General features: G+C 64.4%; 54 protein-coding genes (2 of these 54 cut by a window edge). 31 read left to right on the forward strand and 23 right to left on the reverse strand.

Going from position 1 to position 55702, the window contains the following annotated elements:
* Window positions 1-471, forward strand: the final stretch of a protein-coding gene (locus FJ974_RS22770; protein ID WP_140534103.1) for a glycosyltransferase family 2 protein. The gene continues 606 nt to the left of window position 1, outside the view; 471 of the gene's 1077 nt are visible here — the last part of the coding sequence; its start codon lies off the left edge, out of view; the stop codon is at window positions 469-471.
* A 253-nt stretch (window positions 472-724) separates the two neighbouring features.
* Here the strand turns inward: FJ974_RS22770 and FJ974_RS22775 are convergent, their stop codons facing one another.
* Together FJ974_RS22775 and FJ974_RS22780 are read right to left on the reverse strand one after the other, a co-directional pair.
* Window positions 725-1162, reverse strand: a complete 438-nt coding sequence (locus tag FJ974_RS22775; RefSeq protein WP_226891352.1) for a hypothetical protein — start codon at window positions 1160-1162, stop codon at window positions 725-727.
* Between the two features lie 252 nt (window positions 1163-1414).
* On the reverse strand, window positions 1415-3283 hold the full coding sequence (locus FJ974_RS22780; RefSeq protein ID WP_140534240.1) for a glycosyltransferase family 2 protein: 1869 nt from the start codon (window positions 3281-3283) through the stop codon (window positions 1415-1417).
* A 583-nt stretch (window positions 3284-3866) separates the two neighbouring features.
* Here FJ974_RS22780 and FJ974_RS22785 point away from each other — a divergent pair.
* Both FJ974_RS22785 and FJ974_RS22790 read left to right on the forward strand, forming a co-directional pair.
* Window positions 3867-4778 carry a glycoside hydrolase family 26 protein gene (locus FJ974_RS22785; protein WP_140534104.1) on the forward strand — a complete coding sequence of 304 codons (912 nt, stop codon included), beginning with the start codon at window positions 3867-3869 and terminating at the stop codon, window positions 4776-4778.
* A 136-nt stretch (window positions 4779-4914) separates the two neighbouring features.
* Window positions 4915-5418 (forward strand): DUF995 domain-containing protein, encoded by a 504-nt coding sequence (locus FJ974_RS22790; protein ID WP_140534106.1) that lies wholly within the window; start codon window positions 4915-4917, stop codon window positions 5416-5418.
* A gap of 158 nt (window positions 5419-5576) precedes the next feature.
* Here FJ974_RS22790 and FJ974_RS22795 read toward each other — a convergent pair whose 3' ends face one another.
* Window positions 5577-6407 (reverse strand): AraC family transcriptional regulator, encoded by an 831-nt coding sequence (locus tag FJ974_RS22795; protein WP_140534108.1) that lies wholly within the window; start codon window positions 6405-6407, stop codon window positions 5577-5579.
* A 99-nt stretch (window positions 6408-6506) separates the two neighbouring features.
* Between FJ974_RS22795 and FJ974_RS22800 the strand changes: the two genes are divergently transcribed.
* The gene (locus FJ974_RS22800; RefSeq protein ID WP_140534109.1) at window positions 6507-7682 is read left to right on the forward strand and encodes an amidohydrolase; all 1176 of its coding nucleotides are present in this window, start codon (window positions 6507-6509) and stop codon (window positions 7680-7682) included.
* Between the two features lie 64 nt (window positions 7683-7746).
* A complete protein-coding gene (locus tag FJ974_RS22805; protein ID WP_140534111.1) occupies window positions 7747-8907 on the forward strand; it encodes an ATP-grasp domain-containing protein in 1161 nt (386 codons plus the stop codon).
* 221 nt (window positions 8908-9128) lie between these two features.
* Here FJ974_RS22805 and FJ974_RS22810 read toward each other — a convergent pair whose 3' ends face one another.
* From FJ974_RS22810 to FJ974_RS22845, 8 genes are all read right to left on the reverse strand, one after another.
* A complete protein-coding gene (locus tag FJ974_RS22810; protein ID WP_264296788.1) occupies window positions 9129-9302 on the reverse strand; it encodes a DNA-binding protein in 174 nt (57 codons plus the stop codon).
* A gap of 155 nt (window positions 9303-9457) precedes the next feature.
* Window positions 9458-10450: a Rieske 2Fe-2S domain-containing protein gene (locus FJ974_RS22815; protein ID WP_140534113.1), complete on the reverse strand. Its 993-nt coding sequence runs from the start codon at window positions 10448-10450 to the stop codon at window positions 9458-9460.
* Complete coding sequence (locus FJ974_RS22820) at window positions 10447-11577, reverse strand: GNAT family N-acetyltransferase (RefSeq protein ID WP_226891353.1); 1131 nt, start codon at window positions 11575-11577, stop codon at window positions 10447-10449. Before FJ974_RS22820 ends, FJ974_RS22815 begins: the two co-directional genes overlap by 4 nt.
* A complete protein-coding gene (locus tag FJ974_RS22825; RefSeq protein WP_140534116.1) occupies window positions 11574-12830 on the reverse strand; it encodes a F390 synthetase-related protein in 1257 nt (418 codons plus the stop codon). The genes FJ974_RS22820 and FJ974_RS22825 overlap by 4 nt, the downstream gene beginning before the upstream one ends.
* A complete protein-coding gene (locus tag FJ974_RS22830; RefSeq protein WP_140534118.1) occupies window positions 12827-13660 on the reverse strand; it encodes an MBL fold metallo-hydrolase in 834 nt (277 codons plus the stop codon). The genes FJ974_RS22825 and FJ974_RS22830 overlap by 4 nt, the downstream gene beginning before the upstream one ends.
* The gene (locus tag FJ974_RS22835; RefSeq protein WP_140534120.1) at window positions 13657-14640 is read right to left on the reverse strand and encodes an NAD-dependent epimerase/dehydratase family protein; all 984 of its coding nucleotides are present in this window, start codon (window positions 14638-14640) and stop codon (window positions 13657-13659) included. Before FJ974_RS22835 ends, FJ974_RS22830 begins: the two co-directional genes overlap by 4 nt.
* 2 nt (window positions 14641-14642) lie before the next feature.
* A complete protein-coding gene (locus FJ974_RS22840; protein WP_140534121.1) occupies window positions 14643-15632 on the reverse strand; it encodes a 3-oxoacyl-ACP synthase III family protein in 990 nt (329 codons plus the stop codon).
* A 100-nt stretch (window positions 15633-15732) separates the two neighbouring features.
* Window positions 15733-16524 (reverse strand): alpha/beta fold hydrolase, encoded by a 792-nt coding sequence (locus tag FJ974_RS22845; protein WP_140534123.1) that lies wholly within the window; start codon window positions 16522-16524, stop codon window positions 15733-15735.
* A 118-nt stretch (window positions 16525-16642) separates the two neighbouring features.
* Between FJ974_RS22845 and FJ974_RS22850 the strand changes: the two genes are divergently transcribed.
* Complete coding sequence (locus FJ974_RS22850; RefSeq protein ID WP_140534124.1) at window positions 16643-17539, forward strand: LysR family transcriptional regulator; 897 nt, start codon at window positions 16643-16645, stop codon at window positions 17537-17539.
* A gap of 16 nt (window positions 17540-17555) precedes the next feature.
* Here the strand turns inward: FJ974_RS22850 and FJ974_RS22855 are convergent, their stop codons facing one another.
* Window positions 17556-18005 (reverse strand): DNA polymerase III subunit chi, encoded by a 450-nt coding sequence (locus FJ974_RS22855; protein WP_140534126.1) that lies wholly within the window; start codon window positions 18003-18005, stop codon window positions 17556-17558.
* A 28-nt stretch (window positions 18006-18033) separates the two neighbouring features.
* A complete protein-coding gene (locus FJ974_RS22860; protein ID WP_140534127.1) occupies window positions 18034-19575 on the reverse strand; it encodes a leucyl aminopeptidase in 1542 nt (513 codons plus the stop codon).
* A 357-nt stretch (window positions 19576-19932) separates the two neighbouring features.
* Between FJ974_RS22860 and lptF the strand changes: the two genes are divergently transcribed.
* The 8 genes from lptF to FJ974_RS22900 all read left to right on the forward strand — a co-directional run bounded on the left by lptF (window position 19933) and on the right by FJ974_RS22900 (window position 28515).
* A complete protein-coding gene (gene lptF, locus FJ974_RS22865; protein WP_140534129.1) occupies window positions 19933-21132 on the forward strand; it encodes an LPS export ABC transporter permease LptF in 1200 nt (399 codons plus the stop codon).
* Window positions 21133-21134: 2 nt separating this feature from the next.
* Window positions 21135-22217, forward strand: a complete 1083-nt coding sequence (gene lptG / locus FJ974_RS22870) for an LPS export ABC transporter permease LptG (RefSeq protein ID WP_140534131.1) — start codon at window positions 21135-21137, stop codon at window positions 22215-22217.
* Window positions 22217-24631, forward strand: coding sequence for an LPS-assembly protein LptD (locus FJ974_RS22875; protein ID WP_181177171.1), 2415 nt, complete (start codon window positions 22217-22219; stop codon window positions 24629-24631). The genes lptG and FJ974_RS22875 overlap by 1 nt, the downstream gene beginning before the upstream one ends.
* A 196-nt stretch (window positions 24632-24827) precedes the next feature.
* Window positions 24828-25754: a SurA N-terminal domain-containing protein gene (locus FJ974_RS22880; RefSeq protein ID WP_140534134.1), complete on the forward strand. Its 927-nt coding sequence runs from the start codon at window positions 24828-24830 to the stop codon at window positions 25752-25754.
* Window positions 25755-25943: 189 nt separating this feature from the next.
* Complete coding sequence (pdxA, locus tag FJ974_RS22885) at window positions 25944-26972, forward strand: 4-hydroxythreonine-4-phosphate dehydrogenase PdxA (RefSeq protein WP_140534242.1); 1029 nt, start codon at window positions 25944-25946, stop codon at window positions 26970-26972.
* Window positions 26973-26991: 19 nt separating this feature from the next.
* Window positions 26992-27825, forward strand: a complete 834-nt coding sequence (gene rsmA / locus FJ974_RS22890) for a 16S rRNA (adenine(1518)-N(6)/adenine(1519)-N(6))-dimethyltransferase RsmA (protein ID WP_140534243.1) — start codon at window positions 26992-26994, stop codon at window positions 27823-27825.
* A gap of 91 nt (window positions 27826-27916) precedes the next feature.
* Window positions 27917-28225 (forward strand): type II toxin-antitoxin system RelB/DinJ family antitoxin, encoded by a 309-nt coding sequence (locus FJ974_RS22895; RefSeq protein WP_140534136.1) that lies wholly within the window; start codon window positions 27917-27919, stop codon window positions 28223-28225.
* Window positions 28222-28515, forward strand: a complete 294-nt coding sequence (locus FJ974_RS22900) for a type II toxin-antitoxin system RelE/ParE family toxin (RefSeq protein WP_140534137.1) — start codon at window positions 28222-28224, stop codon at window positions 28513-28515. The genes FJ974_RS22895 and FJ974_RS22900 overlap by 4 nt, the downstream gene beginning before the upstream one ends.
* Before the next feature lie 37 nt (window positions 28516-28552).
* On the opposite strand, the gene gmk is transcribed toward FJ974_RS22900, so the two are convergent.
* The 7 genes from gmk to fabD form a co-directional block, all read right to left on the reverse strand.
* Window positions 28553-29227 (reverse strand): guanylate kinase, encoded by a 675-nt coding sequence (gene gmk / locus FJ974_RS22905; RefSeq protein WP_226891355.1) that lies wholly within the window; start codon window positions 29225-29227, stop codon window positions 28553-28555.
* A gap of 5 nt (window positions 29228-29232) precedes the next feature.
* Entirely contained in the window at window positions 29233-30123 is an 891-nt protein-coding gene (locus tag FJ974_RS22910) for a YicC/YloC family endoribonuclease (RefSeq protein WP_140534139.1), read from the reverse strand.
* Window positions 30124-30270: 147 nt separating this feature from the next.
* Window positions 30271-31533, reverse strand: a complete 1263-nt coding sequence (mltG, locus tag FJ974_RS22915) for an endolytic transglycosylase MltG (protein ID WP_140534141.1) — start codon at window positions 31531-31533, stop codon at window positions 30271-30273.
* Window positions 31534-31695: 162 nt separating this feature from the next.
* Window positions 31696-32958 (reverse strand): beta-ketoacyl-ACP synthase II, encoded by a 1263-nt coding sequence (gene fabF / locus FJ974_RS22920; protein WP_140534143.1) that lies wholly within the window; start codon window positions 32956-32958, stop codon window positions 31696-31698.
* A 34-nt stretch (window positions 32959-32992) separates the two neighbouring features.
* A complete protein-coding gene (locus FJ974_RS22925; RefSeq protein ID WP_006203723.1) occupies window positions 32993-33229 on the reverse strand; it encodes an acyl carrier protein in 237 nt (78 codons plus the stop codon).
* 213 nt (window positions 33230-33442) lie between these two features.
* A complete protein-coding gene (fabG, locus tag FJ974_RS22930) occupies window positions 33443-34180 on the reverse strand; it encodes a 3-oxoacyl-[acyl-carrier-protein] reductase (RefSeq protein WP_140534145.1) in 738 nt (245 codons plus the stop codon).
* A 308-nt stretch (window positions 34181-34488) separates the two neighbouring features.
* Entirely contained in the window at window positions 34489-35430 is a 942-nt protein-coding gene (fabD, locus tag FJ974_RS22940; RefSeq protein WP_140534147.1) for an ACP S-malonyltransferase, read from the reverse strand.
* Between the two features lie 279 nt (window positions 35431-35709).
* Between fabD and FJ974_RS22945 the strand changes: the two genes are divergently transcribed.
* The 11 genes from FJ974_RS22945 to FJ974_RS22995 all read left to right on the forward strand — a co-directional run bounded on the left by FJ974_RS22945 (window position 35710) and on the right by FJ974_RS22995 (window position 46899).
* Window positions 35710-37638 carry an LTA synthase family protein gene (locus FJ974_RS22945; RefSeq protein ID WP_140534149.1) on the forward strand — a complete coding sequence of 643 codons (1929 nt, stop codon included), beginning with the start codon at window positions 35710-35712 and terminating at the stop codon, window positions 37636-37638.
* Window positions 37639-37981: 343 nt separating this feature from the next.
* Entirely contained in the window at window positions 37982-38473 is a 492-nt protein-coding gene (gene rpsF, locus FJ974_RS22950) for a 30S ribosomal protein S6 (protein ID WP_140534150.1), read from the forward strand.
* Window positions 38473-38721 carry a 30S ribosomal protein S18 gene (gene rpsR / locus FJ974_RS22955; protein WP_027152676.1) on the forward strand — a complete coding sequence of 83 codons (249 nt, stop codon included), beginning with the start codon at window positions 38473-38475 and terminating at the stop codon, window positions 38719-38721. Before rpsF ends, rpsR begins: the two co-directional genes overlap by 1 nt.
* 221 nt (window positions 38722-38942) lie before the next feature.
* Window positions 38943-39527 (forward strand): 50S ribosomal protein L9, encoded by a 585-nt coding sequence (rplI, locus tag FJ974_RS22960; protein WP_140534152.1) that lies wholly within the window; start codon window positions 38943-38945, stop codon window positions 39525-39527.
* 218 nt (window positions 39528-39745) lie between these two features.
* The gene (locus tag FJ974_RS22965; RefSeq protein WP_140534154.1) at window positions 39746-41089 is read left to right on the forward strand and encodes an SAM-dependent methyltransferase; all 1344 of its coding nucleotides are present in this window, start codon (window positions 39746-39748) and stop codon (window positions 41087-41089) included.
* Window positions 41090-41171: 82 nt separating this feature from the next.
* A complete protein-coding gene (locus FJ974_RS22970; RefSeq protein WP_140534156.1) occupies window positions 41172-41495 on the forward strand; it encodes a YnfA family protein in 324 nt (107 codons plus the stop codon).
* Window positions 41496-41498: 3 nt separating this feature from the next.
* Window positions 41499-42476 (forward strand): small ribosomal subunit Rsm22 family protein, encoded by a 978-nt coding sequence (locus FJ974_RS22975; RefSeq protein ID WP_140534158.1) that lies wholly within the window; start codon window positions 41499-41501, stop codon window positions 42474-42476.
* Window positions 42477-42687: 211 nt separating this feature from the next.
* A complete protein-coding gene (locus tag FJ974_RS22980; protein WP_140534160.1) occupies window positions 42688-44178 on the forward strand; it encodes a replicative DNA helicase in 1491 nt (496 codons plus the stop codon).
* Window positions 44175-44693, forward strand: a complete 519-nt coding sequence (locus FJ974_RS22985) for a hypothetical protein (protein ID WP_140534162.1) — start codon at window positions 44175-44177, stop codon at window positions 44691-44693. The genes FJ974_RS22980 and FJ974_RS22985 overlap by 4 nt, the downstream gene beginning before the upstream one ends.
* Window positions 44694-44773: 80 nt before the next feature.
* Complete coding sequence (gene radA / locus FJ974_RS22990) at window positions 44774-46177, forward strand: DNA repair protein RadA (protein ID WP_140534164.1); 1404 nt, start codon at window positions 44774-44776, stop codon at window positions 46175-46177.
* A 41-nt stretch (window positions 46178-46218) separates the two neighbouring features.
* Window positions 46219-46899 carry a CvpA family protein gene (locus tag FJ974_RS22995; protein WP_140534166.1) on the forward strand — a complete coding sequence of 227 codons (681 nt, stop codon included), beginning with the start codon at window positions 46219-46221 and terminating at the stop codon, window positions 46897-46899.
* Window positions 46900-46944: 45 nt separating this feature from the next.
* Here FJ974_RS22995 and FJ974_RS23000 read toward each other — a convergent pair whose 3' ends face one another.
* On the reverse strand, window positions 46945-47460 hold the full coding sequence (locus tag FJ974_RS23000) for a DUF4826 family protein (RefSeq protein WP_140534168.1): 516 nt from the start codon (window positions 47458-47460) through the stop codon (window positions 46945-46947).
* Between the two features lie 50 nt (window positions 47461-47510).
* On the opposite strand from FJ974_RS23000, the gene purF reads away from it, so the two are divergent.
* The 3 genes from purF to FJ974_RS23015 all read left to right on the forward strand — a co-directional run bounded on the left by purF (window position 47511) and on the right by FJ974_RS23015 (window position 50254).
* On the forward strand, window positions 47511-48980 hold the full coding sequence (gene purF, locus FJ974_RS23005; RefSeq protein ID WP_140534169.1) for an amidophosphoribosyltransferase: 1470 nt from the start codon (window positions 47511-47513) through the stop codon (window positions 48978-48980).
* Window positions 48981-49066: 86 nt separating this feature from the next.
* Window positions 49067-49822, forward strand: a complete 756-nt coding sequence (locus tag FJ974_RS23010) for an SDR family NAD(P)-dependent oxidoreductase (protein WP_140534171.1) — start codon at window positions 49067-49069, stop codon at window positions 49820-49822.
* Window positions 49823-50029: 207 nt separating this feature from the next.
* Window positions 50030-50254, forward strand: a complete 225-nt coding sequence (locus FJ974_RS23015; RefSeq protein WP_140534173.1) for a hypothetical protein — start codon at window positions 50030-50032, stop codon at window positions 50252-50254.
* 157 nt (window positions 50255-50411) lie between these two features.
* Here FJ974_RS23015 and FJ974_RS23020 read toward each other — a convergent pair whose 3' ends face one another.
* Window positions 50412-50915: an OsmC family protein gene (locus tag FJ974_RS23020; RefSeq protein WP_140534174.1), complete on the reverse strand. Its 504-nt coding sequence runs from the start codon at window positions 50913-50915 to the stop codon at window positions 50412-50414.
* 371 nt (window positions 50916-51286) lie between these two features.
* Here FJ974_RS23020 and FJ974_RS23025 point away from each other — a divergent pair, with 371 nt between their 5' ends.
* From FJ974_RS23025 to FJ974_RS23035, 3 genes are all read left to right on the forward strand, one after another.
* Complete coding sequence (locus FJ974_RS23025) at window positions 51287-52789, forward strand: S10 family peptidase (RefSeq protein WP_140534176.1); 1503 nt, start codon at window positions 51287-51289, stop codon at window positions 52787-52789.
* Between the two features lie 136 nt (window positions 52790-52925).
* Window positions 52926-53813 carry a DMT family transporter gene (locus FJ974_RS23030; protein ID WP_140534178.1) on the forward strand — a complete coding sequence of 296 codons (888 nt, stop codon included), beginning with the start codon at window positions 52926-52928 and terminating at the stop codon, window positions 53811-53813.
* A gap of 70 nt (window positions 53814-53883) precedes the next feature.
* A complete protein-coding gene (locus FJ974_RS23035) occupies window positions 53884-54783 on the forward strand; it encodes a DMT family transporter (RefSeq protein ID WP_140534179.1) in 900 nt (299 codons plus the stop codon).
* Window positions 54784-54923: 140 nt separating this feature from the next.
* Here FJ974_RS23035 and FJ974_RS23040 read toward each other — a convergent pair whose 3' ends face one another.
* Window positions 54924-55702: the 3' portion of a LysR substrate-binding domain-containing protein gene (locus FJ974_RS23040; RefSeq protein ID WP_140534181.1), read on the reverse strand. 76 nt of this gene lie beyond the right edge of the window; only the last 779 of its 855 coding nucleotides appear in the window; its start codon lies beyond the right edge, outside the window; it ends in the stop codon at window positions 54924-54926.

Here is a 55702-nt window from a genome sequence, read left to right on the forward strand (position 1 = left end):
GCCACCGTGACGACGCCGCGCCGCATCGCCCAGGAAGTGGTGACACACCACGCCCGCATCCACGGCCGGTCCAAATACGGCATCTCGCGCACCTTCCGCGTGGTGCTCGACCTCGTCTTCATGTTCTTCTTCATGCGCTATCGCACCAGGCCCGGCCATTTCTTCGGCGGCATCGGCATCGTGCTCGGCGCGCTGGGCTCGCTGATCCTGGCCTATCTGTTTGCGCTCAAGGTTTTCCTGGGACAGGACATTGGCACCCGGCCGATGCTGTTCACCGGCTTCTTCCTGGTCATTGCCGGATTACAGGCGGTGACGTCGGGCGTGCTCGCCGAAATGCTGTCGCGCGTCTATTTCGAAGCGAACGGGGCGCTCCCCTATGTCGCACGGCCGCAGGCCGCGCATGGCGAAGCAGACGGCTGGCGCCGGCCGAGCCTGCCGGCAGGCAGCGAGCCGAAGCCGCGCCGGACATGATCCCGTCAGCCCCGCCCTCAGCCGCCCCGTTTGCCGATCGAGGAGGACTGGCGAAGTTTCGTCGGCTAAATCAAAGTGTGCAGCGGTTTCGGGACAAAGACATGCTTAAGATCAAAGGCTTAAAGCACATCGCGCGAATCCTTTTTTCACGCGACGTGCTTTAGTATCGGCAGGAATGGCGACCGGAGGCAAGAGGGTAGCGCGCGGGTCGCGCGGCATCCTCAAGCCTCCGGCTCGTGCCCCCTTACGGACGTCAATATCGCGAACGGCAACTCGACTGCTGACCGAAGCCGCTCGGACTGCAGATCCAGGGCGATCGGCCGAGCAGCGGGCCGGCATCGCCGAGGCTGTAGGAGACCTTGAGCAGTGCCGGCGCGCCGACCCTGTGCGGCCGGACAAAGGCAGCATAGGCCAATTCGGTGGTGCGGGTCACGCCGACCATCCGCGTCAGCGGCTTGCGATAGAAGGTCTGCTTCCTTTTGACATAGTGGACCGTCTTGCCGACCTTATGGACCGCTGGCTTGCCATGAGCCGAGCCTGCCTCGGCTGCGACAGCGCTCTGACAGCTTCCGGCCACGGAAATCAATGCGATGGCCGCAGCAGTATAGATGCCAGGCTTTCTCAAGTCACCAACAATATTCGTCATCACTGCTCCCCTGTCGTCGACTAAAGGCAAGACCCGCAGCGACATTCTTCATGCCGGTTGCTTTTTTGTGCCTTGAAAGCAGCCCATTGCCGCTCACACCGTGTCAAAATATTAGAGGAAACTTGTTAAAATTCGTGCAAACAGGGTGGTTTGCGTGACCTTTCGATGCTTCGCCGGGTTTGATTAAAATGCAACGGTTTTTCGCCGGGCCATCGCCGTGCCGACCGCCCCGCGAGGCGCGGCATCGCAAAGAGGTCTGCGCTTGCCCGCTGCCCGACACTGGATGAAGGAGGCCAGCTAGCGGGTCGTGTCCCAGCCAAGGTCAAAGCGGACCTTATAATCGCCGATCTGGCCCTGCCCGGCGCCAGAAACCGGATAGGTCGCCCGCACGATCCTCAGATGGCTCAAGCCTTGCTGCAGTCCATAAATGCCCTGCGGTCCGCGATTGTAAAAAGCGGCAACCGGAGCCGACAGCGCCAGCACCGCGAGCGAGCCATGCAGGAGAAATTTCGCGACATCGGCGCGCGGCGGGATCCTGTTTTCGGTGATGTGTCTGGCGATGATGACGGCCGCGAGCAAACCGTAGAACAGAGCGTTGACGGCGGCGAACCAGTAGAAACCCGCCGCGTTGGCAGGATATTCGACCAGAAAGACCGGCAAGGATGCGCCAACAGCAAGCGCCACATAGGGGAAAATGACGCGAGTCGGCAGGAGCGCCTTTGGGCCGCTGCCTTTCGGGGTGACGCGAAAATCGATGAACGACCCGGTCAGGTGGTCGCGGACTGCAGATAGAGTTCCTGCCAGAACCCAAGGCCAGCGGGCCACGAAAGCGGCCAGCGTTCCTTCCCAGCTAAGCGCCTTGGCCGTCAGTGGACGCGACAGGCCGAATGCCTTCAGCAACATCACCAGCACGATCAGCGAAAGCGAATTCGGCATGTAGTGGACGAGGAAGTCCACATACGCCACGTTGGCAAACGTCTCCCCAGACACAAGCGCGTATGTCGGCATGATGTACATCAGCAGCGAAAATCCAGCCAGCAGCGGATACCACAGCTGCCGGAACAGGAACTGGAATCTCGACTGCGCGCTCATCCTGGGAAGGTATTTTGGGGAATATCGGAGCAGGATCGTCACGAGGCTTCGCGACCACTGGAATTCCTGGGTGACAAAGTCAGCGAAAGTCTGAGGTCCGTCGCCGTGTGCGATGGCGTCGATGGCATGCACGCCGCGCCATCCGGCGGCAATAAACAGCATCGTCGTCGAATGGTCCTCGGCAAGTTCCGGGCCGAGACCACCCGCCTGCCTGAGCGCTCTCGTTCGCACCGCATAGTGCGAGCCGATGCAAAGCGGCATTCCGTTGCTCGTGTAACAGGACTGGAGGGGGCCGTGAAGCATTCCTTCGGGAAACAGCCGGCCACGCGCGGCCCAGCTCTCATGGGCATTCTTGTCGCAAATGCTGGGCGCCGAAACATAGCCGACCGTGGGGTCGGCGAAAGGATAGAGGATTTCCCTCAAATAGCTCGGCGTAGGCACGTGATCGGCGTCCAGCTGGGCGACGAAGTCGTAGCGTTCATAGCCGTAGTGATCATAGAAGAAGGCCAGGTTGCCTTCCTTGCAGCGGGTGCGTCGCGGCCAGGCCTTGCGATGATAGTCCTCCCGCCCGCGCCGCGTCGAAATCAGCACGCCATGCGCATCACACCAGGCGGCTGTCTCCTCGGACGGATCCTCGTCAGCGAGCCAGGTGTCGTGCGGATAATCCTGCGCCAGCATCGCCTCAAGCGTGCGCTGGACTATGGCGAAGGGTTCGGACGGCGCCTTGGTGACCACCATCGCGACTCTCGATCCTATCGGGATCGTGTGCAGCTTGGACGGTTTCTTTGACGTATGCACACCCGGGAAAAAATAGAGCGGCATCAGCGTCAGCCAGGCAAAAGTCAGCGTCGCCAAGACGTATGGAACAACGTGCTCAATGTGATCGGGCTCAAGCCACCACAACCAGAAGAAGCCCAGCGTCCAGAGCCAGAATGCAAGCGCCACTACCCAGATGCGCCGCTGAACGGGAGACAGGACCGGGACCAGGAAAGGTGCCCCGGCAGGTAGCAGCTGCGCCCCACGCGCAGACCGTGCTTTACCGCCGGCGACGCCGGCATCCACCGAAATACTCATACTGCCCGCCGCCCTCGCACGCCTCGGCCCATCTTGGCCGAAGGCGTTCACCCGGCTACAGAATCAGCTTGCGCTAATGCGGAGTCAACAGGATTAAGCTTGCGTTAACCAAGCTTCTTGAGAACTGGTTAACCCAACCGTTGAGCAGACTGCCTCAGGCCTGCTCCCACCTCCGGGTCAACAGTTGCCGACATGTGCAGATGCACTGGCAAGCGGGGTCGCCGCCGGCTGCCGCGGACGACAAACTCGGGCGTTAACCACGTTAGTGACAACAGGGTTAAACAACCGTTAATTGCGCTTGACTCCCGGCCTCGACAGGCTCTTAGATCAGGCAGGGATAATATCGTAACGTTGACGCGAATTTGCGAGTATCGCGGCGACCTTCTCCCGGGATCCAAGTAAAGGCGACCCCGAGAGATCACTTTGGTGGGCGGCCTTGCGCAAGGCGCGCGCTGACCCAGTCGCTCAGAATTCCCGCAGTTCACGTCGGCGGACCGATTGTTTGGGTCTGCGCGCCGATTCCCATCGGCACGCAGTGGCGAGCTTCAATGTCTGGCGCGCATTGAAGGCATGGGAGGCGGATATGAAATACGCAGCAGCATTTGCGTCGGCGCTCATGGTCGGCGGGAGCCTGGTGTTGCCGGCATCGGCCGGATCCCCGGCGGAAACGGATCCAATACAGACCAGCACAGCCGCGTCGGCATTCGGCTCCTACGACCCCTATGGCGATTTCAGCAACGACAAGTCGGCCAGCATCGAGGAACTGTTCCTGCCCTGGGAAGACGTCGATCTATCGACGCTGCCGCTGGCCGACGCCTACGCACAGCAGCGTGGCCGTTCGCTGCTGATCACCATCGAGCCGTGGACATGGTCGAAGGACTGGCGCATCACGCCGGCCGAGCTGCGCGACGGCATTTTGAGCGGCAGATATGACGCCAACATGCAGGCGATCTGCAGCCTGGTCGGGCAGATGAAGAGCCCGGTGACCATCCGCTGGGCGCAGGAAATGGAAGACAAGAGCGGCCGTTTCACCTGGGCCAACTGGGCGCCGAAGGACTGGATCGCCGCCTACAAGCGCGAGGTCGATGTCTGCCGCAAGGCGGCTCCCGCGGCCAAATACATGTGGTCGCCGAAGGGCGACGAGGGTCTGGAGAAATACTATCCCGGAGACGACCATGTCGACGTAATCGGCCTGTCGGTATTCGGTCTGCAGAAGAAAGACAATGACGAAGTCCATCGTGACCGGACCTTCGCCGAGACGCTGAAGCCCGGCTACGACCGTGTCACGAAATTCAACAAACCGATTGTCGTGGCTGAGCTCGGCTATGTCGGAAAGCAGGAATATGTCTCGACGTGGGAGGCCGATTCACGCAAGTCCTATGCGGAGTTTCCGGCCCTGACCTCGGTCGTCTACTTCAACCAGAAGGAAGTGTGGCCGTGGCTGGGTGGTTATGGGCTGCCCGACTGGCGGGTGACCCAGCACGTCCTGCCATAAGGCACGAGGGGCATGCCCGCTCCGGCGTAAACCGGTAACGGGGCTTCAGCTTCGAATTTGGGAAACGACAACCGCTAAAGCCCGGCTTTGGCGGCGGGTGCAAGACGTGGCGTAAATCGGTCTGCGGAGTAAAATCGTGAAACGGGTACTGGGGAATTTTATCGGAGCGGCACTTGCCTGCTGCGTTTTTGCTATCGGCCTGGAGGCTCCTGCGGCAGCCAAGGGCGTCAGCAAGATCAATGACCAGGTGCAGAAGGCTGCCGTGGTGCCGGACGAGGGCATCTACCAGCTCTATCAGAACCATTCATGGCTTTGGGGCAAGAACGGCGCCGCCTTCTTTGCCGTCAAGCAGCGTCAGTTCGACGCCTGGACGTCTGATAAGGGCAAGCGCGGCTATGGCGACGGCATCTGGTTCATCCCCGGCGGCGGCAAGCTCTGCTACCGCGCGACATGGCACGGCGCATGGGGCGCCAAGGCGTCGATGACATGCTTCGAGCATCGTGAGGCCGGCAAGATCATCTACCAGCGCAAATTGCCGGACGGGAAATGGTACGCGTTCAGGGACCGGCACGGCAAATCGCAGCTGCGCTATGGCGACTATGTCAGCGGCAAGATAAAGCGAATCAAGGCGAAGCTATAGTCCACCTAAAGCGCGTCGCGCCGAAACGGATTCATGCGACGCGCTTTAGGTCTTTGTTTTTTATGCATGTCGTTGTCCCAAAACCGAGATCACTTTTGGGCGACATGCATTAAGCGATCCGGCGTGCCAGCCGGTCCGGGCTACCTCGCCGGAAGGTCTCATGTCGCGGCGCTCCAGGCGCCGGGCGACAGGCCTTTGATCGCCTTGAACACCCTGGTGAGATGGCTCTGGTCGGCGAAACCTGTGGCCGCGGCGATCTCGGCCAGCGGCATGGCGGACCGGATCAGCGTTGAGGCGGCGCGAATACGTCGATCGCGCAGATATTGGCCGGGGGTCATGCCGGCGGCGCGGTTGAAATCGCGGATGACCTGAAAGCGGCTCACGCCGGCTGCGGCCGCCAGACGGGCGAGGTCGAAGCCGGCCGAAAGATCGGCCGCGATCAACTCGCCATAGAGACGAAAACGCCGCGCTGTTTCGCTGCCGTCGGCGGCGCGATCGCGGCACTTGCGGTCGCCGAAACGGCTGACCAATTCGCGCAGCACCACCAGCATAGACGTTTCCTGTTCGAGGACTTGGCCGCCCAAGCGGTGCGCCCTGACGAAGGCTCGCGCCAAGTCCGGCGCATGCACGATGCCCTCGCCGAACATCGGCAGCCCGGGCAATTGCAAATCCTCGGCGATTTCGGCCATCAGGTCGCTATCCGGATAGCAGGTGCGATAGGCCCAGCCGGCGGGGACGCCCTTTTCGCCGTCATGCGGCTCTTCCGGATTGACGATGATGATCGAGCCGGCCGGCGCGAGATGGCTGCGGCGGCCGATACGCAGCTTCTCGACGCCTGCCACCACGACGCCGAAGACCCAAGTCGGGTGGGTGTGCAGCGCATAGGCGTGATCGCGGTAACGGGCGGCGAGCATTTCGAGACCGCCGAGGCCTTCATGCCGCGTCAGCTTTGCTGCTTCGCGTTCCCTTTGCTCGCCGGCATCGCTCATGCCCGCCAGCCTTCTCGAAACCGCCCTGCCCGTCAATCCTGTTCAAGACGGGAGCCGAAGGCGCCGGCTATCTGACGGCATCGAGAACGGAGACAGGCAATGCGGGAAAACGACAAGGTGGAAGCGATCATCGCCGAGGCGATCGGCTGGCGGCGGCATATCCACGCCAATCCGGAACTCGGCTTCGCCGAGCATGAAACAGCGGCTTTCGTTGCCGCGAAGCTGAAAGAATTCGGCCTTGCCGTCCACACCGATGTCAGCGCGACGGCGGTGGTGGCGACGCTGACGAAGGGCAGCGGCAGCAAAGCGATCGCCCTGCGCGCCGAGCTCGACGCACTGCCGATCAAGGAGGCAACGGGCGTCGACTATGCCTCGCGCAAGGATGGCGTCATGCATGCCTGCGGCCATGACGGCCACGCGGCAGTGCTGCTCGGCGCGGCCAAGCTGCTTGCCGGGAGCGAGAGTTTCAACGGCACAGTGGTGTTTGTCTTCCAGCCGGCCGAGGAGGTGCTGGGCGGCGGCCGAAAACTGATCGAGGATGGGCTGATCGAGCGCTTCCCCGTGGACCAGGTGTTTGCGCTCCACAATTGGCCGGGTTTGCCGGAAGGCCATATCGGGGTCAAGCCCGGGCCGCAGATGGCCGCTGTCGACGATTTCGAGATCATCTTTCGCGGCAGCGGCTGCCATGCGGCGATGCCGCATCTGGGCGACGATCCGCTGCTTGCCGCAGCAAGCTTCGTCACCGCAATCCAGCGGCTGGTCAGCCGCAGCGTCGATCCGCTGTCGCCCGGCGTGTTGTCGGTGACAGAAATCCACGGCGGCCGCTTCAACAATTTCGTGCCTGGCGAGGTGAAGGTCGAAGGCACCTGCCGCTTCTACGAACGCGCGCTTTCGGATCATTGCGCGGCCGAGATCGAACGCGTGGCCGAGGCTTGCGCATTGATGCATGGCGGTCGCGCCGAGCTGACTTACAAACGCGGCTATCCGCCGGTGGTGAACCCGGCGCAGGGCGCCGCGCTCGCAGCGCTGGCCGGCGCGGACACGGTTGGCGCAGAGCGTGTCTTGACCGAGTTCCAGCCGAGTATGGGCTGCGAGGATTTTGCCTTCCTGCTGCAGGGAGTCGGCGACGGCGCTTATGTCTGGATCGGCGCCGGCGATGTCGGCCCCGGCGCCGGGCTGCATGGCGACCGCTTCGTCTTCAACGACGCCATCGTGCCGATCGGCATCCGCTTCTTCGTCAACACCGTCCAGCGCGCGCTGCCGGTCGGCGGGTAGCGGCGTTGCCAAGCCCGGCGATTTCGCGCAACGGTTCGCACGGCTGAAACGATCGCGAGACCTGATGCCGGGGGCTGACAATACCGTGCTCATCACCGGAGCGCGCGCGCCGGTGGCGCTGCATCTGGCGAGGCTGCTCGATGGCGCAGGCCGTCGCGTGATCCTGGCCGACACGCCGGCCCGGCCCATCGCCGCCGCGAGCAAGGCCTGCGCGCGCTACTATCGGCTGCCGCCGCCGCGCTTCGAGCCGCAAGCCTATGCCGAAGCGATCGAGGCGCTGCTGCCCGAAGAGCAGATCGGCCTCGTCATCCCGACCTGCGAGGAGGTTTTCCACCTCGCGCTTACCTGGCGCGGCCGCGCCATGCCGGCTCGACTGTTCGCGCCCGGCATCGAGCTTCTGGCGGAAGTGCACAACAAGCATGCTTTCATGCGGCTGGCCGAGCGTATCGGCCTCGCGGTGCCAGAAACGACGCTGCTGCAATCACAGGCCGATCTGGAGGCCGTGCGGAATCGCTCGCACGAGCTGGTGTTCAAACCCGTGTGGTCGCGCTTCGCCAGCCATGTGCTCTTACGCCCCTCGCCCGGCGAACTCGATGCCATCAATGCCTCGCCCGCCGCGCCTTGGGTGGCGCAGCGCTTTGTCGAAGGCGAGGAGATCAGCGCCTATGCGGTGGCGCGCGATGGCAGGCTCAAAGCACTGGCGCTTTATCGTTCGCTCTACCGCGCCGGCAAGGGCGCCGGCATTTACTTCGAACGGATGGAAGATGCAGCAGCGCGGAAGCTGGTCGAGCACATCGTCGCCGGCACAGTATGGACCGGGCAGATTTCGTTCGACCTGATGCGCGAGGCGGACGGCCGTGTGCTGCCGCTGGAATGCAACCCGCGCGCCGTCAGCGGCCTGCATTTCTTCCGCGATCCGGCACGCTTCGCGGAGGCGGTGCTGGGCGACGGTCCGGAAGTCCCGCCCGATGTCACCGCGCCGCAAACGGTGCGACTCGCCATGTGGATCTACGGATTGCGAGCGGCCTTGCGCTCGGGTGATCTCGGCAGATTCCGAAAGGCGATGCGCGAGGGGCGCGAATTGCTCGACTGGCCCGGCGATCCAGCGCCCATGAAGGCGCAATGGCCGGCGCTGGTCGAGATCGCGCGCACGGCCTTGCGCCAGCGTATCAGCCTGCAGGCGGCGTCGACGCGCGATATCGAGTGGAATGGGCCGGACGAGTAACGCTGGCGGGACAGCGCCCCTCTCTGTCCTGCCGGACATCTCCCCCACTTGGGGGAGATCAGCAGCTTCGGCGCCTCGCCCATTCTGCCACGTCGGTAATTGGCGAAATCGGCGATGGCAGCCAATCTCCCCACCTGTGGGGGAGATGTCCGGCAGGACAGAGAGGGGCGCGAAGGAACGCGACGCCGCCGTCGTCATCAACTCTGAGGACTGATCAAACGCTACCCGCAGCCGCTACTGACCCGCGGCTTCACATAAAGCTGTAGGCCTAAAGCCTTGACTACAGCCAGCAGCGTGCTGAGAGGTGGATCGCTCTCGCTCAACGCCTTGTAAAGCGCCTCCGGCGTCATTCCGGCTTCTTTTGCAACGGCATTCAAGCCGATGGAGCGCGCCACACTGCTGAGAGTGTGAGTGATAATCTTGGGCTCGCCATCCTCAAATGCGGCTCGACAAAGGCTAAGCGTTCTTCAGGGGTCTTGAGATGATCAAGGATATCGAAACGCGCGGTCTCAAGAGGCATCGCTCCATCTCCTTGAATTAGAGCTTATACCTAAAGCTCGATCTGGTGCACCCTCGCCTCACTCGCGGCAGCCGGCAGCTTGCCATCCATGATGGCGGCGATGTCGCGGCGCAGGAAATCCAGCGGGCCGATCACCGGCAGGGTTTGCGGCGCGAAGCGGGCGTTGTCGCTTGCCGATTTCAGCACACGGCGATCTTGCTGAAGGGCGATGTTGAACAAAGGCCTGAAGGCCAGCGCCTTGAGCTCGCCAAGCCAGCCCTGCCGCCGTCCGATCAGCCAGCCGACACCCTCGACGGTGCGCTCGTCCGCTTGGCGCAGATGAAAGGTGGTGGCGAGCACCAGCCCATCCTTGCCCCAATATTCCAGCTCGGCGATGCCGGGGTGGCGGAAGCGGCCGATGGTCCTGGCACGTTCGCCCTCCAGTAGCCGGCTGATCAGCCCCTGCTGACGGTCCTCGCCGGTATAGCAGGCTTCGACCCAGCCCTCGCCGCCGGTGACATCCACCCGAACCAGACGGCGCCTGGAGCTCAGCCCGCGAAGCAGACCCTTGTGGGTGAAGTGGGTGTGGGTGGCGTCGAGAATGTTTTCGGCGGCATCGATCACCGTCGACTGGGTCGAGCTGCGCACCCGCCGCACAATGACGTCCTTGCCCTCCATGCAATGTAGGTAAGGTTCGCCCGCCGGCGCGCCGGTCGAGACGAAGATGATACCGTCGCGCTCGATCGCACTGTAACGTCGAACCCGGAAATGCGGCATCTCGCCGACATGGCCGGGAATGGTCGTGCAGCGGCCTTCGCCGTCATAGCGCCAGCCGTGATAGGGGCATTCGATCTCGCCGCCGACCACCTTGCCGGTCGACAATTCGACCAGCCGGTGCGGGCAGCGATCGAACAACGCGGCAATGCCATTGGCCGAACGGAACAGCACCAGCGGCGCGCCATCGAAGAGGATGCGCCTCGGCTTGCCTTTGACGTCGGCCGACAGCGCTACCGCCTGCCAATAGTCCTTCTTCCGATCGCTCACAGCTCGAACCTCCTGAGCAGAGGGATGCCGACCAGCGCCAATATTTTCTCCATGACGCGGACGGCCAGGCGTTTGCGCCACGAAAGATGACCGGCGTAGACGGCGTTGTATTCGATCGCCGCGACAGCGCCGCGCAGACGCTTGAAGCCGGCGGCGCCAGCGCTCATGTTGAAGAACAGGCCCTGTGCTATGGCATGGTCCTGCGCCATCGCCATCACCATGCGGTAAAGCCCTTCGCCGACCGGCAGGCCGGTGTCGTAGCCGACGATCGGCTGGGTAAGCGTGCCGCCGTTCTCGAACTGGCCGGTGACGGCGACCAGCGCACCGTCCGCCCGGCGCAAGCCCGCCAGGCTGAGGATGCCGCGCCGGTGCATCTCGGCGATGTAGCGGGCGGTGTAATGCGGATTGAGCGGTGTGTACTTTTCCAGATAGAGCATGCCGTAGAGCTCTTCGGCGCGCGCATAGTCGGCCTCGGTGAAATCCGTGTTGCCGACCCGCTCGAACGGCGTGGTGGCGAGCCGTTTGCGGTCGCGCTTCATGTCGCGCGTCATCGCGCCACGATTGGCGAAGACATAGATCTGGCGCGCCGCCAGCATGCGGAAGCCGTCGGCCTTCAGCGCCGCGATGGTCGCAGGATCGGCGATCTCGTTCAGCGAGCGGATAATGATCGCGCGGTCGGGAAAACGCGCGACCAAAGCGGCACGCAGCTTTGCAATAGTCGGGCGGGCGAGCACCGGATTGGTCGAATAAAGCCAGTTGTTGACCTGCACCTGATGGTCGAGGCCGCTCATCCTGACCAGCGGCGCGCAGGCGCCGATCAGCGCCCGGACTGCCCACCGCAGTATGGGATGCCAAGCGAAGTTGCGCGTTTCGTCGATGGCGTAGTCGAGATAGGCGCTGGATGGGCAGCAGATGTAGCAGTTCGGCGCCTCGCGCGCGTCGTTGAGGGTGAGCGGAAAGGTGCGGCCGCCGATCTCGAAAGTCTCGACCTTCACCGTCAGATTGGAGATGAGATCCTGCGCCGGTATCTCATTGAAAAGGCTGACGAACGCCTCAACCATGGCCGGGTCATTCTCGACTTGGCCGGCCTTCTGGAACGGCTCGTCGAAGGTGGCGGCCCGGTTCACGTCATCCGCTCCAGCCGGCATTCGACGCGACGCAGCTTGCGGCCGGTCTCCAGCGGCAGCCGGGCGCGGACGAGATCGACCACCGCTTTTGCCTGCCGTGCCGCCAGCAGCGCGCGCACCGCCTGGTGGGCGGCGGTTGCCGCTTCGTCCGCAAGCTCCGGAACAAGCCTGAGCTCGATGGCCGCGGGCGCGATCTGGACGAGGCGGAAATCGTCGATGCGGCGGTCGGCCTTGAGCACGGCATTACGCAGCACGTCGGGCGTGACCAGGACAGGACCGCTAACCGAGGAAAAGCAGAAAACGTCGTCCATGCGGCCGACGATCTCGTCGACACAGCGCAGCGGCGAGCCGCAGCGGCAAGGCGCTTGCGACAGCCGCAGCAGATCGTTCATCCGGTAACGCGCCATGATTTGTGTGTTTCGCCGAAAAGCAGTGACAAGCGGCGTCACCAGGCCGTCGCCCGCCGGCTCGAACTCAAAGCAAATCGAGTCTTCGGCAAGATGCAGGCCGCCGTGGCGGCAGGTCACCGCGAACAGCCCTTCGGTCGCCATGTAGATCTGGTCGAGCGGCAGCCGGAAGAAGCTCTCGATGATCGGACGGTCGACCGGGTCGAGCGTTTCGGCGGCCGAGAAGACGCGCCGCGGCGCCAACCGGAAGCCGGCGCTTGCGAAATGCCTGAGCATCTTCGGCGGCGCGATTATCACCGTCGGGTTGAACGCCTCCAACGCCCCGCGCCAGCTTTCCGGTCCGAGCGTTAGGTCGAAGAAAGCGAGCTTGATAGACCTCGATTTGCGGGCGCTGTCGTAGAGGCCGGTGTTCTGCGGCAGGATGACGGCGACGCGCAGGCCGCGCCACAGGAGATCGGGCGCAGCCTTGGCAAGGATCGTGCCCAGCCAGCGATATTTTTCCGCTTCCGAGATGACGAACAGGCCGCGATTGCCCGAGGTGCCGGTGCTGGCGCCGACGGTGAGCGCGCCGATACGGCCGTCGCCAGCCAGCGCGGCCCAGGCCGACGCGGCGGTCACATCGGCGATGTTGAAATCCGCGAAGCGAGCCATCAGCAACGCCTTGTCGGTGACCGGCAGCTTGGCGAGGCTGCGCGGCGCCTTGCCGTAGAATGGCGCGCGCGGCAGGTCGCGGTCGAGGAAGCGGCGCAAGGCGGCCGCCTGCCAGCGCTCGAAATTCGCGCGGCTCTTGCGCGAGACCCAGCGCGTCAGGGCAAAGGAACGAACCGCTTCCGCCAGGTCATTCATCCGGCCTCCCGCTCGCTTGTCTTGAGGTCATATGCCGTCGGCTTCGGATCATGGCAGAGCATCACCTCGCCGCCGGCGGCGAGAAAGCCGCGCAGCATGGCGCTGGTCGGCTCGATCGCCGCAGCATCTTCGGCGATCAGCGTCGCCGGGAAGCCGGGCGTGCGGTCGCGGGTCAAGGCAGCCAGCAGCCACTGGACGTCGACAGCGTAGAGCAGCGGCCGCTCGAGGCCGGCAAAGAACAGGCCGAACTGCCCGTCGGCATGGCCCGGCAGATCGACTGCGATCGCGCTGCCGTCACCGAAGAGATCGGCACCGCCGGGCACACTGCCGCGCGCCTCGATCCGCCGCTTGGCGGACGGGCGGTCGAGCCGAGCCTCGAAATCGGCAGGGAAGAGTTCGGTGAAGACGCCATGGCGGATGTTCTGCCGGGGCGTTCTCGCCTTGACCCGGGCCCAGGCGGCCTCGCTTGCCACGAAGCGGGCGTTGCGGAACAGCGACAGGCCGGACATGTGGTCGGCATGGAAATGCGTGACGATGACGGTGCGGACGTCGTCGGGCGAAAGGCCGAAGCGCTTCAGCACCGGCAGCACCTGCTCGGCGGCGTTGAGCTCGGGCCTGAGCAGCGCGCCGTAGAGGCGCAGCATCCGGCTGCGCCCCTCACCGGTGAGCGCTTCGGGGGTGTAGCCGGTGTCGACCAGCACCGGCCCGGCAAGAGGATGAAAGAACAGCCCGTAACGGACGCGCAGCCTGACACTTCGCCAGCTGCCGCCACGCAGGATGAGCCATTCCGCGGCGGTAACCCAGGCGCTGTTGGCGAAGACGATTTTCACGCCGATCCCCCACCTGCGAAAGTTCGATCAAGCCCTTGTTCGAAAGAGATTTTCGGCTCCCAGCCAAGCATGCGCCGCGCCTTGGAAAGATCGAGGCTCTGGGCATAGGCGAAGAGGCCGAGGCCGTAGCGTGTCGCCGGCGGCTCGGGACGGCCAGGCAAGCGCAATGCCACCACCTCCATCAGGCCTGCCGCCAGCATCGTGGGCCCAAGCGGCAGCGGCCGCCAGCGCGCCTTGAGCCCGGCGCTGGCGCAGGCCTCGTCGGCGATGCGGCGCACCGGCAGCACCTCGCCGCCGGAGATGTTGAAGACCTCGCCTTCGGTTTCTTTGGGCGCAGCGAGTGCTGTCATGATCGCGTCGACAACATCGTCGACATGGGTGAGATCGATCGAGGCCCGACCACCCCGAAACAGCGGCAGCGGCCGGGTCTTCGCCGCTTTGATCAGGCGCGGCAGCAAGGCGCGATCGCCGACGCCGTAGATGCCGCGCGGCCTTAGCACCACCGGATGGATGGCGGGCGCGGCGAGCGCGATCCGCTCCGCTTCCCGCTTGGTGCCCGCATAATGGTTGACCGGATCGGGCAAAGCGGCGTCCTCGGTGAGGCCGAGCTGATCGCGAAAGGCAAAGCTCACCGACGGGCTCGAAATGTGCACGAAGCGGCTGATGCCTTGCCGCGTGGCGAAGTCGACAAGATTTTGCGTCGCCGTCACATTGGCAGCCACAAAATCCGACAATCGACCGAACGGTGACGACAGCGCCGCGCAGTGGATGATCCGGTCGACTTTGCCGAGGCGAGCATCGAGCGCAACACTCAGCGGCTGCGACAGGTCGTGGCGGATGACGGCATGGCCTGCGGCCGCGAGCGCATCGCAGCGTTCGGCATCGCGGCCGAGGCCGAGAGCCGGAATGCCCATGGCCGCCAGCCGCGCCAGCACGTGGGAGCCCAAAAAACCGCTGGCGCCGGTGACGAGCACGACCATCGTCAGGTTTCCAGCGCCATGCCGCCGAAGGAGACGCCGGCCGAAGTGCCGAGGAAGAGCAGTTTCATGCCAGGCGCCGCCCGGCCGTCACGGCGCGCGATATCGAGCGCGAAGGGAATGGAGGCGGCGATCTGGTTGCCGAAGCGGGCCGAAATATCGACGAGCTTCTCGGGCGCGAAACCGGTCTGGCGCGCCATATGGGCAAGCGCGAAGGGGCTTGCCTGGTGCGGCACGACGAGATCGACGTCGTCGCGTCGCCAGCCGGCGCGCTCAAGCAAGGCTGAAACGAAGCCGTTGAAATGACGCGAGGTGACGCGGAACAGTTCCTTGCCGTCCATGTGGAACAGGCTGTGGCGGGCAAATTCTTCGGGCTCCGTGTGGAAATCGAAACGCGTGCCGCCGGAACCGATGCCGCAGGCCTCCCAGGCCGACGGATAGGTTCGCATCAGGCTGGCAGCCATCTTGCCCTCGCTGGGTTCTGCCTTGCGCAGCACGGCCGCCGCCGCGCCATCACCGAAAAGTGCGGCAACCTCCGGCGCGTCGCGCCACGGCAGCGCGCGCGAGGCGATCTCCGCGGAGAAGACCAACGCGGTTTCGCATTGCTCCGCCTCGATCATGCGGCCGGCGGTCTCGAAGGCGGTGAGGAAGCCGAGGCAGGTGCTGTTGACGTCGAAAGCGGCTGCCGAACCATCGGCAAGGCCGAGGCGCTGCATGACGAGCGGCGCCGTCGCCGGCAGCGGCTGGTAGGGCACGCCGCAGCCGCCGACGATCAGGTCGACTGCCTTGGCCTCGATCCCCGCATCGTCAAGCGCCAGCCGCGCCGCGGCAGAAGCGAGGTCGATCTGCGATTCGCCCGCGCAGACATAGCGTTCGACGACCCCCGACGCGGTCTCGAGCACGCCCTGGGCGAGGCTGAGCCTCCCTTCCAGCGCGCGCGTGGTCACGCACCCTGCCGGCACCGCCCTGCCGGTTCCGACGATCCTGATCCGCATCACTCCCCCCGACGCGTGAGTCCGCTCCTACTCTAAACCAAAAATCGTCGATATTCGCAAAGCTCGAGCCGAGGCAGTCGCCCGGCCCCTAGGCTTGAGATTACCGGAAAAACCGCATCACCGCGTCCATGAATTCCACCGGGCGCTCGACGTTGAGCAGGTGGACGCCGGAAAGCAGCACAAGCTCGGCGCCGGGGATCGCCGCCGCGATCGCTTCGCTGTGGCTGGCCAGCGTCACCTTGTCGTCAACACCGCCGATGACCAGCGTCGGCGCGGTAATCAGCGAAATTGGGCGGCGCAGGTCGGCGTCGCGCACCGCGGCGAAGCATCCCGCGAGCCCCTGCGGCGACATCGCCAGGATCGCGGCGTGGAATTCCTCGACCGTATTGTTCGGCCCGGTCAGCATCGAGGCCGGGAACCAGTTGCGCATGAACATGTCCGCCGTCGCCGACAGGTCGCTCGCCGCAAGCACATTGCGGATCTGCTCGTCGAAATAGGACGCTGGTCCAAGATGCGGCGAAGTATTGGACAGGACCAACCGCTCGATGCGCTCCGGCGCATGGATGCCCAGCCACTGGCCGACGAAGCCGCCCAGCGAGAGCCCCAGGAAATGCACGCGCGCGATCCCGAGGAAATCGAGCAGTTCGAGCACGTCGCGGCCCAACCGGTCGAGCGAATAGGCTCCGGCCGGCGCATCGGAACCGCCATGGCCGCGCAGGTCGTAACGCAGCACCCGGAAGGATTTGGCCAATTCCGGAACCTGCCCGTCCCACATGTGCAGCGTCGTTGCGATGGAATTGGAAAGCACAAGCACCGGCCGGTTTTCCGGGCCATCCAGCCTGTATGCAATGCGGGCGCTGTCGCCCGCCGTGAATTGAAGCGTTTCGGCCATTTTGATCCTCATGTTTGTTTGGCGGGAAGCGCCGTCCCGCGTCAGTGAGGAAGGCTAGGTCTGGTTACTATCGAAGAAAATTACTATGGTTAGACAATCTCTGTAGGAGATTTCGACATTGCATGATCTGAAACTCCACGACCTGAGGTGTTTCGATGCCGTCGTGAGCGAGGGCAGCTTCCAGGCTGCGGCCCTTGCCCTGAACCGGACGCATCCATCGGTCTTTGCCGCCGTCGCGCGGCTCGAAGAACAACTTGGCCTCGCCTTGCTGGACCGCAGCGGATACCGCGTAAGCCTGACTGAGGAAGGCCGCCTGTTTCACAAGCGGGCGCGACTGGCACTGCATGAGCTAGGGCATCTGCAAGCGTATGCGGGCCAATTGGCAAGCGGCGAGGAAACCATCCTGCGCGTCGTCATGGGCGATGTCTGTCCGAGACCCAGAATCCTCGGCCTGCTCAGCCGCTTCTTCGCGGAGCGGACCCGGACCCGCCTGCGTCTGGAATATGAGGCGATCAGCGGGCCGCTCGAGCGGTTGATGGACGCCGAAGCTGATCTCATCTTCCACCGCGCCAATCCTTCCGATCCGCGTCTCGAGCGGGTCGATCTTTGCCAGGTTAACTTCGTGCCGGTGGTGGCACCGGGCTTCCTGCCCTTCGAAAGGGAGCATGACATCACCCCGGAAGCGATGCGGCCCTTCACCCAGTGCGTGATCCGCGACACTGCGCGGCGATCGTCGCCCGAGAATTTCTTCGTCATCGACGGCGCCCATTCCTGTTCGGTGCCGGACCACATGATGAAGAAGGAGCTGATCCTGCACGGGCTGGCCTGGGGCCATCTGCCCCAGTGGCTGATCGAGGATGAGCTCGGCGATGGGCGGCTGGTCTCCATTTCCGGCAGGCATATTCCCGGCCGTACCGAGACCGTTGCAGCCTTGCGCCGGCGCGACCAGCCGCATGGGCCGGTGTCCGACGCGTTATGGCTCTATCTTCAGGCGCATGGGCGCGACACGCCCTGATGGATCGAGCACCGATCTACGCCTTGCGCTCCCAGCGCCGGTCCGGGGTCTGCTGCCAGTAGGTCACGGCGTGGCCGGCTTCCTTCAGCGTTTTCCAATGCGTCCTCGCGCCTTCGAGCTGCGCTGCATCATGGCCGTCGAACAGGAAGACGGCGCGTTCGTACCCCGAAAGCTCCGGCGGAACGGCGCCATCGACCAGAAAGCGAATCTGCGCGGCGTTCGGGTTGCCCTCGCCTGTGGTAAGCAGGATCGGCTGCTCGGCCGGATAGGCCTCGCGGTCGGTGGCATGCGCAAGGAAAGAATCATCGCGAAAAATCCACAGATGCTGGTCGAGCGCGTCGCGCCGCTCCTCGGTGCCGGTCTGCACCACGGCGCGCCAGCCGCGCTCGACGCTGCGCTCGAGCAGGCCCGGCAGCGCCTCTTCGAGCGTCGATTCGGTCAGGTGGTAGAACAGGATGTCGGCCATCGCTCCGGTCTATGCGGTTCGAGGATTTTCACTGCTCGTAATGATCGCGCACCAGCCGGTCGAGCAGCCTGACGCCGAAGCCGGACCCCCAGGACTGGTTGATCTCGCTTGCCGGCCCGCCCATTGCCGTGCCGGCAATGTCGAGATGCGCCCAGGGCGTGTCCTTGACGAAGCGCTGCAGGAATTGCGCGGCGATGATGGCGCCGCCATAGCGGCCGCCGATGTTCTTCATGTCGGCATTCTTGGACTCGATCAGCTTGTCGTATTCGGCGCCGAGCGGCATGCGCCACAGCCGCTCCTGCGTGGATTGTCCCGCGCCGGTAAGCCGCGTCGCCAGCTCGTCATTGTTGGAAAACAGGCCGGCATAATGCTGGCCGAGCGCCACCATGATGGCGCCGGTCAGCGTCGCCAGATTGACCATGAATTTCGGCTTGAAGCGGTCATTGGTGTACCAGAGCGCGTCGGCCAGCACGAGGCGGCCTTCGGCATCGGTGTTGAGCACCTCGATGGTCTGTCCGGACATCGAGGTGACGATGTCGCCGGGACGCTGCGCGTGGCCGTCGACAGCGTTCTCGACCAGGCCGATAACGCCGACGACATTGGCCTTGGCCTTGCGGGCGGCCAGCGCGCTGATCAGCCCGGTGACGGCGGCAGCACCCCCCATGTCGCCCTTCATGTCCTCCATGCCGGAGGCCGGCTTCATCGAGTTGCCGCCGGTGTCGAAGGTGACGCCCTTGCCGACAAAGGCGACCGGCGCATCCTTGGCCTTGCCGCCGTTCCACTGCATGATCGCCATGCGCGCGCCGCGCGGCGAGCCCTGGGCGACGCCGAGCAGCGAGCCCATGCCGAGCTTCTTCATCTCTTTTTCGGTGAGGATCTCGACCTCGACGCCGAGCGCTTCCAGCTCCCTCGCGCGGGCGGCGAATTCGACCGGGCCGAGCGCGTTGGCCGGTTCGTTGACGAGGTCGCGCGCCAGAAGCACGCCGTCGATCACCGCCGCCTCGTCGGCGAAGGCCTTCTTGGCGGCTGCAGGATCGGCGCAGTGGATGGTTATCCTGGCCGGCTTGGGCGCCTCGGCCTTCCTGGCACGGGACTTGTTCGTTTCAGACTTGCTTCCTTCAGACTGGCCCTCCTCCTTGTCCTTCCTGGTCTTGTACTTGTCGAAGGAATAGCTGCGCAGAAGGACGCCGGCGGCGAGGTTCGCCGCCTGCCGGCCATCCGGCTGCAGTTCGGGCAGGTCGAGGATGATTGCGGCTTCCGTTGCCTTGCGCAGCGACGCCGCAACGGCGCCGCCGAGCTTCAGCCAGGCATGGTCGTCGAGGCTGGAAAGCTTGCCGGCGCCGATCGCGACAAGCCGGTCGACCGATGTTCCTTCGGGCGCCAGCACCTCCGCCGTGCTTGCGAACTTGCCGGAGAAATCGGCAACCGGAAATGCGCGGGCAAGCGCACCTGCCGGATCGCAGGCCTTTGTGGCTTCGCCAAGTCCGCCGCCATCGGCCGCAAGCACGAAGACGCTGCCTTTTTTGGGCGCGGCGAATTTGGCAAAGGCAATGGAAGGTCTCGAAGTCATCAGGTCCTGCTTTCGGGGATGGCCGTAAGGTGCCGGCGGTGGGCTTTCAAGCGTGCGCGACATTTGGTCGTTTTCAGCCATTTGGCAAGACTTTGGCCGAAATCGCTGTCTATAACCGCGCTGCAACCACCGAAGGATTCGTCGCGGCATCGCATAAGCTTCCTGCCGCAACTTGCTGTTAACCATCAATGTTTTGCATTTCTTATCCATTGGCGCCGACACTCCGCCGCGCCGGGGCACGTGGCGTGGGGCGACAAACCGGATCGGGCCGCCAATGCACCCAGTTGTGCGGGCGTCGCCGGATGACTACTTTGTCGGCGGGCATGATGCCGTTCGGCAAAATCGAGAAAAGCCTTCATGAAGGTCGTTGAACGCTACATCATGCGTCGAACCACGACGATGTTCCTGGCGGCCCTGGTGTGGACGCTGGCGATCGTGTGGACGACGCAGGTGCTGGCCAAGATTGACCTGGTTACCGACAGCGGCCAGTCGGCGCTGACCTTCTTCGAAGTCGCGGCCCTGATCATCCCCTCGATCGTACCGATCGTCGTACCGTTCGCGCTGGTGGTGGCGGTGGCGCAGACGCTGAGCACCATGAACACGGATTCGGAACTGGCTGTGATCAATGCCGCCGGCGCCTCGCGCTGGACGATCGCGCGGCCGATCCTCCTGCTGGCGCTGGCGGCAAGCGTGTTTTCCTTCGCCGTCGACAATGGCATCGACCCCTATGCCAGGCAGAAAAACCGCCAGCTGGTGGCGGCCTCGCGCGCCGATCTGTTATCTTTGATCATCCAGGAAGGCACGTTCCGCAAGATCGATGACGGCCTGTTCCTGCAGATCGGCGAACGGCTTCCCGACAACAGGCTCGGCGGCATCTTCGTCGCCGATTCGCGTGAGGAAGGCGCCAACCTGACCTATTACGCCAAGACCGGCAGCATCGTCGAGAAAGGCGACGAGAAGGTGCTGATGATGAATGATGGCGTCATCAACCGCAAATCGGTGACGGGGGACCTGTCCGTCATCCGCTTCACCTCCTACGCCTTCGATCTGTCGGCCTTCATGGCGGCGGCGAACGAGATCACGTTGCTGCCCAAGGACCGGACGACGCAATACCTGCTCGACCCCGATGCCAACGACAAGATGTTCCAGCGCAATCCCGGCAGCTACACGGCCGAGATCAACCAGCGCTTCTCCGAATGGTCCTATTCGCTGGTATTCGCGCTGATCGCGCTCGCCGTCGCCGTCGACGCGCGCTCGCATCGCGAGGCGCGCATCCACCCGCTGATCACGGCAATCGCCATCGCGCTGTTCGTGCGTTGGCTGGGCTTCTTCGCCGCCGGAAAGGCCGACAAGGTCTGGTTCTACGCCTATATGGTCTACGCCGTGCCGATCCTGGCATCGGCCGTCTCCATCTGGTTCATCGTCTCCTCGCGCAGCATGGAACTGCCCTCCGCCTGGGCCGACTGGATGACGAATCTCGCCAGCCGCGTCAGCGAGGGCTGGACCGCGCTCAAGCTGTGGTTCGCCAGGCGCAGCACGTCCGGCCAGGGAGCCTGACGATGGGCTGGACGCTGGGCCGCTATTTCTTCTTTCGTTATGTGACGATCACCATCTGGTTCTTCCTCGGCCTGCTGGCGCTGGTCTTCCTGATCGATTTCACCGAGCTTTCGGGCCGCACGACCGGCCTTCCCGGCTTCACCTACGGCACCGCCTTCGCCATCTCGGCGCTGCGTATGCCGATGATCATGCTGCAGACGGTACCGTTCGTCGGGCTGTTCTCAGCAATGGCGACGCTGGTGTCGCTGAACCGCAGATACGAGCTGGTCATCGCGCGCTCGGCCGGCGTTTCGGCCTGGCAGTTCTTGTTTCCGTGCTGCGTCGGCGCGCTGGCGTTCGGCGTGCTCTCGGTCGGCGTGCTCAATCCGATCGCCGCGCACGGCTTCTCCTGGTCCGAGCAGATGGAAAACCAGCTGCGAGCCGGCAAGTCGAATGCCGTTTCTCCCGACTCGACGCCGTGGCTTCGGCAAAAGACCGGTTCCGGCGACACCATCATCGGCGCCCGCGCCATCCTCAACCAGGGGCTGGAGATGGCGGATGCGGTGTTTTTCGTCCTCGACCAGCAGGGCAACATCGTCGAGCGCAAAGACGCGGCGAAGGCCTTCCTGCGTGAAGGCTACTGGGAATTGCAGAACGTCAAGGTGTTCAAGGACGGCAACATCCGCGCCGAAGCATCCGACCGGGTGGAGACCAATCTCAGGCCGGAATTCGTGCAGGAGCGCCTGGCGCGCCCCGAAACCATCCCCTTCTACGAGCTGCCGCACAAGATCGAGGTTGCCCGCTCCTTCGGGCTCAAGGCAAACGCCTTTGCCATGCAGTTCGATTCGCTGGTGGCGCTGCCGTTCCTGCTCGTCGCCATGACGCTGATTGCTGCAACGGTTTCAATGCGATTTGCGCGAATGGGGCAGTCGGCCACGATGATTCTGGGTGGCGTCGTGGCCGGCTTTCTGCTTTATGTCGTTTCGGTACTGGTCAAGGCATTCGGCGTGGCGGGATTCGTGCCTACAGTGGTGGCTGCATGGGTTCCGGTTGTCGTGGCTATGTTCTTCGGGGTGACGTTTCTGCTATACAAGGAAGACGGCTAGTGAGGGAGGCGGCTTTGCGCAGCCATAGGCAGGCCGGTTTGGCACGCCTTTATGGGGCGACTGCGTTGGCATGTCTGGCCGCTTGCGCGGTGCCGACGGTGCCGGCACTGGCGCAGACCATCGCGGCGAAGCCCGTTCCCTCCGGCACGCAGATGCTGCTGGCCGCCGACACGCTCGTCTATAACAACGACAATCACACCGTGACCGCCGTCGGCGGGGTGCAGATCGACTATGGCGGCAACAAGCTCGTCGCCCAGCGCGTCGTGTACAACCGCGACACCAAGCGGCTTGTCGCCAGCGGCGAAGTCGAACTCATCAACAGCGACGGCACCAAGATCAATTCCGACCATATCGACATCACCGACGACTTCGCCGACGGCTTCGTCAGCGCGCTGCGCGTCGAGACCATCGAGAAGGCCTATTTCGCCGCCGAGAGCGGCGAGCGCATGGGCGGCGTGCTGACCACTTTCCATAACGGCGTCTACACCGCCTGCGAGCCTTGCGAAGACAAGCCGGACAGCGCGCCGACCTGGCGCGTCAAGGCGAGAAAGATCATCTGGAATGGCGAGAAGAAGACGGTTCGTTTCGAAAACGCGAATTTCGAATTCTTCGGCTATCCGCTCGCCTATCTGCCGGCCTTCGAGATCGCCGACCCGACGGTGAAGCGCAAGAGCGGCTTCCTGATCCCCGGCATCGTCTACAACACCCACCTCGGCGTCGGCGTCAAAGTCCCCTATTATTTCGCCCTGTCGCCGACCTACGACCTCACCGTAACCGGCAGCGGCTATACCAAGCAGGGCTTCCTCGGCGAGGCCGAATGGCGCCAGCGCTTCAACGATGGCGAATACAGCCTGAAGATCGCCGGCATCAATCAGCAGGATCCGGACGCGTTCATCGCCACAGGCAATCGTCATACTGTCGATTCGGGAGATATCGGCGACCCGAACAAGTTCCGCGGCATGATGGGCACCAAGGGCCAGTTCGCCATCAACGACCGCTGGAACTTCGGCTGGGACGTGCTGCTGCAGACCGACAAGAACTTCTCGCGTACCTACAATATCGACGGCTACAGCGACCTCGTCCACCAGTCGTCGATCTACCTGACCGGCTTGAGCGACCGCAATTATTTCGACGTGCGCGCAATGCGCTTCGAGGTGCAGGAAGACACGCTGTCCCGCGATCTGACGGCGCGCGCCGCCAAGCAGCCCTGGGTGCTGCCGTCGCTGGACTATGCCTATATTCCCGACGTGTCGGTGGCCGGCGGGCAATTGTCGCTCAACGTCAATGCGCGCGTCATCAGCCGCGACCGGTTGGACGCGGTTCTGGCCAACTCCGCCGTTCCAACATCCTTCAACAATGTGCGCGGCCTCGAGGGCCAGTCCAGCCGGCTGACCGCCGAAGCCGAATGGAAGCGCACCTTCACCACCGATGGCGGCCTGCAGTTGACGCCACTGCTCGCGCTGCGCGGCGACGCTGGGTATAACTCGGAGACTTCCGCCTCGCTGGCTGCGGTCAATCAGATGGCGGCAAATCTCGGCGAAGACGTCGACATGCGCTCCTCGCTTGCCCGCTACATGGCTACGCTCGGCCTGGAGATGCGCTGGCCGCTGCTCTTCTCGATGCCGAACTCCAACCACATCCTGGAACCGACTGCACAGGTCTTCGTGCGTCCGAACGAGCAATATGTCGGTGGGCTCGCCGTTCCGAACGAGGATGCGCAGAGCTTCGTCTTCGACGCCACTACGCTGTTCGAGCGCGACAAGTTCTCGGGTTACGATCGCATTGAAGGCGGCACGCGCGCTAATGTCGGCTTCCGCTATTCGGGTGCCTTTGAAAATGGCTGGGGCACCAACGCCATCTTCGGCCAGTCCTACCAGCTTGGCGGCGAGAACTCATTCGCCGCACCCGATCTTGTCAATGTCGGGGCCTATTCCGGCCTGGACAAACGGTCGTCCGACTATGTCGGCCTTATCGGCTTCAACAGCCCGAGCGGTTTCTCCGGCTCGTTCAGCGGCCGCTTCGACGAGCAGAGCTTCGAGGTCAGGCGCGCCGAGGTGAAGGCCGCCTATTCGGGCCTGCCTGTATCGCTCAGCGCCAAATATGCCTTCATCCAGGCGCAGCCGCTCTATGGCTTCACCACCGACCGCCACGAGGTTACGCTCGGCGCCTCGACGCATCTGGCCCAGAACTGGCGGCTGTTCGGCACCGGCACCTACGACATCCAGCAGAATGTGCTGGTCAAGGACGGCGTCGGCTTCGCCTACAACGATTCCTGCTTCACCTACATCATGACGTTCTCGGAAACGCGCAATTCGATCACCAAGGAAGTGTCGCAGAACGTCGGCTTCAACCTGTCGTTCCGCACGCTGGGCGATTTCGGCTCGTCAACCAGCGCCGTCGATACCATCCAGTAAGCGGTGGACAGGTCATCGGCTGCGGCGCCGCAGGCCCATTTGGGCACGCAAGACTTGATTTCGTGCCTGATCCTCCGAAAATGGACCGATTCTCGGGTCATGACCGGCGACATCGTTTCGCCGCATAGAATGGGCATGGGTTCGCCATTCCGGGCGGTGAAAAGAATTGGCCGAGCGGGGAAATTGGGAAGATAAGATGAGGAAATACCTGTTTTCGGCAGGGTTCGCGCTGCTGGTGGCGGCAACCTCGGTATCGTTGACGGCAATGGCGCCGCCTGCTTTCGCCAGCGAGATCAAGTATGTCGTCAACAATATACCGATCACCACCGGCGACATCGCGCACCGCGCCGCGTTCTTCAAGCTGCAGCACAAGAAGGGCGATGCCGCGCAGGAGATGATCGACCAGTCATTGCGCCTGGCAGAGGCCAGGCGGCTTGGCATTCGCATCAGCGACCAGCAGGTCGAGGCCGCCTATCAGCGCTTCGCTTCCAATAACAAGATGCCGCTGGCGAAGCTTGATGCCATCATGACGCAATCGGGCGTCACCAAGGAGCATTTCAAGGAATTCATCCGCGCCCAGATGGCCTGGAATCAGGCGCTCGGCGCGCGCTACCGTTCCGGCGACGGCGGTTCGGTGACCGAGCAGGACGCGGTGCGCCGCATGCTCGACAAGGGCGGCGCCAAGCCGACCGCCATGGAATACATGCTGCAGCAGGTCATCTTCGTGGTGCCGGCGTCCGAGCGGTCCGCGACGCTCGCCAAGCGCAAGCGTGAGGCCGACGCCATGCGCGCCCGCTTCAACGGCTGCAACACGACGCGCGAATTCGCCAAGGGGCTGATCGATGTCACCGTGCGCGATCTCGGCCGGGTGCTGGCGCCGCAGTTGCCGTCGGACTGGGCCGAGCAGATCAAGGCGACCAAGGTCGGCGGCGCAACGCCGACGCGCGAGACCGAACGCGGCGTCGAGTTCATCGGCATCTGCTCCTCGCGCGAGGTTTCCGACGACAAGGCCGCGCAGATGGTGTTCCAGGCCGAAGGCGGCAGCAGCGACAAGGACGCCGACGAGCTCAGCAAGAAATATGTCGACGAGTTGCGTAAGAAGGCGAAAATCGTCGAACGCTAAAGCATGTCGCTTGAAAAAGGATTCAGGCGACATGCTTTAGGCCTTTGATTTCAAGCATGTCTTGTCCCGAAACCGCTGCACACTTTCGGGAGACATGCTCCAGGCAGGGGTTCTGCGCGTGAACGAACAAGGTGACGACGTTCCGGTCGTTCGCGACGCAGGCAATCCGTCCGGCGGAACGGTATGAGCATGCGCAAGGCCGATGTGCCGCTGGCACTCACCGTCGGCGATCCTTCGGGCGTCGGGCCCGAGATCGCCGTCGCCGCCTGGCAGGCCGGCGATGGCGCCGGCGTGCCGCCCTTCTACCTGCTTGCCGACCCGGCGCTGATCGAAGCACGCGCGCGCCGGATCGGCGCCGAGGTGGCGATCGCCGAGACCTTGCCAGAGCATGCGGTGCAGCATTTTGGCCGCGCGCTGCCGGTCGTTCCGCTCTATGCCCGCCATCTGGACAGCCCCGGCCAGCCGAAGGCGGCCAATGCCGCCGGCACTGTCGAGGCCATCGATCGCGCCGTCGCCGACTGCCTCGCCGGCCGCGCCGCCGCGGTGGTCACCTGTCCCATCGCCAAGAAGCCGCTCTACGACGCAGGCTTTCGCTTCCCCGGCCACACCGAATATCTGGCGCACCTGGCATCGCGCCACACCGGTTCCGAAGCGACCGCAGTGATGCTGCTTGCCGGTCCCGAATTGCGCACGATTCCGGTCACCATCCACATCGCGCTGGCCGAGGTGGCGAAATCGCTGACGACGGAACTGATCGTCGCCACCGCGCGTATCACCGTCGCCGACCTCAGGACACGTTTCGGCATTCAGCGGCCACGGCTGGCGATCGCCGGCCTCAATCCGCATGCCGGCGAAGGCGGCGCGATGGGCATGGAGGATCTCGCCATCGTGCGCCCGGCGGTCCAGATGCTCGTGGCTGAAGGCATCGACGCAATCGGGCCGCTGCCCGCCGACACGATGTTCCACCCGCGCGCCCGGGCCGGCTATGACGCGGCATTGTGCATGTATCACGACCAGGCGCTGATCCCGGCCAAGACGCTGGCCTTCGACGAAGCGGTCAACGTCACGCTGGGCCTGCCCTTCATCCGCACCTCGCCCGACCACGGCACCGCGTTCGACATCGCCGGCAAGGGCGTAGCGCGTCCCGATAGCCTGATCGCGGCGCTCAAGCTGGCGCGCCAGCTGGCTGATAACGACCGCCAGGCAGCGGCCGCATGAGGCTTGATTGCGCGGGCGCATGACCGTCGACGGATTGCCGCCGCTGCGCGAGGTGATCGAGCGCCATGGCCTGCAGGCCAGGAAGGCGCTCGGCCAGAATTTTCTGCTCGACCTCAATTTGACCAGCAAGATCGCGCGTACCGCCGGCGACCTCACACAGACGACAGTGATCGAAGTCGGACCGGGCCCCGGTGGACTGACCAGGGCGCTGCTCTTCAACGGCGCGCGGCGCGTGATCGCCATCGAGCGCGACGAGCGCTGCCTGGAAGCGCTGGCCGAGGTTTCCAACCATTATCCCGGCCGGCTCGAGGTCATCCCCGGCGATGCGCTGAAGATCGATTTCGCCGCCCTTGCCAGCGCGGCGGCGGGCGAGCCGGTCAAGATCGTCGCCAACCTGCCCTACAATATCGGCACGGAACTCCTGATCCGCTGGCTGACGGTGGCGGAGTGGCCGCCCTTCTATCAGTCGATGACGCTGATGTTCCAGCGCGAGGTGGCCGAACGCATCACCGCCAATGCAGGCAGCGATGCCTATGGCCGGCTCGGCGTTCTGGCCGGCTGGCGCACGGAAGCAAAAATCGCCTTCGACGTGCCGCCGCAGGCTTTTACCCCCCCGCCCAAGGTCACTTCCTCCGTGGTGCATCTGGTGCCGCGCGCATCTCCCCTGCCCGCCGACGCCAGGAAGCTCGGTCGCATGACCGAAGCCGCCTTCGGCCAGCGCCGCAAGATGCTGCGGCAAAGCGTGAAGAGCCTCGGCGGCGAAGCGTTGCTCGCCCGCGCCGGCATCGATCCGACGCGCCGCGCCGAGACGCTGAGCGTCGAGGAATTCGTGCGGCTGACGAACGCGGTGTAGCTAAAGGCCGCGACTGGATTCCGGGAGCTCGCCTACGGCAGGGCTAGCACTTGTCATTCAAATGCATTACATTTGTGGAAAGGAGGCGGCTATGCCAGCGAACGCACTTATCCAGACACGCATCGACGCCGACATCCGGGATCGGGCTTCCGCGGTGCTCGAAAACATGGGACTCACGGTTTCGGATGCGGTGCGGATACTCCTCACCCGTACTGCCAACGAGGGTGCACTGCCTATCGATCTGCTCACAAACAGCGAGGCATATGACGTGTGGTTTCGCGCCAAGGTGCGCGAGGCCCTCGATGATATCCGGCCCGACATTCCCGACGATCTGGTCGAGGCGCATTTTGCCGTGCGACGCGCGGCAGCGCGTCGTAAGGCTGGTGAACCTAAACCTTGAAGATCGTCTGGTCAGCCCTCGCGCTTTCGGATCGTGATGCGATATTCACGCATATCGAAGCAGACAACCCCACGGCCGCGATCGTTATCGACGAGCGGATTGTCGCCGCGACCAGCCGTCTTCGTAACTTCCCCGAGAGCGGTCGGCCTGGCAGACTTGCGGGAACCCGAGAGCTTGTCATCGTCGGGACGTCATACGTCGCAGCCTATCAGCTGAACGAGGACACTGTTCGAATCCTGCGCGTGCTTCACGGAGCGCAGCGTTGGCCAGACGATCTGCCAGCCGGCTGACGCGACCTACGTCGCTCCGGCGAAAGGGCGCCGGACCTCACTCCGCCTTCTCGTCCAGCAGCCCCGAAACAAAATCGAACAATCCCGGCCGCCGGTCGCGCCGAAGCCGCTCGGCGGTGACGATGGCGCGCACCTCGGCGAAGGCGCGGTCGAGATCGTCGTTGACGATGACGAAGTCGTATTCCTTCCAGTGCTCGATCTCGAGGCGGGCATTCTTCAGCCTGGTCTCGATGACCTGCTCCTGGTCCTCGGCGCGGCGCTTCAGGCGCGCCTTCAATTCCTTCATTGACGGCGGCAGGATGAAGATCGAGACGATGTCAGCGCGCATCTTCTCCTTCAGCTGCTCGGCGCCCTGCCAGTCGATGTCGAAAAGCATGTCGCGGCCTTCGGCCAGCGCCAGTTCCGCCGGCTCGCGCGGCGTCGCATAGCAATTGCCGTGGACCTCAGCCCATTCGAGCAGGGCGTCGGAATCGCGCAGCCGCTCGAACTCGCGCATGGTGCGGAAATGGTAGTGGACGCCTTCGATCTCGGAGCCGCGGCGCGGCCTGGTGGTGACGGAAACCGACAGCTCCAGGCCTGAATCGCTTTCCAGCAGATTGCGCGCGATCGTCGACTTGCCGGCGCCGGACGGCGACGACAGCACCAGCATCAGCCCGCGGCGGCGGATGCGGGAGCCCATATCCCTGGCAGCCATCGGTTCCTTGGCAACCATCCCGGTCACTCCAGATTCTGGACCTGTTCGCGAAACTGATCGACCACCGCCTTGAGCTCCAGACCGATCGCGGTGACCGCGGCGGCGTTCGACTTGGAGCATAGCGTATTCGATTCGCGGTTGAACTCCTGCGCCAGAAAATCGAGCTTGCGGCCGATGGCGCCGCCGCTTTGAAGCAATATTCGCCCCGCCGCTACATGCGTCTTCAGCCGGTCGATCTCCTCTCGGATATCAGCCTTGGTGGCCAGGAAGGCTGCCTCCTGGTGCAGCCGGATGCTGTCCAGGTTGGCGGAGGCATCCATCAGCAGGCGCACCTGCTCGGCGATGCGCTCGCGGATTGCCGCGGGCTCGCGCGACGGGTCGGCCTCGGCCTTCAGCGTCAGCGCCTCGATGGTGTCGATGTGGCCGGAAAGCAGCGCGCGCAGTGCTTCGCCCTCGCTCTGCCGTGCCTGCTCCAGCCCGCCGAGCGCAGCCTCGAGCGCCGACAGGATGGCGGCATCAAGGGTTGCGCGTTCTTCCTCGGTTTCGGCCCGTTCTGGAATGTCGAGGACGCCGCGCAGCGCCAGCAGCCCGTCGGCGGTGGCCGGCTGGGTGCCGAACTGCTCGTGCACGCGTTTTGCCAGCCCGGCGAGATCCTTGAGGAAAGCTTCGTTGACCACCGGCTGCGCCTGCTGGGCAGCGGCGCGGCCGACATTGAGTGTCGCCTGGAAATTGCCGCGCGCGAAGCGCTTCTGTACCGTCTGCCTGACGGCTGTCTCCAGCCGGTCGAAGCCTTGCGGCAATCTCAGCCTGATCTCGGCGCTCTTGCCGTTGACCGATTTCACCTCCCAGGCGATCGACGTGCCGTCGCGTTCGGCGACGGAACGCGCGAAACCGGTCATGCTCTGCACGTTCATCCTAGCAACCCCTGTCGCAGGATCGGGTTCGGTCCGATCATGCGCGCCCCCATGAAACGCCGGACCTGCGGTCCGGCGGCGGATGCTTTCCTCAAAACATGAATATCGCCGCGCGTCAAAGGACGCGTGGGTGGATAGCGGCGCGCCCTATTGGGCGGCGTCGCCGCCTGCGTCGCCATTCTCACCGCCGTCGGCGGCATCGCCGTTGCCGTTGGCGCCGCCGCCGGTGCCGTCATCGGGAGCGGCAGGCGCCGTCGTCTGGCCGGGGGCCTTGGCGGCGGCGTCGGCCTGCTTTTTCTGCAGCGCCCGGTAGCGGGCGACGTTCTGATTGTGCTCTTCCAGCGTCGCGGCAAAGACATGGCCGCCATTGCCGTCGGCGACGAAATAGAGATCGTCGGTCTTCGACGGATTGGCTACCGCCTCGAGCGCCGCGCGGCCGGGGCAGGCGATCGGCGTCGGCGGCAGCCCCTTGATCAGATAGGTGTTGTAAGGGGTCTGCTTGTCGATGTCCGACTGGTAGATCGGGCGGTCGGCCGGTTTGCCCTTGCCGCCGAAGAGGCCGTAGATGATGGTCGGGTCCGACTGCAGGCGCATGCCCTTGGCCAGCCGGTTGAGGAAGACTGCGGCGACGCGCGAGCGCTCGTCACCCCTTCCCGTCTCCTTCTCGACGATCGAGGCCAGTGTGACGAAATCCTCGATGTTGGCGATCGGAAGGTCGGGCGCGCGATGGGCCCAAACGTCCTCAACGAGCTTCTTCTGATCGGCCAGCAGCTTTTCGACCATCTGCTGCCTGGTCGCGCCGCGTGTAAAGCGCAGCGTGTCGGTGGCAATGCTGCCCTCCGGCGGCAAGGTCGCCGGCACGTCGCCGGTCAGCGCGTCCTGGTCGGCGATGCGCATAAGCGCCTGCTCGACCGTCAGCCCTTCGGGAATCGTCAGCGAGTACATGACCGACTTGCCGCTTTTTAATAGATCCATGATGTCGTGCATCGAGGCGCGCGGCTTGATGGCGTATTCGCCGGCCTTCAGCGCGGAATCATTGCCGGTGGCGCGCACGCCAAGCCTGAAGATACGGGCATCGCTGATCAGGCCGCGCCGTTCCAGCTGGTCGGCGATATCCTGAACGCCGGTGCTCGGCTTGACCAGGAAAGTGTCGCCATTGGCCGACGGGCCGGGTTCGTCGAAAGCCTGCTTGCCGAAATAGACCGCGGCGCCGGCGGCAAGCACAACCAGCATCACCACCGAGATGAAGAAATTGAGGAACACGACGATCTGGCTGCGCGAGGCGCGGGAGCGCTTCGGCGGCGGTGTGCCGGTTTCAGGACGCAGCGCCTCGGCTGCTGTCTTGGGCATGATCGGTCCCTGCGTCTGACGCTGCCCGAATTCCCCGCCGCCGCCCGCATTTGTGTTCATGGCGCCCTACCGTCTCATCTTGCAACGAATCCCCCAGTAGAACACTAGGGAAGAATTTGGCAAAAATGACGGCAGTTGGCGGGCCTGCCGGTTATCTGTTTCTGCGCAATTCCCGACGGAAAACCGCTGCGCACTTTCCCTGGAATTGCTTCGGCCGGCTGGTCAGCCATTGTAACGCTGGAAGACGAGCGAGGCGTTGGTGCCGCCGAAGCCAAAGGAATTCGACAGCGCCACATCGATCTGGCGCTGGCGTGGCTTGTTGGGCACGAGATCGATCGCCGTCTCGCGTTCCGGATTGTCGAGGTTGATGGTGGCGGGGGCAACGTTGTCGCGGATGGCGAGGATCGAAAAGATCGCCTCGGCGGCACCGGCGGCGCCGAGCAGATGGCCGATCGACGACTTGGTCGACGACATCGAGATCTTCGAGGCGGCATTGCCGACCAGCCGCTCGACGGCGCCGAGCTCGATCGTGTCGGCCATGGTCGAGGTGCCGTGCGCGTTGATGTAGTCGACATCGGCGGGCGATAGCTTTGCCCGGTTCAGCGCCGCCGTCATGCAGCGGAAGGCGCCGTCGCCATCCTCGGCCGGAGCGGTGATGTGATAGGCATCGCCGGTCAGGCCGTAGCCTGTGACCTCGGCATAGATTTTAGCGCCGCGCGCCTTGGCGTGCTCGAGCTCTTCGAGGACGACGACGCCGGCCCCCTCGCCCATGACGAAGCCGTCGCGGTCCCGGTCATAGGGGCGCGAGGCGGTTTGCGGCGCATCGTTGCGGTCGGTGGAGAGCGCGCGGCATGCGGCGAAGCCGGCGATCGACAGCCGCGTTATCGGCGCCTCGGCGCCGCCGGCCACCATGACGTCGGCATCGCCCCACATGATCAGCCGGGCGGCGTCGCCGATGGCGTGCGCACCGGTCGAGCAGGCGGTGACGACCGCATGGTTCGGGCCTTTCAGGCCGTGGCGGATGGAAACCTGGCCGGAGACAAGGTTGATGATCTGGCCGGGAATGAAGAACGGGCTGATGCGGCGCGGGCCGCGCTCCTTGAGGATCATGGCATTCTCGGCGATGCCGTCGATGCCGCCGATACCGGAGCCGATCAGCACGCCGGTGGCGCACTGATCCTCATAGGTCTCGGGCTTCCAGCCGGCATCGGCCAGCGCCTCATCGGCGGCCGCGATGCCATAAAGGATGAAGTCGCCGATCTTGCGTAATTCCTTCGGCTCGAGCACGGCCTCCGGATTGAAGGTGCCGTCGGAGCCGTCGCCGCGTGGAATGACATGGGCGATCTTGCAGGCAAGATCGTCCACCTCGAATTCGGTGACGCGGCGGGCGGCGCTGCGGCCGGAGAGCAGCTCCTTCCAGCTGTGCTCGAAGCCCATGCCGAATGGCGAAAGCAGGCCAAGGCCCGTGACGACGACACGCTTCATCGCAGGTCCTTCCCGATGGTGCCTGCGAAACGCCTCAGGCCGAAGCCTTGTCGATGTACTTGACGGCATCGCCGACGGTCAGGATAGTCTCGGCCGCATCGTCGGGAATCTCGACGCCGAACTCTTCTTCGAACGCCATGACGAGCTCAACCGTATCGAGGCTGTCCGCGCCCAGATCGTCGATGAAGCTCGCCTGCTCCGTCACTTTGTCGGCATCGACGCCGAGATGCTCGATGACGATCTTCTTGACGCGCTCTGCGGTGTCACTCATTTGGGGCATCCTCGTCTTATGTTGTGTTGTCTTCGTTAGCGGGCGGAATGCCGCTAATCAAGCTGAAATATGGTCCTGCGGGAAACGCAACGCCACAGCACCGGTTTTTGCCCGAACCGCCGGGTTGCCGGCCGCATTACACGAAAAAAAGCCGAGGTCCAAGCCGAAATGGCTGTTTTCACAAGCGCTGACCTTGGCGCTCGACCCTGTCCGTCAGATCATCGCCATGCCGCCATTCACGTGAATGGTCTGGCCGGTGACATAGGCCGCCTCGTTGGAAGCCAGATAAGCGACGGCGGACGCGACTTCGGCGCCGGTGCCCATGCGCCGGGTCGGGATCGCCGCCATGATCGCTTCCTTCTGCTTGTCGTTGAGCTTGCCGGTCATGGCCGATTCGATGAAGCCCGGGGCGACACAGTTGACGGTGATGTTGCGGGTGGCGATCTCCTGCGCCAGCGACTTGGAAAAGCCGATCATGCCGGCCTTGGAGGCGCAGTAGTTGGTCTGGCCGGGATTGCCGGTGACGCCGACCACCGAGGTGATGTTGATGATGCGGCCATGGCGGCGGCGCATCATCGGGTGCGTCAGCTCGCGGGTGAGACGGAACACGGCAGAAAGGTTCACCTCGATCACTGAATCCCAGTCTGCGTCCGACATGCGCACGAACAGTCCGTCCTTGGTGATGCCGGCATTGTTGACCAGGATGTCGACGCCTTCGAGATCGGCTTCCGCTTTCTGGCCGAGCGCCTTGACCGCATCGCGGTTGGTCAGATCCGCCGGAAACAGTTTTACGCGCTCGCCCAGCTCGCCGGCGAGCGCCTCGAGCTTCTCGACGCGGGTGCCGTGCAGGCCGACTATAGCGCCCTGGCTGTGCAGCACCCTGGCGATCGCCTCGCCGATGCCCCCCGATGCCCCCGTGACGAGCGCCTTGCGGCCGGTCAGTTCGAACATTTTTTATTCCTCATTTCTCCGGGGCGCCTCGCGAGCGATCACGGTTTCGTATACGTCATATCGTCCAGGTCACGCCAGAAGTCAGTGGATTTCAGGACGGGCCCTTCGCCGCGCCTGATCTGTTCCATAACCTCGGCGGCAGATGATAGTCCTCGAGGTCTTCCAGGCCGCGCGCAATGAAATCGCGAACATATTGAGCTTTGCTGCGACCGGTCGCCGCCAGACAATGGAGGCGCTGTTCGATATCGGCAGAGAGACGGATCGATGTGGGCATGTCGCACCTGTCGATGAGGTTCCGAGTTACCTGCTTAACTCAAAGCAGCCAGCGCCGCCTCGACCTCTGCCGGCGTGCCGACGGCGCCGGTGGCGAGTTCGCGGTTGATGCGCCGCGCCAGGCCCGACAGCACCTTGCCGGCGCCGACCTCGTAGAGCGTCGTAATGCCGTTCTGGCCCAACCATTCAATCGTCTCGCGCCAGCGCACCCTGGCGATCACCTGCTCCACCAGGCGACGGGCGATCTCGTCCGGGTCGCTGGTCGGAGTGACGGTGACGTTGGAGACGATGGAAACGACCGGAGCGCTTTTCGCCACGCCGGCCAGAGCCTCGCGCATGATGTCTGCGGCCGGCGTCATCAGCGCCGAATGGAAGGGCGCCGAGACCTGCAGCATCAGTGCCCGCTTGGCGCCCTTTTCGGTGCACAGCTTTGCCGCCAGCTCGACGGCCGCCTTGGCGCCGGAAATGACCAGCTGGCCGCCGCCATTGTCGTTGGCGATCTGGCAAACCGATCCTTTGGCGGCCTCGGCGCAGGCGGCTTCGACATCGGCCTGCTCCAGCCCGATGATTGCGGCCATGGCGCCCTCGCCCGCCGGCACGGCAGCCTGCATGGCATTGCCGCGGATGCGCAGCAGCCGCGCGGCATCGCCGACCGAGATGAAGCCGGCCGCCGCAAGCGCCGAATATTCGCCCAGCGAATGCCCGGCGACGTAGGCCACCTTGTCTTTCAGCGAAAACCCGCGCGATTCCAGCGCCCTGAGCGCCGCCAGAGACACCGCCATCAGCGCCGGCTGGGCGTTGGCGGTCAAGGTGAGCGTCTCTTCCGGACCCTCCCAGATCAGCTTCGACAGCTTTTCGCCAAGTGCGGCGTCGACTTCCTCGAACACCTCGCGCGCCTCAGGGAACGCATCCGCAAGGTCCTTGCCCATGCCGACGGACTGACTGCCCTGTCCCGGAAAGGTGAATGCGACGGCCATTGGGGATCTCTCCAGAGGCTGGTTTTCTCCTGCCTGTGACGCAAGGCGGACCGCCAAGTCAACCCCGCGGGCAGGGATTCAGGCCTCGATTCGGCACGAAATCGCGGTGAGAGTCCCTATTCCAAAAGACTTTTTGCCCGATCACACCTGATGAAAACCGCTCACGAATCGTTTGCTGGCTCTTCTTATTTCCGCCACAGGCGCTAGCTTCGCGTGACGTTTCGATGACAGAACCGTGACGTCAATTGGCAAAGTGTTGCGCGGGACTGGGGAAGTGACGTGGCAAGGATCAGGAAAGGCGCGGCCAAGCCCGTGCCGCAGTTCTTGGAAGACGATCCGTCCACCGGCTATCTGCCGGGACGAAGATGGCCGATCGTCCGCTACGCGCTCGCCACCCTGCTTGCCTCGGTGCTTTTGGTGTTCGCCATCGAATGGATCGTGCGCGGCGATTTCCTCGGCACGGTCGATTTCTTCCTGCAACCGTTCAAGCCGGGCTGGACCACCATCGTCGTCTTCGCCCTGGTGCTGGTGGGCTTGGACGCCATGCTCGGCCGCAGCCATCAGGGCCTGATGATCGTGGCGCCTCTGACGCTGGCGCTGGCCTTTGTCGGCCACCAGAAATCGCACTATCTCGGCGATCCGCTCTATCCGACCGATTTCCTCTATGCACGCCAGATCATGGCGCTAATGCCGCTCCTGGTGCGCGAGCGGCCGTGGACCGCCGCGCTGCTTGTGGCAGGGATCGTCGCCGGCCTGACGTTGCTCGTCTGTGGCTGGCGGCTGTGGCGCCGCCGGGTGCCGGTCCTTAGCCGCAAGGGGCGGCTGGCGCGGCTGATGCTGACGGTGCCGTTGCTCGCCTTCTTCGTCTCGATCATGGACTACGCCACTTTCTCGTGGACGCGCGACCGGCTGCAGATCATCCCGATGATGTGGGACCAGAAGGAGAACTACGCCTCCAACGGTTTTGCGCTGGCTTTCGCGCTCAACGTGCCGATGGCGCATGTCGCGGCGCCGCCGGGCTATTCCGAAAAGACGATGGATGGCATCAAGCGGCCCGGGGTGACGGCCTCGGTGCCCAACGAGAAGCCCGACATCATTGTCGTGATGAGCGAATCCTTCTGGGATCCGACCGAATTGCCCGGCGTCACCATCAAGCCCGATCCGATCCCGACGGTGCGGGGGCTGCGCTCGGGCTCGATGTTCTCGCCGGAATTCGGCGGCATGACCGCCAATATCGAGTTCGAGGCACTGACCGGCTTCTCCAACGCCTTCCTGCCTGCGGGCTCGATCCCCTACCAGCAATATGTGCGCACGCAGACGCCGTCGCTGGCGACCTTCCTGAAGAGCCAGGGCTACAAGGCGCACGCCATCCATCCGGGCACCAACTGGTTCTGGAATCGCGGCGCCGTCTATGCCGATTTCGGTTTCAACGACTTCAAATCCGAAGAGACGCTGCCGCCGATGCAAAAGCGGGGGCCGCTGGCTTCCGACGCGGCGATGACCGACGAGATCATCCGCGAGGCCGATGGCAGCGCGGGCCCGGTGTTTCTGTTCGCCGTCAGCCTGCAAAACCACGGCCCCTACGAACCCTATCGCTATGACAACCCGACCCACACGGTCGACGCGCCGATCAGCTCCTGGGCCCGGGAATCGCTGCTCTCCTACGCCGAGGGTTCGGCCGATGCCGATCGCGGCCTCGAGCGGCTGATCGACTGGGCAAAGAAGCGCGAGCGGCCGACCATCGTCGCCTTCTTCGGCGACCATCTGCCGCCGCTCGGGCCGGTCTACGTCGAGACCGGCTTTCTCAAGGATAATGTGGCGCCACGCCGGGAGCCGACGCCCGAGGCGGCGCTCGATCATCACGACACGCCGCTGATCATCTGGTCGAACCGCTCCGGCCCGGTCGAGCATCTGGGCTCGATAAGCCCGAGTTTCCTGCCCTACCACATCCTCACCACAGCGGGGATCACGCATCCATATTATACCGGCTTCCTCGGCGCATTGCGCGAGCACTACCGGGTGGTCGACCGCAACCTTCTGCTTTCGCCCTCCGGCGAGGCGACGCCCGATTGGGCGAGGCAGAAGCAGGTCGATCCGCAGATCAACGACTTCCGGCTGATCCAATACGACATGATGTTCGGCAAACGCCACGTAGCACCGGACTTCTTCCCGGAGACGGTGAACAGGCCGGTCGCGCATACGAGCTGAGTGGACAGCGGCGCGTGGCTGAGTCCGGGGCCGGGCGCGAATTTGTGGCCTTACGTTTCGGCTGCGCCACCTTGGACCCGGCCATCGCGCCATCTGTGCTTGCCTTCCCGGGGAATTGCTGTTAGACGCCCGCAATCTGCCGGTCCTTGCTGGGGGCTGAACGGAGGGCCGTGACCTTTAAGGCCGCGTTGTGAAGCCAGAAGTGCTTCCGTCTCCCGTGTCTCCGCTCTCGACCGTCTCGTGATGCTCCTTTCTTCTCCGCCTTTCAGGCGGGTCGGACAAGTTGCAGAGGCTTAGCCGCGAGGGCCGGTGTGAGAGAAACGAAGAAAGGCACAAAGACATAATGGCTCTTTACGAACATGTGTTTCTTGCCCGGCAGGACCTGTCGCAGCAGCAGGTCGATGCGCTTGTCGAACAGTACAAGGGCGTCATCTCCGCCAATGGCGGATCGGTCAGCCGGATCGAGAACTGGGGACTGAAGTCCCTCACCTACCGGGTCAAGAAGAACCGGAAGGCTTACTACACGCTGATGGACATCAACTGCCCGCCGGCCGCGCTCAACGAAATGGAGCGCCAGATGGGCCTGTCGGAAGACGTCCTTCGCTTCCTGACCATCAAGGTCGAGGCGCATGAGGAAGGCCCCTCGGCGATGATGCAGAAGCGCGAAGAGCGCTCCGAGCGCGGCGGCTTCGGCGACCGAGACCGTGGCGATCGCGGCCCGCGTTCGTTCGGCGACCGTGACCGCGGCGACCGTGGCGATCGTCCGCCGCGCAGCTTCGATGGCGAGCGCGGTCCGCGCCGTCCGCGTGAAGCCGTTGAAGGGGGTGCAGAATAATGGTCGACATCAACCAGATCCCGACCCGGCGCCCGTTCCACCGCCGCCGCAAGACCTGCCCGTTCTCCGGCGCCAATGCGCCCAAGATCGACTACAAGGACGTGCGTCTGCTGCAGCGCTACATTTCCGAGCGCGGCAAGATCGTGCCGTCGCGCATCACCGCCGTCAGCCAGAAGAAGCAGCGCGAACTCGCCAGGGCGATCAAGCGCGCCCGCTTCCTCGGCCTGCTGCCCTACGTGGTCCGCTAAGACCTGGAATTGAGATGCGGGCGGCTTGCCGCCCGCTCTTTCATCGACGCGACGGGCGCGCCGAGCAAGACATCAAATCCCGAGTTGGATTTCGCAGGAAATCCTAACTGCCCAAACAGGCAGGACAGCGACACCGGCGGTAACGCCCCTTTTGCTTCCTGACCTGTTCCAGATCATTCGGCTCGATCTCGCGACCGACGCCCAAACGAAGGAACGAAACCATGGAAGTCATTCTCCTCGAGCGCATTTCCCGCCTCGGCCAGATGGGCGACACCGTCAAGGTCAGGGACGGGTTCGCCCGCAATTTCCTGTTGCCGCAAGGCAAGGCGCTGCGCGCCAACGAGGCCAACAAGAAGAAGTTCGAAGGCCAGCGCGCCCAGCTCGAAGCCCGCAACCTCGAGCGTAAGTCGGAGGCCGCGCAGGTCGCCGAGAAGCTCGACGGCAAGAGCTTCATCGTCGTGCGCTCGGCCGGCGAGACCGGCCAGCTCTACGGCTCGGTGTCGACCCGCGACATCGCCGAGCTCCTGACGGCCGAAGGCTTCACCGTCGGCCGCACCCAGATCGAGCTCAACCAGCCGATCAAGGCCATCGGCCTGACCAATGTGGCGATCGCGCTGCATCCGGAAGTCGAGGTCACCGTGACGCTCAACGTCGCCCGCTCGGCCGAAGAGGCGGAGCGCCAGGCCAAGGGCGAGATGCTGACCACGGCCGAGGCCATCTATGGCGAGGACATCAACGACAACGCCCGGCCGGAGAACTTCTTCGACCCGAACGCCGAGTTCGAAGGCGGCGAAGAGAACGCCTGACCCCCTAAAAGCATGTCTTTGTCCCGAAACCGCTGCACACTTTCGGGAGACATGCCTTAGCCAAGAGCCGGAGCATCGCCCCGGCCTCGCAGATCTCCAGGATTCTGGACCAATGCCCGGATTCACCACCCGGGCATTTTTGTGCCAAATGGAACTTTTCGAACCCCTATATATTGAGGCAGATTGTTCGCATGTCTGGCCTTGAGGGACATTTGGTCATGAATATCCTGTTGAAGCATGTTCTCGAGCGCCTGGTTCGGGCGGGCAACCTCAAGGTGACCGGGCCGAAGGCCAAGACCGTCACCTTCGGCGACGGCAGCGGCGAGCTCGTGCATATGCATATCAAGACCAGGCATGCCGAGCGCGCCATCACCTTCGATCCGATGCTGGCCGTGCCGGAGGCCTATATGGACGGCGAGATGGACATTCTCGAGGGCGGCATCCTCGGGCTGATGCGCATCGCTTTCCAGAACATGGGCAGCGGCGGCGTCGACGTGACCTGGTCGAAGGCGATCGAGGGCCTGCGCCACGCCTTCCGCCGCCTGCAGCAGATCAACACCACTTCCCGCGCGCGCCGCAACGTGCAGCGCCACTATGACCTTTCGGGCGAGCTCTACCGGCTCTTCCTCGACGAGGACATGCAATATTCCTGCGCTTATTTCGAACAGCCGGACATGTCGCTGGACGAGGCACAGGCCGCCAAGAAGCGCCACATCGCCGCCAAGCTTAGGCTGAAGGCTGGCCAGACGGTGCTCGACATCGGTTCCGGCTGGGGCGGGCTAGGTCTTTATCTGGCCAAGACCTTCGACGTCGACGTGCAGGGCGTGACGCTGTCGACTGAGCAGCACGGCATTGCCACCGACCGGGCGCATACGCTTGGATTGCAGGATCGCGTGCATTTCGACCTCAAGGACTATCGCGCGCTCAACGAACGCTTCGACCGCATCGTCTCGGTCGGCATGTTCGAGCATGTCGGCGTCAACCACTACCGCACCTTCTTCGACAAGGCGGCGACGCTGCTGAAGCCCGACGGCGTGATGCTCCTGCACACGATCGGCCGCTCCGGCGTGCCGTGGGCGACCAGCGCGTTCGTGCGCAAATACATCTTCCCGGGCGGCTACGTCCCCGCGCTTTCGGAAGTGATGCCGGCGATCGAGAAATCCGGCCTCGTCGTCACCGACATCGAGATGCTGAGGCTGCATTATGCCGACACGCTGAAGCATTGGGGCCAGCGCTTCGCCGCCAACCGCGACAAGGCCAAGGCGATCTACGACGAGCGCTTCTGCCGCATGTGGGAATTCTACCTGGCCGCCTCGGAAGCCGCCTTCCGCTGGCAGGATCTGGTGATCTTCCAGATCCAGCTCGCCAAGAAGAACGACACGCTGCCGGTGACGCGCGACTACATGGCCAAATGCGAGAAGGCGCTGGAAATGCGCGACATGGGACACAAGGAAGACATGGGGCACCGGGACGACGCCGGTCACCAGGTCAGCGCCAATGTCGCGAAAGCGCCGGCGGCCAAGGTCACTCGCCGCCGCAAGAAGGTGGCGGATCGGGAATAGAACGCACGCCGCGCTACCAAGCATTTTTCTTGCCACAGCCTGTCCAGCCATGAAAAAGGTCTCGTTCGCGGGACCTTTTTTCATGATCTATCCCATCTACATCGCAGCAGCCCTTGCCGAGATCGCCGGCTGCTTTTCGTTCTGGGCCTGGTGGCGGCTGGACAAGTCGCCGCTATGGCTGGCGCCGGGTCTGGTTTCGCTGGCGCTGTTCGGTTTTCTGCTGGCGCTCGTCGACGCATCGGCGGCCGGCCGCGCTTACGCGGCCTATGGCGGTATCTATATCGCGGCCTCGCTGGGCTGGCTGTGGCTGGTGGAAGGAGTGCGCCCAGACCTATGGGATGTGGCGGGAGCAGCGCTCTGCGTCGCGGGCGCTTCGATCATCCTGCTTGCCCCGCGCGGAGCCTGAGCTATGGAGCTTCCTGCTCAATTACGGCAAGGCGTCGACAGCCTGCTGGAGAAGGTGCCGCTGCCGGCGCTGCGGCAGGCGGCGCGGACGCTTTCCGAACGGTACCGCGCGGAATTGCGCGACGGGCGCCTGCACATGGCCGAGGACATGGCGGTGAAAGCCTATCTGGCGACCAGGCTGCCGGCCACCTACGCCGCCGTGCGCGCCAGTCTCGACGCGCTGGCTGAGGCCCGCCCCGACTTTCAACCGAAAAGCCTGCTCGATGTCGGCGCCGGCCCTGGCACCATGCTTTGGGCCACAACGGACCTCTGGCCGGAGCTCGAACAGGCGGTGCTGGTCGATGCAAGCGCCGCCGCCCGCAAAGCCGGCCAGTCGCTGGCGGCCGGTGCAATCGCTGCCCGCATCACCTGGCTCGCCGGCGACGCCACCATCGACCTTGACGATCTCCAGCCGGCCGACCTCGTCAGCGCCGCCTATGTTCTTGACGAGATCGTGCCGGCCTCGCTGCCGAAGCTCGTCGACCGGCTGTGGCGGCTCAGCGCCGACACGCTGCTGATTGTCGAGCCCGGCACGCCGGCGGGCTGGCAGCGCATCCTTGCCGCGCGCCGGCAATTGATCGCGGCGGGTGCGCATGTCGCGGCGCCTTGTCCGCACGAGGCGCCCTGCCCGCTCGTGCCGCCCGACTGGTGCCATTTCTCCCGACGCGTCGCCCGCTCGCGCCTGCATCGCCTGGCCAAGGACGCCGACGTGCCGTGGGAGGACGAGAAGTTCATCTATCTCGCCGCTTCGCGGCAGCCGGCGCCGGCGCGTGCACCGCGCGTGATCGCGCCACCGAAGGCCGGATCCGGCAAGGTAATGCTCAAATTGTGCGAGCCCGACGGCAGTGCCAGCGAGAAGCTGTTCAGTAAGCGCGACAGCGAAATCTTCAAGGCGGCGCGGCGGGCGGACTGGGGCGACATGCTCTCCGAGAACGGTGGCTGATCGCCGAAATTGTTCTTGCTTCGTTCCAAAGAATCACGCCCTTATCAAGTCAATCGGAATCGGGGCACAGGGATACTCTTCTGTGGACGATTTGCGGTGCCTGTGAACAACGGGCGGTCAAGGTAGGTTGGACACGCACTGTTGCAGATAAGTCAGCACCGATTTTTCCCCATTCTGATATCGAAAGGCCGGGATCGAAATCGGGGACATCATGGCTGAGGCAGCGCGCAAATTCGGCGTCGCGGAGCAACCGCTTTATCGCGAGGCACCGAACAATATCGAGGCCGAGCAGGCGCTGCTCGGCGCCATCCTGGTCAACAACGACGCCTTCTACCGTGTCTCCGATTTCCTTAAGCCGGCGCATTTCTACGAGCCGCTGCACCGCAAGATTTTCGAGGTCGCAGCCGAGCTCATCCGCATGGGCAAGATCGCGACGCCCATTACGCTGAAAACCTTCCTGCCGGCCGACGAGAAGGTCGGCGACATGACGGTGGCGCAATATGTGGTTCGCCTGGCGGTCGAGGCGGTCACCGTCGTCAACGCCACCGACTATGGCCGCGCCATCTACGACCTTGCGACCCGCCGCGCGCTGATCACCGTCGGCGAGGATATGGTCAACATCGCCTATGACGCGCCGGTCGACATGGCGCCCTCCGACCAGATCGAGGATGCCGAGCGCCGCCTGTTCGAGCTGGCCGAGACCGGCCGCTACGACGGCGGCTTCGAGAGCTTCAACGATGCGGTCAAAACCGCCGTCGACATGGCCAATGCCGCCTATATGCGCGACGGCCATCTGTCGGGCATCGCCACCGGCCTGCGCGATCTCGACCGCCGCATGGGCGGCCTGCAGCCCTCCGACCTGATCATCATCGCCGGCCGTCCAGGCATGGGCAAGACCTCGCTTGCCACCAACATGGCCTTCAACATCGCCGAGGCCTACCAGCCGGCGCAGCAGGCTGACGGCTCGTTCAAGGCGGCCAATGGCGGCGTCGTCGGCTTCTTCTCGCTGGAAATGTCGTCGGAGCAGCTCGCCACCCGCATCATCTCCGAGCAGACCGAAATCCCGTCCTCGAAAATCCGCCGTGGCGAGATCACCGAGATGGATTTCGAGAAGCTGGTCGCCTGCTCGCAGACGATGCAGAAGATCCCGCTGTTCATCGACCAGACCGGCGGGATTTCGATTGCGCAGCTTTCGGCCCGCGCGCGCCGGCTGAAGCGCCAGCGCGGCCTCGACGTCATCGTCATCGACTATATTCAGCTAATGCAGGGCTCGAGTGCCAAATCCTCGCAGAACCGCGTCCAGGAAATCACCGAGATCACCACTGGCCTGAAGGCGCTGGCCAAGGAGCTCGGCGTGCCGATCATCGCGCTCTCGCAGCTGTCGCGTCAGGTCGAAAGCCGCGACGACAAGCGCCCGCAGCTCTCGGACCTGCGCGAATCGGGCTCCATCGAGCAGGACGCCGACGTGGTGCTGTTCGTCTATCGCGAGGAATATTACCTCAAGAACCGCGAGCCGAAGATCGGCACCGACGAATACATCAAGTGGGAAAACGAGATGAATGAGATGCGCGGCAAGGCCGAGGTGATCGTCGCCAAGCAGCGCCATGGACCGACCGGCTCGGTCAGCCTCGCCTTCCATGGCGAATTCACGCGGTTCTCGGATTTGGCCGAGGAGCACCATCTGCCGGACAGGTTTGAGTGAACATGGGCAGCCGTTTCGGGTTCCCGGCCTCTTTTGCTATCGCTCTCCTCGGCGCTGTTGCGCTGCCCAGGATCGCTTCCGCTTGCTCCATGCCTCAAGGTTGGACACCACAGCGGGCATTTGCACAAGCCGCCCTGGTATTCCATGGCTTGGTGACGGCGACCGAGCTCAGCTCGACAAAGGTCAAAGGTCCCTCCGCTGATGTGAGCGATGGCCGGATACTGGTCAATGTGCGCTACGAGACAATCGAAGTGTTCAAGGGCAACCCAGAAGCGAATGGTACGATCTCGACAACCACACTGATCATGGGAGGATGCGGTGTACCCGTCCTGACCGGGCAGCATTTCCTGTTTTATGTCGATGGGTTTAACGAAAAGGCATTGAAAGATTCGCCTGAACTTGCCGGTCAGACACAAGGCATGATCTCGATATTCGATACACAGATGCTGCCGCCCAATCCTGAGTTGCTCGACGAGGCGCTTGCCGACGTTCGGGCCCTCGCCAAGAAGCACTGAATTGCAGCCGCACTTGCCAAACCACCCTAGCAAACGCGGACAGTCGCAGTCGGCGTCTGTTCGAAGCCGGGCGCAACTGCATGGCTAAATCCCGCGTTCAGTTCATCTGCCAGAATTGCGGCTCGGTGCATCAGCGCTGGGCCGGCAAGTGCGATGCCTGCGGCGAGTGGAACACGCTGGTCGAGGAAGGCACCGCGGGCGGCATCGGCTCGGGGCCGGCCAACACGCGCAACGCCCGCAAGGGCCGCGCCGTGGTGCTGACCAGCCTTTCCGGCGACATCGAGGACGCGCCGCGCATCGTTTCGGGCATCGGCGAGCTCGACCGTGCCACCGGCGGCGGCTTCGTGCGCGGCTCCGCACTTCTGGTCGGCGGCGATCCGGGCATCGGCAAGTCGACGCTGCTCACGCAAGCCGCGGCCGCCCTTGCCTCGAAGGGCCACCGCATCGTCTATGTCTCGGGCGAGGAGGCCGTCGCCCAGATCAGGCTCAGGGCGCAACGTCTCGGTGTTGCCGCCACGCCGGTCGAGCTTGCCGCCGAGACCAATGTCGAGGACATCCTGGCGACCATCGCCGACGGCAAGCGGCCCGACCTCGTCATCCTTGATTCGATCCAGACGCTATGGACCGACCTTGCCGACTCCGCGCCCGGCACCGTCACTCAGGTGCGCGCCGCCGCCCAGGCGATGATCCGCTATGCGAAATCCACCGGCGCTGCCATCGTGCTGGTCGGCCATGTCACCAAGGAAGGCCAGATCGCCGGCCCGCGCGTCGTCGAGCACATGGTCGACGCCGTGCTCTATTTCGAGGGCGAAGGCAATCATCACTTCCGTATCTTGCGCACCGTGAAGAACCGTTTCGGGCCAACCGACGAGATCGGTGTCTTCGAGATGTCGGACAGGGGCCTAAGAGAGGTCTCCAACCCGTCGGAATTGTTCCTCGGCGAACGGCATGCGAAATCGCCGGGCGCCGCCGTCTTTGCCGGCATGGAAGGGACGAGGCCGGTGCTGGTCGAGATCCAGGCGCTTGTTGCGTCCTCCTCGCTCGGCACTCCGCGCCGCGCCGTGGTCGGTTGGGACGGCGCCAGGCTGTCGATGGTGCTGGCGGTGCTGGAGGCGCATTGCGGGGTGCGCTTCGGCCAGCACGACGTCTATCTCAACGTCGCCGGCGGCTATCGCATCTCGGAGCCGGCTGCCGATCTCGCGGTCGCGGCTGCACTGGTTTCCTCGCTCACCGGTCTTGCCCTTCCCGCCGATTGCGTCTATTTCGGCGAAATCAGCCTGTCGGGCGCGGTGAGGCCGGTTGCACATGCGCAGCAACGCCTTAAAGAGGCCGAAAAGCTGGGTTTTGGAAGCGCGGTGCTGCCCTTGGGCAGCGAGGAACTTGCCGGGGGGATCGGGGCCGGCGCTTTCCAGCCCACCGAGCTGGCCGACCTGGTGGCGCGCATAGCCGGCTCACGGCGCAGCCGCGCCGACGAGGGGGAGTGATACGGCTCGTCGAGCCGGAAGACAGGAGTGGGGCGAAAGATATGCCGATTACGCTGCTTGACGGAATTCTCGTCGGCTTCACCCTGGTTTCAGCAATGCTTGCGATGGTGCGCGGCTTTTCCCGCGAAGTGCTGTCGGTGGTTTCCTGGGTGGCCGCGGCAGCAGCGGCCTATTTTTTCTACAAGCCCCTGCTGCCCTACGTTCAGCCCTATGTCGACAACGACAAGATCGCCATGGCGGCGGCTGCCGGCATCGTCTTCGTCATCGCGCTGATCGTCGTCTCGGTCATCACGATGAAGGTCGCCGACTGGATTATCGATTCGCGCATCGGCGCGCTCGACCGCACGCTCGGCTTCCTCTACGGCGCGGCGCGCGGCATCCTGGTGGTCGCGGTGGCGCTTTTGTTCTTCAACTGGCTGGCCGGCGCCAAGGCGCCTGCCTGGGTCGCCAACGCCAAGTCGCGGCCGCTGCTCGAGAGCATCGGCGCCAAGCTCGAAAGCGTGCTGCCCGAAAACACGGAAGAGCTGGTCAACAAATATACGCATAAGGGCACGCCGACGACCGGAGCGCCGGCGACCACCGACCAGCCCGCGGCCGAGCCGCCGGCCGCCGGCGAAGACAACACGCCGGCGCCCGACGACAGCGAAGGCGAGGCTCCGGCCGACAACGAGCCGACTCCGGCCCCGGCCCCGGCTCCCGCAACTCCGGCGCCGGCAAACTGATCGCATCAGAGTCCACCGCGGAGCTATCGAGGTTACGGGAATCGGTCAGGGGTCGCCGTCCCAAATCTCATCATCATCTGCCCAATCGAGCAGTGTTCTTGCTCTCGATGCAAGAAGCGGTCCTAGGGTCGGGGCATGCTCGGGGACGCCGATCGTGAATTCTTCAAGTTTGCGTCCTTCCGCCATCGCCGCCGCAGCTTCCTTCCACCTCAAACCGAATTCACGAACGGCGGCGCGCGGTGTCCGTTCGGATCCACAGGTTATGCAGTCGGTAGGAACGTCTCCTGAAATAGCCCACCAGCCAACCCAGCCGGGCTGCACGACACTTTCGATCGCCCAAACCGAAACATGTGGGTAGACATGCCACGCAGGCCATTCCCCTACCTTTCCGTGCTGCAAACGCTCCCGGCTCAGATACTCGATCACGTTCTGGCGCTGCGATTCGCACCAAGCCTCTTCTACGACTTCGTCTGGTTGTTCCGGCATGCTGTCACCTCTTAGGGAATAGCTGGTCGAATAAATACAACCGTTGCCTTGATACCCCGGAATTGCCAGTGGCATTACCGGCTTGACTGCATTATATGACGCCTTTCCGCAACGAGGCTTGCCCGATGGCAGACGCAGGCGATATGCTTTCCGCCGAGGCCGACGACCATTTTCACGACGAATGCGGCGTGTTCGGCATTTTCGGCCGGCAGGACGCGGCGGCGATTGTCACGCTCGGCCTGCATGCGCTACAGCATCGCGGCCAGGAAGCCGCCGGCATCGTTTCCTATGACGGCACCCAGTTCCATGTCGAGCGCCATGTCGGCCTGATCGGCGACACCTTCACCAAACAGCGCGTCATCGACAGCCTGCAGGGCAACCGCGCCATTGGCCACACCCGCTACGCCACCACCGGCGGTGCCGGCCTGCGCAACATCCAGCCCTTCTTTGCCGAGCTTAGCGAGGGCGGCCTCGCTGTCGCCCATAACGGCAATCTCACCAATGCGCTTACCGTGCAGCGGGCGCTGCAGAAACAGGGCTCGATCTTTTCCTCGACCTCCGACACCGAGACGCTGCTGCACCTGGTCGCGACCAGCAAGGAGCGCGACTTGAATTCCCGTTTCATCGATGCCGTGCGCCAGGTCGAGGGCGCCTTCTCATTGGTGGCGATGACCGCCAAGAAGATGATCGGCTGCCGCGACCCGCTGGGCATCCGGCCGCTGGTGCTGGGCGACCTTGACGGGGCGTGGATCCTCGCCTCCGAAACCTGCGCGCTCGACATCATCGGCGCCCGCTTCGTGCGGGACATCAAGCCCGGCGAGATGGTGGTGATCACCGCCAAGGGGATCGAAAGCCTGTTCCCGTTCGAGCCGCAAAAGACCCGCTTCTGCATCTTCGAATATGTCTATTTCGCGCGGCCGGATTCGACGGTCGAGGGCCGCAATGTGTATGAGGTGCGCAAGCGCATCGGCGCGGAACTCGCGGTCGAAAGCCCGGTCGAGGCCGACATCGTCGTGCCGGTGCCGGACTCGGGCACGCCGGCGGCGATCGGCTTTTCCCAGGCCGCGGGCATTCCCTTCGAGCTCGGCATCATTCGCAACCATTATGTCGGCCGGACCTTCATCCAGCCCGGCGATTCCATCCGCCACATGGGCGTCAAGCTCAAGCACAACGCCAACCGCCGCATGATCGAGGGCAAGCGCGTGGTGCTGGTCGACGATTCGATCGTGCGCGGCACCACCAGCCAGAAGATCGTGCAGATGGTGCGCGATGCCGGCGCCAGGGAGGTGCACATGCGCATCGCCTCGCCGCCGACCAGCGCGTCCTGCTTCTACGGCGTCGACACGCCGGAGAAATCGAAGCTCTTGGCATCGCGCATGTCGGTGGAAGAGATGGCGGAATTCATCCGCGTCGATTCGCTCGGCTTCCTGTCGATCGACGGACTCTACCGCGCGGTCGGCGAAGCCGGTCGGGACAGCGAGCAACCGCAATTCTGCGACGCCTGCTTCACCGGCCAGTATCCGACCCGCCTGCTCGACTTCGAAGGCCATGACAATGTGCGCACGCTTTCGCTCTTGGCGAACAGCGGGGCGTAAGCCGCAGTATTGTTTTGACGCAATTCCGGACGGAAAAACCGCTACACACTTTTCCTGGAATTGCTCCAGCTCACGGAAATTCTCGCATGACGCTCGACCTCTCCGGCCGCCTCGCGGTCGTCACCGGCGCCTCGCGCGGCATCGGTTATTTCATTGCGAAAGAGCTGGCGGCCGCCGGCGCGCATGTGATCGCGGTGGCACGCACCGTCGGCGGGCTGGAGGAGCTCGACGACCAGATCAAGGCCGAGCGCGCCAGGACCGGCAAGGGCGAAGCCACGCTGGTGCCGCTCGACCTTGCCAACATGGCCGGCATCGACCGGCTGGGCGGCGCCATCCACGAGCGCTGGGGCAAGCTCGACATATTGGTGGCGAACGCCGGCGTGCTCGGCGTCATCTCGCCGATCGGCCATGTCGAAGCGAAAACCTTCGAGAAGGTGATGACCATCAACGTCACCTCGACCTGGCGGCTGATCCGGTCGGTCGACCCGCTGCTCAGGCTCTCCGATGCCGGCCGCGCCATCATCCTGTCGTCCAATGCCGCCCATTCGGCGCGCGCCTTCTGGGCGCCCTACGCGGCTTCCAAGGCGGCCGTCGAGACGATGATGCGCTCCTGGGCGCATGAGACCGAGAGCCTGCCGCTCAGGGTCAATGCCGCCGATCCCGGCGCTACCCGCACGGCGATGCGCGCCCAGGCCATGCCCGGCGAGGATCCGGAGACGCTGCCGCATCCTTCCGAGATCGCCAGGCGCATCGTGCCGCTGGCAAGCCCGGCGCTGAAGGAAACCGGGCTGATCTTCCAAGCCAGGCACAACCGCTTCGTCGCCTACCGGCAGCCGGAATAAAACCTGAGGCGAGCGAAAGACCCTCGGCAAGGTTCTTCGAATACAGGTCATCCGAAGCCGGAGTACCGACATGGGCCGCGGAGCAAGGTCGTTCACGGGTCTGTGACCAGAGCGGTGGAAGCGTGTGCCGCCGCCCTGCTTTCGCCACCGGCGGGGAGTTGCTAGGATCGAACCGACTCCGACATTTCAGCAAAGCGAGGAATTCCCATGGCTGCCACTCCCAGCGTAGCATTGGTCTGGTATCTGGTGATCGCCGGCCCGCAAGGCGGCATGGTGGTGCTGCCCAGCACCTTTGATACCCGCGACCAGTGCACCAACGCCGTCGCCGAATACCAGAAGCAGCCGACACCGGCCGGCTGGGCCGTGCAATGCGTGCCAAGCGCCTCGCCCTTCACCGATGAGGGCGATGCGGAAACGCCATCGGCGCAGTAGTGTAATCTCCCCCCTTGAGGGGGAGATGGCCGGCAGGCCAGAGGGGGTCGCCTCGCGTGGAGCGCCGACCTCTTTCTGAGGTCGGACAACGCCGGCGCTCTACGTGAGACGACCCCCTCTGTCGCCTTCGGCGACATCTCCCCCTCAAGGGGGGAGATCAGCTCGCGCTGACCTTCAACGCCGGTTTCTGGTTGATCGTCTGGAACACCACGCAATAGCGTTCGGTTAGCTTCAGGAGCGAATCGATGCGCTCCTGCGGCTCGTCGGTGTCGAGGTTGAATTTCAGCCGGATTGCGCGAAAGCCAACCGGCACGTCCCTGGCGACGCCCAGCGTGCCGCGAAAATCGAGGTCGCCCTCGGCCTCGACGGTGGCGTTGCCCAGCCTGAACTCCAGCGCCGTCGCCACCGCCTTCAGGGTCACGCCGGCGCAGGCGACCAGCGCTTCCAAAAGCATGTCGCCGGAGCAGAGTTCGAGCCCGGAGCCGCCGGTCGCCGGATGAAGACCCGCCACGGCAAGCGCCCTGCCCGTCTCCACCTTGCAGGCGATCGACTGGTCGTCGAGGCTGCCGCGGGCCCTCAGCGTGATCAGGGCCTGCGAGGCATCCTCGCGGTAGGCCTCCTTGAGCGGCGCCTGCATGGCCTTGAGTGCGGTCGCGTCCATTGTTGCTTCTCCCGTCGGTCTTTGCAGCTTGATAGCACTGTCTTGCAGAGTGCGTGAAGCAAGCGAAGTGGCGGGTTGTTGGATATGCCGGCGGGACAGCGCCCCCCTCTGTCCTGCCGGACATCTCCCCCACTTGGGGGGAGATCAGCCGTCACGCGGACTTTCGCTAATCTGCAACATCGCAGGAGAAGCGCCGGCGCCGGAGCTGCTGATCTCCCCCCTTGTGGGGGAGATGTCCGGCAGGACAGAGGGGGGCGCGAAGGAACGCGGCAGTGGATGTTGATCCCTGTGCCCCCTTTCGCCCGTGCCTTTCCCTTTGACTCCTTTCACATAGGCCATACCTATGCGTGGGTCGTTCCCGTGGAGGCGTCATGCGCATCAGGCTGAAGTTCATCCCCCTCACCCTGCTGTTGCTCGCCGCCTTCGCGCAGCCAAGCTTCGCCGAAACCCCCGAGCGGCCGGCGCCAGCGGGCGGCGTGCTGTCGCTCCTGCCGCCGCCGCAGGTGACCGAGCATTCGATCACTCTGGCCGGGCATAAGCTCGACTACCAGGCCAAGGCAGGCACACTGTCGCTGCTGTCCGGCAAGGGCGATGTGACGGCGGAAATCTTCTATGTCGCCTACACCCAGCAGTCGCCCGCCCCGACGAAGGAGCGTCCGATCACTTTCGTCTTCAACGGCGGCCCGGGCGCGGCATCCGCCTACCTGCATCTTGGCGCGCTCGGACCGCGCATCATCACCACCGCGGCCAATGGCGAATTCCTGCCGTCGCCACAAAAGCTCATCGACAATCCCGACAGCTGGCTCGACATGAGCGACCTCGTCTTCGTCGACCCTGTCGGCACCGGCTACAGCCGCGAGGCGCCCGGCCAGGACACGAAAGCCTTCTGGGGCGTCAATCAGGACGCCAGTTCGATCGGCGCCTTCATCCGCCTCTATCTGGCGCAGAACGGCCGCACCGGATCGCCACTATTCCTCGCCGGCGAAAGCTATGGCGGCTTTCGCGCGGCGCTGCTGGCTCGAACGCTGCAGGAGGACGTGGGCCTCAGCCCGAACGGCATCGTGCTGATCTCGCCGGCGCTGGAGTTCATGCTGGTGCGGCCGGACCAATTCGACCAGTTGCATTGGGCGCTGGAGCTCCCCTCGCTGGCGGCGACACGGCTGAAGGGCGATGGCGTGAGCGGTGACGCTTTGCGCGACAGGCTGGCCGGGGTCGAGCATTACGCGCTTGGCGACTACCTTATGGCGTTGAACAGCGGGCTGGAGCAAGGCGGCAAGCTCGCCAGCGGTCGCGTTTCGGAGATCACCGGCCTGCCGCTCGAGCTCGTCCAGCGAAATTTCGCCCGCATCCCCATCGGCCTTTTCGCGAAGGAATTCCAGCGCGCCAAGGGCAAGGTTCTCAGCCCATACGACGCTTTGGTCGCAACGAGCGACATCGCGCCGGAAAGCGCCCACATCGCCGGCCCCGATCCGGTGCTCGACCGCAGCGTTCCGGTTCTCACATCCGCCTTCGTCGCCTATGCGCGCGACGAGCTGAACTACCACACCGATGTCAGCTACCGGCTGCTCAACGGCGAGATCAGCCACAACTGGGACTACGGCACCTCGGGACAAGGCTATGCCGGTGTCATGAACGACCTGCAGCGGGCGCGCTCGCTCAACCCTTCGCTCGGCGTCGTCATCGTCAACGGCTACACTGACCTCGTCACGCCCTATCTCGCCTCGCGCTACCTGGTGAACCAGATACCCTCGCTCGCCGACGCCAAGCCCATCCGCCTCGACGTCGTGGAAGGCGGGCACATGATGTATCTGAGGCCGGACGGGCGGCGCGCGCTGAAGGAGGCGGCTTCGGAGCTCTACCAGGCGACGCAGTGAGGCCGCTCCAGCCAGCAGCACCCCTGCCCCAATCTCAGGCGTTGCGCTGGCGCAGCGCCGCGCAAGCTTTCGCGCCTATAGCTGGCACCGCGGGCCCGATTGGGGTGGAGCCGCACTCGCAAACAAGCCGATCCCTATGGCCGATGTCGTCGTCCTCGAAAGCCGCGAAAGGGTGCTGGCCGGCATCCTGTTCACCGCGGCTGCCTATTTCCTGTTTTCGACGCAGGACGCGGCAATCAAGCTGCTCGTCGCCGGCATGACGGTGTGGCAGATCATGTTCTTCCGCTCGGTCACGGTGCTTGCCGCCTGCGGCGCGATCGGCGGCCGGCGGCTTTTCGCCGATACCGTCGATTCGCCGATCGTGCGGCCGATGCTGGTGCGCAGCGGCTTCACGCTCGCCGCCTGGCTCTGCTACTACAACGCCGCCCGCTCGCTACAGCTTGCCGAGCTCACCACCATCTATTACGCCGCGCCGATCATCGTTACCGTGCTCTCCGTGGTGATGCTGGGCGAGACGGTGCCGCTGCTGCGCTGGCTCGCCGTAGTCGCCGGCTTCGTTGGCGTCTTCATCGCCTGCGATCCGACGCATCTCGGCCTGTCGCTGCCGGTGCTGCTGGTGCTGGCGGCGGCGCTTTTGTGGGGCATCGCCGTGGTGCTCTTGCGCAAGACGGCGATGCAGGAGCGCACGATGATCCAGCTCGTGCTCAACAATTTCTATTTTCTGCTGTTCTCCACGGTGCCGGCGCTGGTCTGGTGGCGGACGCCCGATGGCGGTCAATTGCTGCTTCTCATCAGCGTCGGCGTGCTCGGCGGCGTCGCCCAATTCATGCTGTTCGAAGGCATGAAGCGGGCGCCGGTGTCGATCGTGGCGCCGTTCGAATATACTTCGCTGGTATGGGCCTTCGCGCTCGGCTTCGCCATCTGGGGCGACGTGCCGCGCGCCGAAGTGTTCATGGGCGCCGCTCTCATCATCGGCGCCGGCCTGCTCATCGTCGGCAACGAACATTTCCGCAAACGGGTTTAGGGACGGTGCTCGTGACAAGATGCTGTCAGCAGGATTGGCGTAGTCTGGCGCGATGACGGATACGCTCGACATGCCTGAAAAGCTCACTGACGGCAGAGCCGACCTTGCGGCCGAGCGTACGCTGGGCATCGTGCTGGTGTCGGCCTCGGCGGTGGCCTTCGCGCTGACAGGCGTGCTGACCAAATCGATCCATGCCGATCCGCTGACCATCACCTGCTGGCGCGGCTTCGTCGGCTCGATCCTGATCACCTTTTATGTGCTGTGGCGGCGGCGCCGTTCGGGTGGGCGCGAAAGCCTCAGGCTCGGCTGGCGCGGCTGGCTGCTGGCGTTCGAAGGAGCGGCGGCCAGCATCGCCTTCATCTCGGCCTTCAAATTCACTTACGTCGCCAATGTCGCGGTCATCTACGCGACCTCGCCCTTCATTGCCGCACTGCTCGCCTTCCTGCTGGTGCGGGAACGGTTCCGGATGCAAACGATGCTGGCGGCGGCCGTCTCGCTGTGCGGCGTCGCCATCATGGTGGGTGCCGGCTTCGGCAGCGGCCATCTGTTCGGCGACGGGCTGGCGCTTTTGATGACCGCCGGCAGCGCGCTCTATATGATTATGGTGCGCGCTTTTCGCGACTCGCCGGTGGTGTGGGCCGGCGCGGTTTCCGCGTTTCTTCTGTTTGTGCTCGGCTGGTTCGTCACCGACCCGCTGGCGGTCACGGTCCGCGACGCGATGCTGCTCGCCACGTTCGGCTGCTCCTTCGCGCTGGCCTCGATCCTGTGGACGGAAGGCTCGCGGCTCATTCCGGCCGCCGAATCCGGCCTGCTCGGCTCGGCCGAGGTGCCTTTCGCCATCCTATTCGCACTGCTCTTCCTCGGCGAGATCCCGCCTATGGCCTCGATCATCGGCGGCGCGATCGTGCTTGGCGCGGTTTTCGCCCATGCGGGAAGGGACTGGATAAAGGCGCGATCGGCCCGCGCGTAAATTATTTTGCGGGGTCACGGAACCATCATTCGGCTCAGGCATTATTGGATCGACGGGTCACCCCCCAAGTCCCCCCAAACCCCTCGACCCGTCCGACTAGAAGCCGACCCCTCACAAAGAGGTCGGCTTTTTCTTTGCGCCTATTGAGCCGTCGCAAGGTTGTCGCCAAGCAGTTCCGCCAGGTCTCGCGCCGGTCGTTCGGCCTCGCGGCTGAGCCGGATGGCGAAGCTGGCCATCGGCACTGGCGGCAGGTCCAGGTCGCGCGGCGCTTCGACAATGCCCGAATGGGCAAAGCGCCGGGTGCGCAGCGTCAGCGCGATGCCGGCATTGACGGCGGTGCGCAGGCCCGCAAGGCTGGCGCTGCCGGCGGCGATGTGGTAGCGGCGGCCGGCGGCGTCGAGCGCATTGAGCGCGGCCTCCCTGAAGCCGCAATAGGGGTCGAGCAGCGCCAGCGGCACTGCTTCCCGCCGCGTCGCCAGCCCCTTGTCGGAGCAGAGCCACAGCATCGGCTCGCTGATAAGCGCCACCTCATCGGGCGACGGCGCGTGGCGCATGACGATGGCGAGGTCGAGCTGGCCCGCCTGCAGCGCCGACCCCAGCTCCAGCGAGCGGCCAACGCGCAGGTCGATGCGGACGCGCGCATGGCTGGCAGCAAAAGCCCTGAGCAGGTCCGGCAGGCCGTGGTCGGCAAAGTCCTGCGTCGTGCCGATGGCGATGCGTCCGCCGGCGCGCGCTCCTTTCAGCGCCAGCCAGGCCTCGGTATGGACGGCAAGGATGCGCCTGGCATGGCCGACAAGATCTTCGCCCGCCAGCGTCAGCCCACGCCCCCTGCCCTGGGGCAAAAGCAGCGGCTCGCCGACGATCTCCTCCAGCCGCTGCATCTGTGCGGTCACCGCGGACGGCGAGCGGCCGACGACGG

It is taken from the genome of Mesorhizobium sp. B1-1-8, from assembly GCF_006442795.2.
Classification (GTDB): Bacteria; Pseudomonadota; Alphaproteobacteria; order Rhizobiales; family Rhizobiaceae; genus Mesorhizobium.

What these genes read in the sequence shown, in the direction of transcription:
- FJ974_RS22775 (WP_226891352.1), bottom strand. Translation starts at nt 1,162, where the DNA reads ATGTCGCTGCGGGTCTTGCCTTTAGTCGACGACAGGGGAGCAGTGATG.
- FJ974_RS22780 (WP_140534240.1), bottom strand. Translation starts at nt 3,283, where the DNA reads ATGAGTATTTCGGTGGATGCCGGCGTCGCCGGCGGTAAAGCACGGTCT.
- FJ974_RS22785 (WP_140534104.1), top strand. Translation starts at nt 3,867, where the DNA reads ATGAAATACGCAGCAGCATTTGCGTCGGCGCTCATGGTCGGCGGGAGC.
- FJ974_RS22795 (WP_140534108.1), bottom strand. Translation starts at nt 6,407, where the DNA reads ATGAGCGATGCCGGCGAGCAAAGGGAACGCGAAGCAGCAAAGCTGACG.
- FJ974_RS22800 (WP_140534109.1), top strand. Translation starts at nt 6,507, where the DNA reads ATGCGGGAAAACGACAAGGTGGAAGCGATCATCGCCGAGGCGATCGGC.
- FJ974_RS22805 (WP_140534111.1), top strand. Translation starts at nt 7,747, where the DNA reads ATGCCGGGGGCTGACAATACCGTGCTCATCACCGGAGCGCGCGCGCCG.
- FJ974_RS22825 (WP_140534116.1), bottom strand. Translation starts at nt 12,830, where the DNA reads ATGAATGACCTGGCGGAAGCGGTTCGTTCCTTTGCCCTGACGCGCTGG.
- FJ974_RS22835 (WP_140534120.1), bottom strand. Translation starts at nt 14,640, where the DNA reads ATGGTCGTGCTCGTCACCGGCGCCAGCGGTTTTTTGGGCTCCCACGTG.
- FJ974_RS22840 (WP_140534121.1), bottom strand. Translation starts at nt 15,632, where the DNA reads ATGCGGATCAGGATCGTCGGAACCGGCAGGGCGGTGCCGGCAGGGTGC.
- FJ974_RS22845 (WP_140534123.1), bottom strand. Translation starts at nt 16,524, where the DNA reads ATGGCCGAAACGCTTCAATTCACGGCGGGCGACAGCGCCCGCATTGCA.
- FJ974_RS22855 (WP_140534126.1), bottom strand. Translation starts at nt 18,005, where the DNA reads ATGGCCGACATCCTGTTCTACCACCTGACCGAATCGACGCTCGAAGAG.
- FJ974_RS22860 (WP_140534127.1), bottom strand. Translation starts at nt 19,575, where the DNA reads ATGACTTCGAGACCTTCCATTGCCTTTGCCAAATTCGCCGCGCCCAAA.
- lptF (WP_140534129.1), top strand. Translation starts at nt 19,933, where the DNA reads ATGAAGGTCGTTGAACGCTACATCATGCGTCGAACCACGACGATGTTC.
- lptG (WP_140534131.1), top strand. Translation starts at nt 21,135, where the DNA reads ATGGGCTGGACGCTGGGCCGCTATTTCTTCTTTCGTTATGTGACGATC.
- FJ974_RS22880 (WP_140534134.1), top strand. Translation starts at nt 24,828, where the DNA reads ATGAGGAAATACCTGTTTTCGGCAGGGTTCGCGCTGCTGGTGGCGGCA.
- pdxA (WP_140534242.1), top strand. Translation starts at nt 25,944, where the DNA reads ATGCGCAAGGCCGATGTGCCGCTGGCACTCACCGTCGGCGATCCTTCG.
- rsmA (WP_140534243.1), top strand. Translation starts at nt 26,992, where the DNA reads ATGACCGTCGACGGATTGCCGCCGCTGCGCGAGGTGATCGAGCGCCAT.
- FJ974_RS22895 (WP_140534136.1), top strand. Translation starts at nt 27,917, where the DNA reads ATGCCAGCGAACGCACTTATCCAGACACGCATCGACGCCGACATCCGG.
- gmk (WP_226891355.1), bottom strand. Translation starts at nt 29,227, where the DNA reads ATGGTTGCCAAGGAACCGATGGCTGCCAGGGATATGGGCTCCCGCATC.
- FJ974_RS22910 (WP_140534139.1), bottom strand. Translation starts at nt 30,123, where the DNA reads ATGAACGTGCAGAGCATGACCGGTTTCGCGCGTTCCGTCGCCGAACGC.
- mltG (WP_140534141.1), bottom strand. Translation starts at nt 31,533, where the DNA reads ATGAACACAAATGCGGGCGGCGGCGGGGAATTCGGGCAGCGTCAGACG.
- fabF (WP_140534143.1), bottom strand. Translation starts at nt 32,958, where the DNA reads ATGAAGCGTGTCGTCGTCACGGGCCTTGGCCTGCTTTCGCCATTCGGC.
- FJ974_RS22925 (WP_006203723.1), bottom strand. Translation starts at nt 33,229, where the DNA reads ATGAGTGACACCGCAGAGCGCGTCAAGAAGATCGTCATCGAGCATCTC.
- fabG (WP_140534145.1), bottom strand. Translation starts at nt 34,180, where the DNA reads ATGTTCGAACTGACCGGCCGCAAGGCGCTCGTCACGGGGGCATCGGGG.
- fabD (WP_140534147.1), bottom strand. Translation starts at nt 35,430, where the DNA reads ATGGCCGTCGCATTCACCTTTCCGGGACAGGGCAGTCAGTCCGTCGGC.
- rpsF (WP_140534150.1), top strand. Translation starts at nt 37,982, where the DNA reads ATGGCTCTTTACGAACATGTGTTTCTTGCCCGGCAGGACCTGTCGCAG.
- rpsR (WP_027152676.1), top strand. Translation starts at nt 38,473, where the DNA reads ATGGTCGACATCAACCAGATCCCGACCCGGCGCCCGTTCCACCGCCGC.
- rplI (WP_140534152.1), top strand. Translation starts at nt 38,943, where the DNA reads ATGGAAGTCATTCTCCTCGAGCGCATTTCCCGCCTCGGCCAGATGGGC.
- FJ974_RS22965 (WP_140534154.1), top strand. Translation starts at nt 39,746, where the DNA reads ATGAATATCCTGTTGAAGCATGTTCTCGAGCGCCTGGTTCGGGCGGGC.
- FJ974_RS22970 (WP_140534156.1), top strand. Translation starts at nt 41,172, where the DNA reads ATGATCTATCCCATCTACATCGCAGCAGCCCTTGCCGAGATCGCCGGC.
- FJ974_RS22975 (WP_140534158.1), top strand. Translation starts at nt 41,499, where the DNA reads ATGGAGCTTCCTGCTCAATTACGGCAAGGCGTCGACAGCCTGCTGGAG.
- FJ974_RS22980 (WP_140534160.1), top strand. Translation starts at nt 42,688, where the DNA reads ATGGCTGAGGCAGCGCGCAAATTCGGCGTCGCGGAGCAACCGCTTTAT.
- radA (WP_140534164.1), top strand. Translation starts at nt 44,774, where the DNA reads ATGGCTAAATCCCGCGTTCAGTTCATCTGCCAGAATTGCGGCTCGGTG.
- FJ974_RS22995 (WP_140534166.1), top strand. Translation starts at nt 46,219, where the DNA reads ATGCCGATTACGCTGCTTGACGGAATTCTCGTCGGCTTCACCCTGGTT.
- FJ974_RS23000 (WP_140534168.1), bottom strand. Translation starts at nt 47,460, where the DNA reads ATGCCACTGGCAATTCCGGGGTATCAAGGCAACGGTTGTATTTATTCG.
- purF (WP_140534169.1), top strand. Translation starts at nt 47,511, where the DNA reads ATGGCAGACGCAGGCGATATGCTTTCCGCCGAGGCCGACGACCATTTT.
- FJ974_RS23010 (WP_140534171.1), top strand. Translation starts at nt 49,067, where the DNA reads ATGACGCTCGACCTCTCCGGCCGCCTCGCGGTCGTCACCGGCGCCTCG.
- FJ974_RS23015 (WP_140534173.1), top strand. Translation starts at nt 50,030, where the DNA reads ATGGCTGCCACTCCCAGCGTAGCATTGGTCTGGTATCTGGTGATCGCC.
- FJ974_RS23020 (WP_140534174.1), bottom strand. Translation starts at nt 50,915, where the DNA reads ATGGACGCGACCGCACTCAAGGCCATGCAGGCGCCGCTCAAGGAGGCC.
- FJ974_RS23025 (WP_140534176.1), top strand. Translation starts at nt 51,287, where the DNA reads ATGCGCATCAGGCTGAAGTTCATCCCCCTCACCCTGCTGTTGCTCGCC.
- FJ974_RS23030 (WP_140534178.1), top strand. Translation starts at nt 52,926, where the DNA reads ATGGCCGATGTCGTCGTCCTCGAAAGCCGCGAAAGGGTGCTGGCCGGC.
- FJ974_RS23035 (WP_140534179.1), top strand. Translation starts at nt 53,884, where the DNA reads ATGCCTGAAAAGCTCACTGACGGCAGAGCCGACCTTGCGGCCGAGCGT.